Raw genomic sequence first — 57,671 nt, 5'->3', positions numbered from 1 at the left:
ATGCATTTGATAGCGATAGTCAAGCGATTAAAGATATACAAGTGCTCTACAAAGATGAAGCGAGTAGCACATTTTCTCAATCGTTCGAAGCATTTACGAAAGAAGTCGATAAATCGGGTATTCATTTTAAAAAAGCTTCCGAAGGTATAGATGGGAAAGAAGAAGTGAAGCAAAATAAATATGCTGTTTATGTAGAGTTAAATAAAGATGGTGCAAAATTGTACGGAAGTGACAAAAGTAGTATTGAGGGGAGTATTGTGGAAGGAATGCTTACAACATTTGTTGATAAGTACAATGTAGCGGCCGAAGTTGCAAAAGTAGATCCTACTAAGGTGAGCACAGTTATTTCAAACGGAAATCATAATGATTATATAAAAGAAACATCCTTACAAGCTACGAAAAAACCAGGTTCCATGGATTACTATGCGGTTGTAATGACAACGATGATTGCATTATATGCTGCAATGGGAGCGAGTTCTTTAATCCGAGGAGAACGCATACGTAAAACAGGAGATCGTCTCATTGCTGCACCTATAAGTAAAGCTGAAATATTTATTGGAAAAGTACTTGGTAGCCTAGTAGCGAACGCCCTTTGCGTATTACTTGTCATGTTATTTAGTAAATTTGTATTTCAAGCGAATTGGGGCGACCACCTTGGAATCATATTTATTATTTTATTAACACAAGTCTTTCTAGCAATTAGCTTCGGTTTAGGGATCGGGTATATTACGAAAACAGCTGAATCATCGAGAGCAATTATTCTTGTTGTTATACAGTTAGCTTCTATTTTTGGTGGTGCATACTTCGTAGTAGAAGAAAATTTAGTTACGAACTTATCACCATTAACGTGGGCAAACACAGCTGTCATGAAAATTATTTATGCAAACGATGTAGGAGCGACACTGCCAGTAATATGTTTAAATCTTGGGATTTCAGCACTCTTTTTATTAATTGCAATTATTGCATTACGTAGACGGGAGGGGCTATAGTATGAAAGATATTTTATGGCTCATACAAAAAACGCTATCTGTCCTTTTGAAAAATAAAAAAGGGTTATTCATTATTATTAGTTTGCCGATAATCGGAACACTCATCTCTTTTTCGATATACGGAAATGCGGGGCAAGGCACGTTAAATATCGGGATTGTAAATAAGGAAAATGAGCTGATAGCAAATGATACGATAAAGTTCTTAGAAGGATTAAATCATGTGAAAGTGAGTAAGGTTAAGGAGTCGGAAGTAGAAGATAAACTCACTTCCAAAAAACTTGATGGAGTTATTACATTACATTCTGGTTTTTCAAAAAGTGTTCGAGAAGGGAAACCTAATCATATCGAGATTGCATCGATTAAAGGTGATCAAGTAACAGTATTTATAAAATCATATTTATATAACTATATTGATAATGTAGCAGCTATTAGTAAAGTAGCAGGAACAGATCAAAGTACATTTGATACTATGTACGCAGGGTATCAAAAAAGTGCATTTAAGATGAAAACTGAAACGCTAGAAGATACTTCGAAAAATAAAGATATGACAAACCAAACGATGGGTTACCTTATTATGTTTATGCTGTTTTCAGCAGCGAACTTATCAGGTTCTATTTTAAAAGAAAAAGAAAATAGAACGTACTTTAGACTCTTATCAACACCGATAGATGGGAAGAGATTTATATTATCTAATGTCGGAGTAAATATGATGATGCTAACAGTACAAATTCTAATTACAACCCTATTCCTAACGAATGTTTTTCATACGAATATCAATATGCCTTTCATAGTGATGATTGGCGTACTCATGCTATTTGCTTTAATAGCGATTGGAATATCATTAGTTCTTGTTGCTTTTTCGAAAAACTCAGCATCGGCAAATACGATGCAAAATCTGGTCATTGTACCAACTTGTTTACTTGCCGGATGTTATTTTCCATATGACATTATGCCAAAAGCGGTACAAAAAGTAGCTGATTTCCTTCCGCAGCGTTGGTTGCTAGACACGATAGCAAAACTACAGCAAGTAATCCCATTTTCAGAGTTGTATGTAAACATTTTAATCTTATTCGCCTTTGCGGTAGCATTCTTCTTAATTGCTATTTATAAGTTTGGAAGAAATAATGATGCGAGAAACTTTGTTTAATATGAAAAGGGTGTGACGTTAAGTCACATCCTTTTTTGTATGAAGCATGAAATCTGAATTTGAATGCCAAAATAGAAGGGTGGAAAGAAAAATGAGCGGAAGGAAATCAAAATGATTAAAAAAATATTACGAGTTACTTCTATTATTATTGCTATTTTCGCTTTTATTTTAATTTGTATGCATATTGATGTTACTTTAGGTAGGAAAATGGAAACTGGGAAAAACATGCCAACAGAGTATGCACCTCATTATAGTGATTTTCAATTATATGTAGAAGGAAAGTCATTTTATAAACAGTTATTTACTGATATAAAAGAAGCGAAACAATCTATTTACACTTATTTTTTTATTTTATCGGATGATAAAAGCAGTCATACTTTTTTAAACTTATTAAAAGAAAAGGCAAGAGAAGGAGTAAACGTATATTTATCTGTCGATTTACTTAACGATTTATCATTTGAAAGAAAGATGAAAAAAGAATTACAGAAAAATGGTGTGCATTTTACATATAGTAGAAAACAGGAATTACCATTCGGGTTTTATTCCCTTCATCATCGTAATCATCGCCGAATTACAACAATTGATGGAGAGATTGGTTATACAGGTGGTTTTAATATAGGAGATGAGTACTTAGGGAAAGATAAACACTTTGGGTACTGGAGAGATTATCATGTACGGGTAAAAGGGGAAGGTGCAAAAGATTTAGAGGAACAATTTGCTTTAGATTGGAAACGAGATACGAAAGAAGATATAAAGAGAAGTACGAATAAAGCTAGTAAAGGGAATACATTACATACTATGGTTAGTTATAATGGGCATCACGTCGCTGAAAAATATTTAGATCTTATAAAACAAGCTCATCACTCCATTGTAATTGCAACGCCGTATTTTATAGCGAAAAATGAAGAATCAATGAATGCTTTAATCGCAGCGCAAAAGCGTGGTGTTACAGTAAAAATACTTTGGTCATATAAACCAGATCTACCTCTTATAAAAGAAGCGGCGTATCCATACATACGTCAAGCTGTTAATAATGGGATTACTGTATATGGGTATAAAAAAGGAATGTTCCATGGCAAATTAATGCTTATTGATAATGAATTAACCGTTATTGGCACAACAAACTTTACTTCGCGTAGCTTTAATATAAATGATGAAATGAATTTTTATATTCATGGTGGTCCTATTGTAGCGCAAGTTAATACAGTGTTAACAGAGGATTTTCGTGATTCGAAAGTAATGACGAAAGAGTTTTTTGAGAAGTTATCTTTTTGGGAGCGTTGTAAGGAGAAATTTGCGAGTTTGGTGGATTTTTATTTATAAAGTTTAAAGAAAAGGGGGTCTTTTATAGACACCCCTTTTTTATGAGAACTAATTACTTTTCATGCACAAGCAATGAAGCATCATCATTAATCAACGTCCCTACATGCTCCCCTAAACAAATTCGTTTCATCACTCCAGGCTCATCAAAGTTAAAGACATGTGCTGGTAAATTGTAGTCCCGGGCAAGCAGTAATGCTGCTTGATCCATGACTTGTATATTTTGTCTAACAACATCATTATAGTTTAGTTTGGTGTACATTTTTGCTGATTTATTATGCTTTGGATCACTTGTAAAGACGCCATCGACACCTTGTTTTGCGACTAATATGGCATCGCTATTCATTTCAATAGCTCTTTGTACGCTTGGATAATCTGTCGTCACGAACGGTTGCCCGTTTCCGCCTCCAAAGATAACGATATAGCCGTTATCTAAATGGTGGACTGCACGCAAGCGAATGTATGGTTCAGCTACTGCATTGAATGGAATGGACGTCATAACGCGTACTTCTCTATTTGTTTTACTTGTTAAAACACCGCGAAGCATTAAGCTGTTAATGATTGTACCTAGTGTACCGATATTATCAGCTTCTACGCGATCAATTCCCCACTCTTCAGCTAGATGCCCCCTAAAAATGTTACCGCCACCGATGACGATGGATACTTCGATATCCAAATCAACAATGGATAAAATTTCGTTTGCGATATGTTCTAATCGTTTGGAGTTAAAGCTATTTCCAGTTTGATCGGCAAGTGCACCGCCGCTTAATTTAATTAAGACACGTTTATATGACCTCATAACAATTCCCCCTATATAGATCGCAATAAAAAAGGAACAAAGGCGAATGCCTTTGTTCCTTTTTAAGAAAATGAAAAAGAAAAGAAGAAGATAGGACGAATTTTTTCACGTAACTTTTCATACCATCCACTCCTTTTCATTTTAATTTGTTTTAAGTATATATCTTTTTGATTATACGAAACAATCTGATTACTTATCAAGTTTATTTTATCGTTTTTTAACAAAATGGTGTCAATGAAAAAAAGAAGAAAAATATTTGAATTTTTTGTGACGAACTTGTAGGTTTTTGTATGATTTTGTAGGTTCGCTTATAAGATGTGTGAGTAGCTTTTATAAATTCAAATTGAAAGCGTTCGCATGAAGGGGATGAACATAAATGAAAAAATTCGGATTGGCAACACAAATTTTTGTCGCGCTTGTTTTAGGGATTGTAGTAGGGGCAGTCTTTTATGGCAATAAAACGGCGATTTCTTATATCACACCAATTGGGGATATATTTATTCACTTAATTAAGATGATTGTAGTACCAATTGTTATTTCAGCATTAATTGTTGCAGTAGCTGGTGTAGGAGATATGAAGAAGCTTGGGAAACTGGGTGGTAAGACAATTCTTTATTTTGAAATTATTACAACGATTGCTATTTTAATGGGATTACTTGCAGCGAATATATTCCAACCAGGTACTGGTGTTGATATGAGTAATTTACAGCAAAGTGATATTTCTTCTTATAAACAAACAGCAGATGCAACAGAGAAGAAAGGTTTTGCTGAGACAATTGTTCACATTGTACCGAAAAACGTATTTGAATCGATTGCACAAGGTGACCTATTACCGATTATATTCTTCTCAGTATTATTCGGTTTAGGAGTTGCGGCAATTGGGGAAAAAGGAAAGCCTGTCTTTAACTTCTTTGAAGGTGTACTCGAAGCGATGTTTTGGGTTACAAATCAAGTCATGAAATTTGCACCATTTGGTGTATTCGCCTTAATTGCGGTTACGGTTGCAAAATTTGGTGTAGCAACACTACTTCCTTTAGGAAAACTAGTGCTAGCTGTATACGTAACTGTTATACTATTCGTTGTGATTGTATTAGGTATTAATGCACGAATGGTTGGCGTAAACATTTTTACATTAATGAAAATTTTAAAAGAAGAACTAATTCTTTCATTTACGACAGCAAGTTCAGAAGCTGTTTTACCTAATATAATGAGAAAAATGGAAGAGTTCGGTTGTCCAAAGGCAGTTGCCTCTTTCGTAATTCCGACAGGTTATACATTTAACTTGACTGGATCGGCTATTTATCAAGCGTTAGCGGCATTGTTTGTTGCACAAATGTACGGTGTACACATGTCACTAACGGAGCAAATAACGTTATTATTCGTTCTCATGTTAACATCCAAAGGTATGGCGGGAGTTCCAGGTGCATCGTTCGTTGTTGTATTAGCAACGTTAGGTTCAATGGGGTTACCACTAGAAGGTATCGCGTTAATTGCGGGAATTGACCGCATTTTAGATATGATTCGCTCATCTGTCAATGTATTAGGAAATGCATTAGCGGCCATTGTTATGTCAAAGTGGGAAGGCGAATTCGATAATGAGAAAGCAAAACAATATGTAGAAACAGTCAAAGAAACAAAAGCAGCATAAGAAATCGTTAAGGAGTGAATAATCATGGCAACATTAACTGAAGTTAAAAATGGTATTCGAATTGAAAAAGATTTTTTAGGTGAGAAAGAAGTACCAAACTATGCATACTACGGCGTACAAACAATGCGTGCAGTTGAAAACTTCCCAATTACAGGATACAAAATCCATGAAGGTTTAATTAGAGCGTTCGCAATTGTAAAAAAAGCAGCAGCGCTTGCTAATACAGATGTAGGAAGATTGGAATTGAACAAGGGTGGCGTGATCGCAGAAGCTGCTCAAGAAATTCTTGATGGAAAATGGCATGATCATTTCATCGTCGATCCAATTCAAGGCGGAGCAGGTACTTCAATGAATATGAACGCAAATGAAGTCATTGCCAATCGTGCTCTTGAATTATTAGGAATGGAAAAGGGAGACTATCATTATATTAGTCCAAATAGCCATGTAAATATGGCCCAATCAACAAATGATGCATTCCCAACGGCGATTCATATCGCAACGTTAAATGCATTAGAAGGCTTATTACAAACGATGGGTTATATGCATGATGTATTTGAATTAAAAGCAGAACAGTTTGACCATGTTATTAAAATGGGGCGTACACATTTACAAGATGCGGTGCCAATTCGTCTTGGACAAGAGTTTAAAGCATACTCTCGCGTACTTGAGCGTGATATGAAACGAATTCAACAATCGCGTCAACATTTATATGAAGTAAATATGGGGGCAACTGCAGTTGGTACAGGCTTAAATGCAGATCCAGAATATATTGAAGCAGTTGTAAAACATTTAGCTGCAATTAGTGAACTGCCACTTGTTGGTGCAGAAGACTTAGTAGATGCAACGCAAAATACGGATGCATACACAGAAGTATCAGCAGCACTGAAAGTATGTATGATGAATATGTCTAAAATTGCGAACGACCTTCGCTTAATGGCATCAGGTCCACGTGTTGGTTTAGCTGAAATTATGTTACCAGCTCGTCAACCAGGTTCTTCTATTATGCCAGGGAAAGTAAACCCTGTTATGCCAGAAGTTATTAACCAAATTGCGTTCCAAGTAATTGGTAATGACCATACAATTTGCCTTGCTTCAGAAGCAGGACAATTAGAATTAAACGTTATGGAACCAGTACTTGTTTTCAACTTACTTCAATCGATTAGCATTATGAATAACGGTTTCCGTGCCTTTACAGATAATTGCTTAAAAGGAATTGAAGCGAATGAAGATCGCTTAAAAGAGTATGTTGAGAAAAGTGTAGGAATTATTACAGCCGTGAACCCTCATATCGGTTATGAAGCAGCAGCTCGCGTTGCGAAAGAAGCAATTGCAACAGGCCAATCCGTTCGAGAACTTTGTGTGAAAAATGGTGTATTGTCACAAGAAGACTTAGAGTTAATTCTAGATCCATTCGAAATGACACACCCAGGGATTGCAGGAGCAACTCTTTTAAAGAAAAATTAAAAGAAGAGGGGGACAATCCCCTCTTTTTTGTTTACAATATAGAAATGCTATATATGAATAGAGGTAGGGATGTTATGAGCAAGTTTACAGTAGCTTCTAATGGTGCATTAGAAACAACATTAAGAGGAGCAGAAGTATTATCAACACCACTTTTAAATAAAGGGGTAGCTTTCACGCAAGAAGAGAGAGAAGAATTAGGTTTAAAAGGGTTATTACCGCCAGCAGTTTTAACATTAGAAGAACAAGCACGCCGAGCATACGAACAATTTAGTTCTCAGCCGGATGATTTATTAAAGAATGTATACTTAACTGCGTTACATGATCGAAATGAAGTATTATTTTATCGTATATTAACAGATCATTTACGTGAAATGTTACCGATTGTATATACACCAACTGTCGGTGTAGCAATTCAAAGATATAGTCATGAATATCGTAAACCACGTGGTGTTTATTTATCAATTAACGATCCATCAGGTATCGAAGAAGCATTTACGAATATCGGTGCAACAGCTGAGAACATTGATTTAGTCGTTGTAACAGATGGAGAAGGTATATTAGGAATTGGTGACTGGGGCGTTGGTGGTATTAACATCGCAATCGGAAAATTAGCTGTTTACACTGCTGCAGTTGGAATCGATCCTAGTCGTGTATTACCGGTAATTTTAGATGTAGGTACAAACCGTGAGGAGCTATTAAACAATCCATTTTATATTGGAAATCGTCACCCTCGTATAACAGGTGAAGCTTACGATGAATTTATTGATACGTTTGTACAAGCGGTAAACAAACAATTCCCGAAAGCACTTTTACATTGGGAAGACTTTAGCTCTCGTAACGCACGAAAAATTTTAGATAAATATCGTCATGATGTTTGTACGTTTAATGATGATATTCAAGGTACAGGTGCAGTTTCACTTGCGGCAGTATTATCGGCAGTGAAAGCTTCTGGTGTACCGCTAAGTGAACACCGTGTTGTTGTATTTGGTGCTGGTACGGCTGGAATCGGTATCGCAGATCAAGTTAGAGATGCGATGGTCCGCGTAGGCGTATCTGAAGAAGAATCATATAAGCGTTTCTGGTGTATTGATCGTAACGGGTTAGTTACAAATAATATGGAAGATCTTCTTGATTTCCAAATTCCGTACGCAAGAAAAGAAGCAGAAGTAAGTGAGTGGAAGCAAAATGATGTGATCGGACTTGCTGAAGTTGTGAAATATGTAAAACCGACAATTTTAATTGGTACATCTACTGTTGCAGGTGCATTTAAAGAAGAGATTATTAAAGAAATGGCTTCTCACGTAGAAAGACCAATCATTTTACCAATGTCGAATCCGACGCCACTTGCTGAAGCAAAACCAGCAGATTTAATCGAGTGGACAGAAGGAAGAGCGTTAGTTGCAACAGGAAGTCCATTTGAACCAGTTACATATAACGGTGTAACGTATGTGATTGGACAATCAAATAATGCACTTATTTTCCCAGGGCTTGGTCTTGGAACAATTGTAGTACGAGCAAGCGTCATGACGGATGGAATGTTCGCAGCAGCTGCTGAAGCAGTTGCAAGTATGGTAGATACAAGTCAGCCAGGAGCACCTATTTTACCAGAGGTCGAAGAATTACGTAATATCTCAGAAATGGTTGCAATTGAAGTAGCTAAAGTTGCAGTTGCAGAAGGTGTTGCAAGAGTGAACTTAAGTGATAACGATATTAAGATGGCAGTGAAAGAAGCAATGTGGAAGCCAGAGTATCGCCAAATAAAAGCGGTAGAAAAGGTTAGAATATAGAAAAAAAGCCCGTTTATAACAATAAGCGGGCTTTCGCTTTTACTACTGAAAAAAAGTATAGGAAGTGTCACCTTTGAATTGGAATCAATTATGGAAGAAAGATATGTCCCTTTTAATTATATTAATGGTCGTTGTTCCGATTGCTGGGGAGCTGAACTTTCATCCCTTTAATGATACGTTTCGAGTTAGCTTCGGTACACCGCTATTCTTCTTTTTATTATTATTTTTAAGAAGAGTACCAGCAGGAGTTGCAGGTATTCTTGTTGGTATATCTGTAGTCTTATTCCGAGTATGCCTTGACTGGATTATGCAAGGTTCATTTCATATGACAGAATCATTTTATTTGCGTTATCCTGTGTTCTTCTATTATTTTATTTATGGCAGTCTTTTTTCGCTTTGCAGGGTAAATAAGTTCCATCAGAAACCAATCATTATTGGATGCCTTGGAATTTCAATTGAAATTGTTGCAAGTATGTCAGAACTTGCGTTTTATCACATGTTAGTACTAGGTACAACAATAACGATTTCTGAAGTAAATAAACTCATCATTATTGCTATTTTTCGTAGTTTCTTTGCACTTGGTTTTTTAAATATGATGAATTTATATGAAACGAAATTAAAAGAATCGCAAGTTCGAAAAGAAAATGAAAATATGTTAATGCATCTTTCTAATTTATATGTAGAATCTGTTCATTTGAAAAAGACGTTACAAAATGCGGAGTTAATTACACAAGAAGCATATCAACTATATCGAAATTTACAAGTAAGCGCTGATTCAAGTAGTAAAACAGCATTGAAAATAGCAGGGGAAGTGCATGAAATAAAAAAGGATAATCAAAGGATATTTGCAGGGTTATCTAAACTGTTATTAGATAAAAATGTGGCTGAATATGTAGAAGGACATGAGTTAGCAGAACTGATTGTTAGAATAAACGAGAAGTATGCCGAAATGCTAGAAAAGGATATACGTTTTTCTAAACATATAGAAGGTGAGCATGCTGCATACCACGTGTATACAGTTCTATCAATCTTTAATAACTTAGTTTCGAATGCAGTTGAAGCAATTGAAGATAAAGGTGTCGTTATTATTAAGCTATATAAAAGAGAGCAACATATATTTTTTGAAGTAATTGACGATGGACCTGGTATTGAACAAAAGTATAAGAAATTAGTATTTAAGCCAGGATTTACTTCCAAGTATGATCAAACGGGAACACCGTCAACTGGTATTGGGCTTTCTTATATAAATGAAATGGTAACAGAGCTAGGCGGAGAAGTGAGATTAGAAGACCGAGAAAATAAAAGAGGATGTAAGTTTATCGTTTGTTTACCAGAGGATAGTTTAAAGCGGGAAGGGGAATAGATTTGTTTTATTATATCGTAGACGATGATGAAGTTTTCCGTTCGATGCTTTCGCAAATTATTGAAGATGGAGACCTTGGAGAAGTAATTGGTGAGGCGGATGACGGAGCTTTTATTGAAGCGGATCAACTAAATTTTAAAAAAGTAGATATTTTATTTATTGATTTGTTGATGCCGATGAGGGACGGAATTGAAACAGTTCGTCACATTGCGTCAACTTTCACTGGGAAAATCATTATGATTTCTCAAGTGGAATCGAAGCAGCTTATAGGTGAGGCATATACACTTGGTGTAGAATATTATATTACAAAACCATTAAACAAAATCGAAGTTGTATCTGTTGTACGCAAAGTGATGGAGCGTATTAGATTGGAGCGTTCTATACATGATATTCAAAAATCATTAAATAACGTGTTTCAGTGGGAAAAACCGCAATTGCGTACTGAACCAGTGCAAGAAGGAAAAAAGATAGGAGATTTAGGGCGCTTTTTACTATCAGAACTCGGTATTGCGGGAGAGAATGGAAGTAAAGATTTACTTAGTATGCTGGAATATTTATATGGTCAAGAAAAGGCACAGACATTTGAGTTTGGCTTTCCTGCGTTAAAAGAAATTTTTCATCATATTACGATAAGGAAGCTAGGGGATTTAGCTTTAGATGCGGATATTGATAAAGAGAAAAAAGCGTCTGAACAAAGAGTACGTCGAGCTATTTATCAGTCGTTAAATCATTTGGCTTCTTTAGGATTAACAGACTTTTCAAATCCAAAATTTGAAAGCTATGCTCCAAAATTTTTCGATTTCACCGTAGTTAGAAAACGTATGACAGAAATGACGAAAGATGAACTCGCATCTTCTGGTCATACGCGAATTAATACGAAGAAGTTTATTCAAGTGTTGTATTTTGAGGCGAAGAGGTTGATGGAGATAGAGTGAAGAAGATGCTTATAAATAAGCATCTTTTTTGTTAAATCAACATTTTATATTTTCTCGTGGAGCATGTAAAATGTTAAGTAAGAGAAAATGGTTTTATATTAAGGAAGTGTCAAAGCGATGAGTTTCACATTGAATAAATCGATTATTAAAGAAGTGTGCGGAGAGACCTCATATAAAAGAGGTGAAGCCTATTATAAATCAAATAAAGTGATAATAAATCATTATGATGAAAATAAAGAAATTTGCGAGGCGACAGTAAAAGGGAACGAGGATTTCCATGTTACAGTAGAAAAAGCTAAAAAGGGTGATGTTGTTGCAAAATGTAGTTGTCCTTCATTAGCGTCTTTTCAAACGTACTGTCAACATGTTGCAGCAGTATTAATACAAATAAACTATAATCAACAAACAGGTGGAATGAGTTCCACTAGTAACAGAAATGATCAATTGACAAGTGGTATGTTTCAGCTGTTTGCAGACAAACCACTGAGGCCAAAAAGTAAACAACACCGTTTTGATACACGTGAAATATTAGATATTGAGTTTATATGTACACCAGTAGCTACGAGAAGTGGAGGGGCTCTTCTTGGAATTCAATTGAAACTTGCCAAAGTGTATTTCATAAATCATATTAGAGAATTTCTTTCTAAGGTGGAGAAAAGAGAGTCTTTTCATTGTTCAAATGAATTTACATATACACCAGATGTACATAGTTTTAAACAAGAAACGGATGCGATTATTCAGCAGCTCATTAAAATGTATCATAACGAAAAAATGTATGAAGATACGCTAGAAGTACATGCGAAACAAGATGAAAGTATGATATTTATACCACCAGCTTCATGGAAAGATATGCTCTCTTCACTTTCTAAAGTTGAATATGTACAGCTGAAACAAAATGAACAACTGTTTCAGGGATTACAAGTTTCAAAAGGATTGTTGCCGTTACACTTTGAATTTACGAAGGGAAATAATGGTGGATTTACACTTCATATAGATGGTCTAAATCGTGTACAAGTTATGGATATGTATAACAATGCACTTTACGATGGGAAATTATATCACTTACATATTGAAGATTGTATGCGACTTATTGAATTACAAAAGATGATGAGTCGTTCAAATAGTAATCAGTTTTATATTCCAGAAAGTAAGATGGAACATTTCGTCTCGAAAGTTGTACCAGGATTAATGAAGCTCGGAACTGTACACATTGATGAAGTAATATCGGATCGTGTTGAAACCCCTTCGCTAAAAGCGAAATTGTATTTAGACCGCGTGAAAAATCGCTTATTAGCAGGTCTTGAATTTCACTATGGGAACGTCATGATTAATCCGCTAGAAGAGGATGGACAGCCGTCTGTTTTTAATCGTGATGAGAAAAAGGAAAAAGAGATTTTAGACATTATGAGTGAAAGTGCTTTTGCAAAAACAGAAGGCGGTTACTTTATGCATAATGAAGAAGCTGAGTATAACTTTTTATATCACGTCGTGCCAACATTAAAAGGTTTAGTTGATATTTATGCGACGACAGCAATCAAATTGCGAATTAGTAAAGGGGATGCAGTTCCTCTTATTACAGTGAGAAGAAAAGAAAGAATTGATTGGTTGTCATTTCGTTTTGATATAAAAGGAATACCAGAAGCAGAAATTAAAGGAGTATTAGCGGCCCTTGAAGAGAAACGTAAATATTATCGATTGGCGAACGGTTCGTTTTTATCCCTAGAGAGTAAAGAGTTTAATGAAATTAATCAGTTTATAAAAGAATCAGGTATTCGGAAAGAATTTTTACATGGAGAAGAGGTAAATGTTCCACTTATTCGGAGTGTAAAATGGATGAATGGACTTCATGAAGGCAATGTTTTAAGTTTGGATGATTCTGTTCAAGAGTTAGTAGAAAACATTCAAAACCCGAAAAAATTAAAATTTGCTGTGCCAAATACTTTAAATGCAGAAATGAGAAAGTATCAAGTATATGGGTTCGAATGGATGAAAACACTTGCTCATTACCGTTTTGGAGGTATTTTAGCAGATGATATGGGACTTGGAAAAACGTTGCAAAGCATTGCTTTTATAGATTCTGTTTTGCCTGAGATTCGAGAAAAGAAACTGCCTATATTAGTCGTTTCACCATCATCTCTTGTTTATAATTGGTTTAGTGAATTGAAAAAATTCGCCCCGCATATTAGAGCAGTTATTGCAGATGGAATTCAAGCAGAGCGCCGGAAAATTTTGGAAGATATAACGGAATTTGATGTCGTAATTACGTCATATCCATTATTGAGAAGAGATATAAGATTGTATGCAAGACCATTTCATACACTATTCCTTGATGAAGCGCAGGCGTTTAAAAACCCTACAACGCAAACGGCAAGAGCTGTGAAAATAATTCAAGCTGAATACCGTTTTGGGCTAACGGGTACACCTGTAGAAAATTCATTAGAAGAGCTATGGTCTATCTTCCATGTCGTCTTCCCGGAATTATTACCAGGAAGAAAAGAGTTCGGTGATTTAAGGCGTGAAGATATAGCGAAGCGAGTGAAACCATTCGTATTAAGACGATTAAAAGGGGACGTATTAAATGAGTTGCCAGAGAAAATAGAGCACTTACAATCATCGGAGTTATTACCCGATCAAAAGAGTCTTTATGCTGCTTATTTAGCGAAGTTAAGGGAAGAAACGTTAAAGCATTTAGACAAAGATACGTTACGTAAAAATAAAATTAGAATTTTAGCTGGTTTAACGAGATTGCGACAAATTTGTTGTCATCCTGCTTTATTTGTTGATGATTACAAAGGAAGTTCAGCTAAATTTGAACAACTGTTAGAGATTTTAGAGGAATGTAGAAGCACAGGAAAGAGAATATTAATTTTTTCTCAATTTACGAAGATGCTTTCCATTATTGGTCGTGAGTTAAATCGCCAAGCAATTCCATACTTTTATTTAGACGGGAGTACACCAGCGCAGGAACGTGTAGAGCTATGCGATCGGTTTAACGAAGGAGAAGGGAATCTATTTCTCATTTCTTTAAAAGCTGGTGGTACCGGACTTAATTTAACTGGTGCAGATACAGTAATATTATACGATTTATGGTGGAATCCAGCTGTTGAACAACAAGCGGCCGATAGAGCGTATCGAATGGGACAAAAAAATACAGTGCAAGTTATAAAGCTAGTAGCCCACGGAACAATTGAGGAGAAAATGCATGAACTGCAAGAAAGTAAGAAAAATTTAATCGCTGAAGTGATTGAGCCGGGAGAAGAGAAATTGTCCTCAATCACAGAGGAAGAAATTCGAGATATTTTAATGATTTAATATAAAAAAGCTATGCCTTCAAATTTATGAGGGCATAGCTTTTTTGTTGTAATAATTATATTTTGTTTTGTATAAAGCAAAGAAATCAAATGTTATTTAAATTACTTCTTTGTACCTTTACTTTTGTATGGTTTGGCAGCTGCCTTTTTCTTTGCACTTGATTGCCAACGGTTCCATCCTTTACTTCCTGTACCTTGTCCTACACCTTTTTTCGGTTTTGCTTTCGTTTTACTCATATGATCACTCCGTTATATAAAAATCTTATTTGATAATAGTCAATGATTTAGAAAATACTCTTTATAAATGACTATGATTACTTTAAGTAAAAATAAACTGCTTGAATGCTATAGTATATCATGAAATTGCAAGTAAACTGAAAGGAATTATAAAGAAAATGAAAATAATAAGAAATACTGCGGATTCTATATTCCGAACGATCACATTAATTGTTGTGTATACGTTAGTTTCGGTCAGTGAAACATTTTTTGGATTGACGAGGCAGAAAAAGTAAAGATGTTAAATTAACAACAATCAATAAAGCCGTAAAATAAAGAATTGAAAAATATTTTAAAACTTTTTGTTGACTTTCTTTATTTTTTGTATAGAATAATCATTAATAAAATGTTTCAGAGATGTGACAACAAAACGACTATGAAAGGACGAGTAGTAGTAGGACGTAGTTTAAGCGAGTCAGGGGTGGTGTGAGCCTGATACGAAGCCTATTATGAAGAACCTCCTGGAGTTGCTAACCGAAATCCTTTATAGGAAAGTAGACTTAGCCGGGAACTTCGCCGTTACAAGAAGAACAGTATCGAGATATTTCATCTCCGTATTGTATAAGTGAGCAACCTCTGTTGCTAATTTGGGTGGTACCGCGGAACCAAAGCCTTTCGTCCCAGTTTTTTGGGAAAGAAGGGCTTTTTTTGTTGGCTTCTTTTCACAACATCCAAACATTTTAGGAGGAAACCACCATGTATCAATCATTAATGACAGTAAGAGAGACTCAAATCGCAATTAAGGAAGTTAAAACATTTTTCGAGGACCAATTAGCAAAACGTCTTGAACTATTCCGCGTATCTGCACCATTATTCGTAACGAAAAAATCAGGATTAAACGATCACCTAAACGGTGTAGAACGTCCAATTGAATTTGATATGTTACATTCAGGAGAAGAATTAGAAATTGTTCATTCACTAGCGAAATGGAAACGATTTGCATTACATGAATACGGATATGAAGCTGGTGAAGGTTTATATACAAACATGAACGCGATTCGTCGTGATGAAGAACTTGATGCAACGCATTCCATTTACGTTGACCAATGGGATTGGGAAAAAATCGTTCAAAAAGAATGGCGTACTGTCGATTACTTACAAAAAACAGTACAAACAATTTATGGAATATTCAAAGATTTAGAAGATCACTTATTTGAAAAATATCCGTTCCTTGGAAAGTATTTACCGGAAGAAATTGTTTTCGTTACTTCTCAAGAATTAGAAGATAAATATCCAGAATTAACACCGAAAGATCGTGAACATGCAATTGCAAAAGAACATGGTGCAGTTTTCATTATCGGAATTGGTGATGCACTTCGTTCAGGTGAAAAGCACGATGGACGCGCAGCTGATTATGACGATTGGAAATTAAACGGTGACATTTTATTCTGGCACCCAGTACTACAATCTTCATTTGAATTATCATCAATGGGAATTCGTGTTGATAGTAAATCACTTGATGAGCAGTTAACGAAAACTGGTGAAGACTTCAAACGTGAGTATGATTTCCATAAAGGTATACTAGAAGACGTACTACCATTAACAATCGGCGGTGGTATTGGACAATCAAGAATGTGCATGTACTTCTTACGTAAAGCACATATCGGTGAAGTTCAATCTTCTGTATGGCCTGACGATTTACGTGCAGCTTGTAAAAAAGAAAACATTCATCTGTTTTAATAGAAGTGAGGGAATAGCTTAAATATAGAGCTATTCCCTCTTTTTTATAAAACGTCACTTGCTTATTTATTACCGAGTTCTTCCGCTAAACCGATTAAAATTCCTTCGACTCCACGAATGTAGCAGAGACGATACGAGTTCTCGTATTGAACTACTTCGCCAACGAGCTCTGCACCATGCTTAGTGAGTCTGGATACCATTTCGTCAATGTCTTCAACGGTGAACATGACGCGTAGATAACCGAGGGCGTTTACAGGAGTATTTCGGTGATCTGATATAGTAGGTGGGGTGAGAAATCGCGAAAGTTCAATTCGGCTGTGGCCATCTGGAGTGACCATCATAGCAATCTCTACGCACTGAGAGCCGAGTCCAGTTACGCGACCAGCCCATTCACCTTCGACAGTGGCTCGCCCTTCGAGGTTCAAGCCAATCTCCTCGAAGAAAGAGATTGCGTTATCAAGGGATTCTACAACGATGCTGACATTATCTATTCTGAGTAATTTGTTGTTTGTCATTGTCTTTATCTCCTTATATGTAAAAGTGTATGATCTAACCATCTACATAATTATACTATTAAAAAGTTATAAACTCCTTCCAAACAAAAATAGCTTGTCACAGTATAGGGAAATGTGACAAGCTATTTTTAATTGTGCTATATAGTATCTTGTTAACAAACAATACCGCGACTTCCCCGAAAAATATTTCTACTCTGTATGCCCTTAAAGGGCCCGATTGTTGTATAGAATGAAGTGTATTATTTAAATGATAAATACATTTCTTATTACTCTATATGCAAATAGCTTTCTATTTATATAGGAAGGAAATAGATTCATATAATTTGTTTTAAGTTTTTACTAGTAGAAATTAACTCATCTGCACTAAAGGCTCAATTTTCGCCATAAATGATTGATGCAACGCCTCAACACCTGTTACTAAATGAAGGCGGTCAATAACGACAGACACTTTAATTTCTGATGTACTTACCATTTTAATATGAATATCTTCTTCTTTTAAAGTAGTGAACATATTTGCAGCGACACCAGGGTTAGATACCATGCCAGATCCTACGATTGATACTTTTGCTAAGTGATTTTCATGTTCTACAAATTCGTAGTGAAGAGTTTCTTGATTTTGTTCCAAAACTTTTAAAGTTTCTCTTAAATCATTCGAGTGAATGGAGAAGGAGAGATGTACAGTTCCTTCATTTGTAATACTTTGAATGATGATATCTACATTAATGTGTGCTGCTGCTAATGTAGAGAAAACTGTTGAAAGCGAGCCTTGTTCTAGTCCTTTAATTGTGACACGTGTAATGTTATCCTCAAATGCAATACCTTTAACGATTGATTGTTGTTCCATGTTACATTCTCCTTTTACAATTGTTCCGTTTTCTTGTTCCATACTTGAGCGAACTTCTAAAACTACGTTATGATTTTTAGCAAACTCAACAGCGCGCGGGTGTAATACGCCAGCACCGAGATTAGCAAGCTCTAACATTTCGTCATAAGAAATTTCATCTAATTTGTAAGCATCTTTTACAACTCGTGGGTCCGTCGTATATACGCCTGTCACATCCGTATAAATATCACATTTTTTTGCTTTAAGTGCAGCGGCTAGTGCGACAGCAGTCGTATCAGAACCACCACGGCCAAGCGTTGTAATTTCATTTTCTACACTTATACCTTGGAAACCAGCTACGATAACAATCGTGCCTTCAGCAAGATAAGATTGAATACGATCTGTATGAATGTCAGTAATCCGTGCACTACTATGTACAGATTCTGTCGTAATACCAGCTTGCCATCCTGTTAATGAAATTGCATGATAGCCTTTTACTTGCAGTGCCATTGTTAATAATGAAATAGTTACTTGTTCACCTGTAGATAGAAGCATATCCATTTCACGTTTACTTGGATTTTCTGTAATTGCGTTAGCGAGTGCGACAAGTTGATCCGTACTTTTTCCCATTGCTGAAACGACAGAGACAACGCTATGACCTCGTTCATATTCTTCAATAATTAAATTTGCTACATGTTGAATGCGTTCGACGCTTCCGACAGAAGTGCCACCAAATTTTTGAACAATTGTTTCCATTACAAATTCCTTCTTTCGTCTATTTTTAAGAATAGATTAGGAAATATATAAATCCCAATACTCCTGTAGTTACCAGAAAGACAAACAAAAAACACCATCTCAAATAAGTGAGGATGGTGCTGTTACAGGAAAAGGGAAACAGAAAACGGAGCTAATAAAAAAACCGCCAAAAAAGGAATATCATAAAAAATGATATCTCTTTTTTGTAGATAGCTCTTCATACGTACACGTCTGTACATATGACAGTTCTGTTTCTATTCGAAAACAGCCCCAATTGATAAATGCAGAGAAATTTATCAATTTCGGCAATACTTCCTTTCATCTAAGTTCATAGACATCTCTGTGTCTCCATTAGAATACTCATAAGTATCGCAACCTCTATCTCACGTTTTAGGCGAGAGTGTTTGATTTATGAAGTTATTGGTAACATTTGTTTTATATTAATTTAAATTTTTCGGGGAATCAAGTGTTTTATATATATTTTAAAAATTATTTCTTTTTTCTGAGGAAGTTTGTGAAAAATGTAGCAAAATAAATTCATTGCATGTACATTAAACTTATAGTGCATAGGAGGTGGGAGAATGAAAAGGAAACAGCCTATTTATGTTGCGACAAAAATGAACACGACGATGGAAAAATTATGGAGATATACGCAAGAACCAGATATACATACAGAGTGGGATGCTCGCTTTACTGAAATTTCGTATTTAGAGAAAAAAGAAGGAGAACCACAGAAGTTTTTGTATAAAACAAAGATTGGATTTGGGCTTGAAATAGCTGGAGAAGGGGAATCAATAGGTGAAATAAGAAAAGAAACTGGTGAAAGAATTTCCTCTTTAAAATTTTGGACGGATAATACATTATCTCTTATTCAAATAGGACGTGGTTATTGGAAGTATACGCCGAATAAAGAATACATCCATTTTGAGACACAATATGATTATGATACAAGATTTGGTCGTATAGGAAATGTAATAGATTCCTATATTTTTCGTCCGTTATTAGGTTGGGCGACCGCTTGGAGTTTTGATGCCTTAAAATTATGGTTAGAAAAGGGGCTTCATCCTAGGTTACTAATTAGAAGAACAATGACGTATTGGCTCGTATGCTTTTTATTTGCTTTTGTATGGATATATCAAGGGATAGTGCCGAAACTACTGTTTACTCATTCAGAAGAAGTAAAGATGCTTTCTGTATTAATTGGTTCAAATGAAAGTAGTGTATATATACTTAAAATAATTGGGGTGTTAGAAATAATTTTCGGTGTCGTATGGCTGTTGCCACTAACAAAACGAAAATTATTTATACTGCATATTATTGTATTACTAGTTTTAACGTTAGCGGCAGGATTTACGAATATCGCAAGCTTTACAGGGCCGTTTAATCCGATTACATTAAATGTTCTTCTAATGGGGTTATCAATTGTCGGTTATATAAATAGTTTCGATTTACCAAGCGCGAAAAATTGCAAGAGGGCGAGAAAGGGATAAGTGTATGGCTAATATGTATGAACGATTATTAGGGGATACCTATAAAAATCTTCATCCTGAATTGCAGAAGCGTTATGCCATTACAGAAGAGAATAGTTTTACAGGGGAAGGAAAGATGGATGAAATTTACGGTGGCTCTTTTTTCGTGAAATTTATATTGAAAATTGCATCGAAGTTTCGAATGTTTTTCTCGGAACGAGGAGAGGAAATTCCATTTACGATACAAAACATAGCTGAGCGAGATGAATATGGACAAGAATTAGTAAGGTGGAACCGTACTTTTTATTTTCATAATAAGAAAAGATATTTTAACGCAGTTATGCAATTGGATGAAAACGAAAATGAAATTGTAGATTATTTTGGCGAACCACATTTACTCGTTTCTACACTACATTTTCATATCGATGAGTTAGGGGCAATGCATATTGCTTCAAAGAAACAATGGTTTTATATGTTTGGAAGAAAAATTCCGTTGCCAAAATTCTTGTATGGTGAAGCAAAAATTGTTGAAAGTTATGATGCAACACTACAGTGTTTTCGAATTCATGTACAAGTACGAAACCCGTTAATTGGCTCGCTTTTTTCATATAAGGGAACATTTGTGGAAAGGAAATAAACGATATGAAAAATATAATATTTGGGCTTGCTTGTTATGTTGTTTTTCTATTATGTGAGCGGTCGAATATAAATCCTGTTGAAGCAATTATATTATTATCTGTTTTATTATTTATACCAATGTCACTTTGTATTATTGATAAAAGAAAAAGAGATGGATCGTATTTATTATTTTATAAATTCGTATCGTTTTTATATCCAATTGCAGCAATTTGTGCAATGCTAGCTTTCGTCACAAATCACTATGTATTTGCGCTAGTTTGGTTTGTATATACAGGAATTGTTGCGTTATTTGGTGTAAGTAGATTGCTAGAAAGAGGATGGAAGCCGTTAGAAGAGACCGCCATAGATAGTGCGTTTATTTATTTGTTTTTAGGTGGTTTTTGGTTTTTTGCTTCAGTAGCAAAACTTTCAATTATGCAGTTTAGCTCTGACATTGTTTTACTCACAGCTGCACATTTTCATTATTCGGCGTTTCTATTGCCATTATCAGCTGGTTTAATAGGGAGAAAAAGAGAAAAGAGAAGTAAAGTATATGATGTTATTATGTTTATCATCATGATTTCACCTATGACAGTAGCAATAGGAATTACATACTCGAGAATATTTGAATTTTTTGCAGTGTTTCTATATTTATGTGCGATTTATGGGTATGGATTTTACGTTTGGAGAGCAAAATTTAATGCTATCAGTGCAAAGATTTTTCTAATCGTTTCGTCTAGTACACTCATGGTTACAATTATGTTCTCACTTATATACTCATACGGGAATTTGAAGCATGTAATGACGATTACAATTGCTCAAATGGTTTGGATTCATGGTGTTGTCAATGGAATTGGAGTAGCGTTACCGGCATTTGTCGGCTGGATGATCGAAAAGAGTGTTCCGAATTATAAATACTATGGGAAACCAATGAGTAAATTAAGAGGAAGTGTGGCAATTGGTGAGGCTTTTTTATATAGCGGCAATTTAGTAGGCAGTAAGGAATACAACGGTTTAGTTGATCAAATAACTGATTTTCATAGTGAGTCATTTGACGTGACGAAGGTACCTTTAAGTATTATTCGTTTTTATGAAAATACAACAGAGTATGAGTTGCAATCAAATATTAAATGGGCTCGTTGGTTCCGCCCATTTGCATTTTGTTATGAGAAAATGAGTAAGCGTGTGGGACAAATACATTTAGGAATGGGCGGCAATTGGGAAACGATGCATGGCTCTATCATTAATGTAATAGATGAGAAAGATGGAAGAGAGAATGTAAGGGCTTGGCTAAGGAAAAATGAAGCAGGTGAATCTATTTTTGTAGCTCTTTATTCAAAGCATACAAATAAGAATGAGACATATATGAATATCGCCTTACCTTTGCCTTATTCGAATATGACTGGTATTTTGAAAATATATAATGATAGTCATGATTTAATCATTACTAGTAAGTTAAGAGAAAATGGTCAGGGAGATGAGGGGATTTATTTACATACTCGGTTCTTAACAATACGTTTACCATTAGCAGAGACTTTTATTATAAAAGAGCGCACGGATCACATACTAGAAGCTAATCATAGAATGTGGATATTTGGAGTTAAGTTTTTAGAAATTGATTATAAGATTAAGAAAGTAGAGGAGAAGTAAGAAAAGCTTGGAGAGATTTCAAGCTTTTTTACGTATGTGTAATTGTTATAGCAATTTGTTTATCTAGCTCATTATCCCAAACACGTTGAATTTCAAAAGTGCCTGTTTCAAAAAATAATGGGAATCTCTCTTTAAACCAATCTTGCATAGGAAGATGTAGTGCTGTATCGATTGGTATCCATAATAATTCGCCCTCAGGAGGGTTTAAAAGAAGTTCACCTTCAAATGAGTCTGTCCAGTAGTTAAATACCATGTACCGAACATTACTTTTCGGATTTACATATTCATCTAATCCTTTAAAAGTTAAATTCGAAACAAGTAATCCAGTTTCCTCTTTTACTTCTCTTATAGCGGCTTGAACGATACTTTCGGGGAAATCTACTTTGCCGCCAGGAGCGATGTAGCCAGGGAAACTTCGATGGCTGGGGCGTTTTATGAGTAAAACTTCATTGTTGCGCTGGATCATACACATTGTATATATGCGGTGCTCGATGTTATGTGAATTTGAAGGCATTGTAATGTATTCTCCTTTATTTTTCTTGATAATTTTACCATAACATAATAGTTTCTTATATAATTAAAATAGAATATTGTTAATTTTCGGCATTTTATTATGAAGTCTATAATCATTTGAAAAGAGGAGAGAAAGATGCAAGGGGAATTACAAAGAGAAAAAGATTTAGGGTATGTTGGTAAATTATTATCGCCAGTTAAAGAGTCACCACATTTTAAATTTTTATGGATTGGACAATTACTCTCGGCCTTAGGTAGTTCGATAACTATGGTCATACTTCCAGTTGTTGTGTATTCATTAACTGGCTCAACAGTTGTGATGGGGATGACAATGGCAATGTACATGCTACCTAATATTCTCGCTTTACCGTTTGCAGGTTTAATTGTAGACCGAATTGATCGGGTTAAATTAATGTTATTTACGGATATACTCCGCTGTATATTAATGCTATTACTTGCATCGCTTATATTTATGGATTTATTAACAATTACAGTTTTATATATTCTCATTGCCTTATACGGACTTATGGAAGGGATATTCCAACCAGCATATTCTGCTGTAAGGGCGAAAGTATTCGTTCCTGAAATTCGTAATGCAGCTAACGCACTCACTCAAATGAGTAATCAAGGTATACGATTAATTGGGCCAGCACTTGGTGGGTTAATCGTATCGGTTGCGTCTGCAGGGATAGGTTTCGGCCTAGATGCAGTAACGTACTTATTATCATTTTTATGTTTATTATTTTTAAAAGAAATTAAGTTTAAAAAAGTAAAACCCATTGAAAAGAGTAAGCTTAATTACAAACAAGAGTTTATGGAAGGTGTTTTAGTTTTAAAAAGTCATCCGTGGCTGTGGATTACAATTTTAGTTTTTTCTTTTATAAATATTTGTTATGCCGGCATTATCGTCGTATTAATTCCGTGGTTATTTAATGTTCATCATCATTTTGAAGCTTACGTGTATGGACTTGGCATGGCCTTTTCTGGTGGTGGAGCTGTAATTGCCGCATTAATATTTGGTGGGAAAGAGCGGTGGCATAAGAGAGGATTACTGGCTTATGGAGGTGTTTTAATTAGTGGCATTGCTTTATTAATTATGCCATTCATTTCTTGGGCACCCGCCTTAATATTCTTAATGGTAATTGAAGGATTTGGCATGATGATATTTGGACTCATTTGGGAAACTAGTTTACAGGAACTTGTACCAGAAGAAGCATTCGGAAGAGTGGCAAGCCTTGATATGTTGGGTTCTTTTGCTTTATTGCCATTAGGGTATGTAGTTGTAGGCTGGTTAGCTACTGTCATAGGTGGCGAGATAACTATTATAACACTAGCTAGTTTAGTAATTTTAACAATTGGAATCGCATTGTCTGTACCGAGTATTCGTCGATTTAATTGATTATATGGGAAAAGGGGGTGATATGCATGACTATAGAAAACTTGAAAGATATAGTAACGAGGCAATTAGAGAGTAAATACATTTTGGAAGAAAAGGTCTTTGAAGCGAACAATTTTACAGTCTATATCGCTACCCATATAGAAAATAATCTAGCATATAATCAATTAGTATTAATAAAACATCTTTGTAATGAAAAACCGTCCGTACATATTTGGCACAAGAAAATTAGTATGGAAGCAACAGAATTGGAAATTACAAAAGAAGTGACGGAAGCGATACAAGAGGGTTTCAAAAGAGAAGAATAAGCCCTAAAGAAATTAGGACTTATTCTTCATTAAATACAAATGTTTGTTTCATTTTTTTACCTTCATTTACCGGATGGCCGTTATAAGAGAAATTCTTTTCTTCCCAAGTAATCACAACTTTAAAATTATGACTATTAAAGTCTAATGGGAATACCATGTAGTCAAAGCTTGTATGACTTTTAGAAATATTTTCATTAGGTGTAGTAGGTTTAAAGGTAGCTTTAGAGGTAGGATTGTTATCAAGTATTTCCACAGATACGTTTGATACATCATGACCGATGTTTTTTACGAGTAAACTATACGTATCAAATACACCTTGTTTTGGCTGGATTGCTTGCTTGTTTGAGTTATGAGATTTATCAATTTCGACATACCATTGTTTAGACTTTGACGCAATCGGTAGTGACTGAAATGTGTAAGCACTAGCTTGTATTGGTAGTGCTAAGCATAAAAGTGTAAAGAGAGTTAATATTTTTCGTTTCATTTTTTTAGAGCTCCCATTCTTTAATAGATTTACTTGTTATTATCTTCTCTTTACGAGTAAATATACCATATAATGTAAGGTGGCTATTGTGAGTAGTGAATCAATATTTTATTCACTACTCTTATAGCTGGCATAATTACGTATGTAGTAAGAAAGAATAAATTTGTTTTTTTATATTTAGATTGCTGCCCTTTTTAAAAGAGCTATTTTTACGTTTTAAAAAAAATATACTAAGAGTTCCGTATAAATTATTTATTTTAATGTAGTTAAATGTGCTTGTAGATGTGAAATTAGAGAAGGAAGCTGTGTAGAGATGTTTCTACACAGCTTTTTAGGATATGAAAAAATTACCAAAAATATGTTAAAATAACATTATCATACAACAAGGGGGATTCGTTTTATGGAAAATGGACATCTTGCTAAAGTAGATTTAACGAAAAAAATTGAATCAAAATCTAAGTACAACAAGAAACTCGAAAAATATCAAAGGCGCTTATTAGCATTACAGCAAATTTTGAAAGAAGAAAAAATCGCGGTTATGCTTGTTATGGAAGGATGGGATGCGGCTGGTAAAGGTGGGGTAATTAAGCGGGTGACGGAACATCTTGACCCGCGTGGGTTCCAAGTAAATCCAATTGGAGCGCCTGCACCTCATGAAAAACGTTACCATTATTTGCAACGTTTCTGGCGCAAAATTCCACAGTACGGGCAAATTACCATTTTTGATCGCTCATGGTACGGTCGAGTGTTAGTTGAGCGTGTTGAAGGTTTTGCTACAAAGGAAGAGTGGATGAGAGCATACGATGAGATTAATGGTTTTGAAAAACTACTAACAGATGACCATTACATAATAGGGAAGTTCTTCTACCATATAAGTAAAGAGGAACAGTTAAAGAGATTTAAAGATAGAGAGAAAAATCCTTTGAAAAGATGGAAAATTACAGACGAAGATTGGCGTAATCGTGAAAAATGGGATGAGTATGTTGAAGCGATGGAAGACATGTTTGAAAAAACAAGTAAGCAAAATGCGAAGTGGCATATTATTGAAAGTAACGATAAATTGTATGCTCGTGTGAAAACGTTAAAAATCATTATTTCATTCATTGAGGATTATTTCTTAGAACATGGTATAGAATTGCCTTCTTATTATTATGAAATGAAAGAGGATATTGAAGTTTTGCAAGATGTAGGTGTTAAAGAGTAAATAAGAAAATGGCCCTGTGAATTGGTGAAACCAAATTATAGGGATTTCCTATTATTGGTTGCAAATGATTGATGTTCATTCAACAAATATAGAAATTATTATTCCGTGTATGATATTAGGTGTTGGATATGATTTAGTAGTGGGGCCAATTACAGTTTTAAGTGCTTCTTCATTTGAAGGAGAACTGTTAACTGCTTCTCAAAGTGTTGTATCAATGTTACGACAAGTTGGAATTGTATTGGCGGTTGCAATGTTTGTCTCTAACTTAACTCATAATTTAACTGTAAATAAAGAAAAAGTATATCGTTATGCAGAAGAAAAGGTGCGGAATATTCATGTGAATAGTACTGAGCAAACTGAAATTTTACAAATAACTAAAGAAAAAATAGAGAATCAAAGTTTAGAATCGAATATAAATAAGAAACAAAATGCAATGACAATGGGATTAAGTAAAGAGAAGAAGGAAGAATTGATTCGCGACAAGACGGATGAAATATTAAGAAAAGTTCCAGTAGAATATAGGGATGTAAAAAGAGAAGAAGTTATGAGGCAAGTGACAAAAGAAGTTGAAAAACAAGAGGAAAGTATAAAGAAAGAGGTACTCACATTCTCGAATGATGTGAATCATTATGCCAAGAATCAGATGGCTATGAGTTTTACAGATTTATATAAAGCAAGTGTGCCAATTATATTAATTTGTGCTTTCGTAAGTTTGTTGTTTTGGGAAGGAAGAGCTTTGAGTAAAAAGAGAAGGGGAAGGATAGTAGAAGAAGTGTAAAGGGAAACAGGCTGCTATTAGCCTGTTTTTTCATTGTTTTCTCCTTGCGTATTGTGAATAGTAGTATTTTTAATATAGCATGGGATAAGTCGAGTATGATTAGAAAGTTTTTTGAATGAAAGGTATGAATGGAAAATGCCATTGAATATGTAACATTATACATAGTACATTAACAAGAGGGATTAATTTTAAAAGGAGGATGGGGAATTGCTAGATAAGGCAGGGGCTTTAATAGATAATCATGTGTACACAGAAGAGGAGCAACAAAAACTATACAAACGAACGTTAATAATCGTCAGCATTTCACAAATGTTTGGCGGTGCAGGACTAGCTGCTGGTATTACAGTGGGAGCACTTCTTGCGCAGCAAATGCTTGGAACAGATGCATTTGCAGGATTACCGACTGCTATGTTTACATTGGGATCAGCATTAGCAGCTTTCATAGTAGGGAAGCTTTCGCAACGATATGGACGCCGGATAGGTCTTGCAACAGGGTTTATAGTAGGCGGATTTGGAGCAATTGGTGTTGTAATGGCAGCTTTAACGAATAGCATTATTCTTTTACTTATTTCTTTACTCATATATGGTGCCGGTACAGCCACGAATCTACAAGCTCGTTATGCAGGTACAGATTTAGCAGATAAGAAGCAGAGAGCAACGGCTGTTAGTATTACGATGGTAATGACGACTTTCGGTGCAGTTGCAGGACCAAATTTAGTAGGAGTAATGGGTAGTTTTGCTCATTCAATTGGAGTTCCTAAACTTGCAGGTCCGTTCATACTATCGGCAGCAGCATTTATGCTGGCGGGGCTAGTTCTTTTTGTTATGCTTCGTCCAGATCCGTTAATTATTGCTAACATAATAGAAAGATATAAACAGGAACATACATATAAAGGGCAACCAATAACAGAAGAAGCGAAAGAAAATAAACGAGGTATTACAGTTGGAGCAATCGTAATGATACTTACGCAAATCGTGATGGTTGCGATTATGACGATGACGCCAGTTCATATGGGACACCACGGTCACGGTTTAAGTGCAGTAGGACTTGTGATAGGTTTTCATGTAGGTGCAATGTATCTTCCATCTCTCGTTACAGGAATGTTAATTGATAAAATTGGCCGAACTACAATGAGCATAGCTGGTGGAGTGATTTTACTTGCAGCGGGTGTCATAGCTGCGATAGCGCCAAGTGATTCTTTATTATTATTAATCGTTGCTCTTTCTTTACTTGGGCTAGGATGGAACCTCGGATTGATTAGTGGTACAGCACAAATCGTTGATTCCACAACACCGTCTACACGTGCTAAAACACAAGGGAAAATAGATGTTTTTATTGCGCTAGCTGGAGCTTCTGGTGGAGCGATGTCAGGTATGGTAGTAGCGAATTCAAGTTATGCGGCATTGTCATTGGCTGGAGGCGTGTTAGCGTTGTTACTTATTCCTGTTGTGATATGGTCTCGAAAAGGGGTAAGAAATTAAATGAAGAAGAGGTTCTAGTTACTGACTAGAGCCTCTTTTTATACACTTAAATTAAATTCCATTCTACAATAAGTCCTAAATGCGTAAGTCCGCCACCGAATCCGTATAGTAAAAGTGTGTCTCCATTATTTAACTTTCCTTCTTTTATAGCTAAATCTAGAGCGAGTGGAATGGTGACTGAAGAGGTATTCCCCATATATTCCACGCTCGTTAATGTTTTTTGTATTGGAATTTGAGATTTTTCGCAAATAGATTCGATCATTCGTAAGTTAGCGCTGTGGGGTATGAACCAGTCTATATCATCTACTTGCATATTTGCGGTATGTATTAAATCTTTTATGCCTTTTGGCACTGTACGTGTTGCCCATTTATATACTTCTCTTCCATTTTGAACGATTTTTTCATTTGTTTGCAGTGGTGTGCCATTCATAGTAGTAGATAAGTTTGTTCTATATAGATGAATGCCGCCATCACCGTTTGTTCCCATGTGAGCAGCGATAAAGCTTGGGGTGTCTTCATCTCTTTCTAATAAAATAGCTCCAGCACCATCACCGAATAAAATACAGGTCGTTCTATCGCTATAATCAGTAACTTTAGATAATGTTTCTGTCGCTACGACAAGTACTTTTTCATGTGATCCAGAAGTGATTAAGCTATTACCGACGTGTAGTCCATATGTAAAACCAGCACAAGTTGCATTTAAATCAAAAGCTAGTGTATGAGGTATGTTGAAGTATTGTTGTATTTGGCAAGCAACACTAGGGAAAACGTAATCAGCAGTAGTAGTAGCGACAATGATACAGTCGACATCTTCTAAGTTTTTCTTATATGTTGTACATAAATTTTTAATTGCTTTAATGGCTAAGTTTGAGGAGTATTCTTCTTCGCTAGCGATTCTTCTTTCCCTCATTCCTGTTCTTTGTAAAATCCATTCATCATTCGTATGGACCATCTTTTCTAAATCGTTATTAGACAATATTTGATCTGGAACATAAGTACCAATTGCAGTAATACGAGATTTAGAATGCATAGAAACATCTCCTAACTTTTATTTTTATAACCTGATACTAATATCAGGTTATAAAAATGTCAATAAAGATTTTTGTTGTATTAAAACGATAATACTTAACTTACTATGAAGGAATTTGGCGAGTGCTGTAAAAATAATATACGAGAAGTTTCTAAAATTGATAATTGCTTTTGTTATTTTTGTTGTGAAAAAACTCGCAAAAAATGACGATTAAAGTAAAAATATAACGATTTTCTTTAGTGTGATATAGGTTGTTAAACCTTGTGAAAGCGAATTACTTATGCTACACTTTATGTAACTTAAAATGAACGGAGGGGCTTCCTTTGATCTTAATCAGATTACGTCTCAATACTTTGTGCCAATAATTGAATAGCGCTCAAAGGCTCTGTCTGTGTACAGAGTGAACGGGATTGGTCTGCCTATTTTAAAGGAACCCTTTATTAAGCTTATATGTGAAAAAGAGGGAGGGACGAATACGCCCTCTTTTTGTTTTGCCTTTATAAATAGAATGGGATTGTATAGGTGAACACTTATTGTGGATACGTATACAATCTTGGGATTTTTTGACTATAAAATAGGATGAAAGCATAGCTTTCTTCTATTTCTTTGGTGAACCCTTATCCGTTTACGAAAACACAGGCAGCGACCTGTGTTTTTTATTTTACGTAATCGAAATGGAGGAATAAATATATGGAAGAAGTATTACAAAGAGCAGTTTTAGTTGGAGTAAATGTAGGTAATGCAGATGATTTTGCATATTCGATGGAAGAGTTAACAAATCTTGCGGAAGCTTGTGATGTAGAGGTAATTGGGCAAGTAACGCAAAATTTACAACGAGTAAATCCATCGCATTATATCGGAAAAGGAAAGATTGAAGAAGTTGCAGCGTATGTACAAGAAATAGATGCGAATATGGTTATCTTTAATGATGAATTATCTCCTTCACAAATTCGAAATTTAGAAGAGGATTTAGATTGTAAGGTAATTGATCGTACCATTTTAATTTTAGATATTTTTGCGCAACGTGCGAAAACGAAAGAAGCACAGCTACAAGTAGAAGTAGCCCATCTTCAGTATATGATGCCTCGTTTAATCGGTCTTCGTGAATCGTTAGGAAGACAGAGCGGCGGCGTTGGTACGAAAAATAAAGGTGTCGGTGAAAAGAAGTTAGAGTTAGACCGTCGTAAAATTGAAGAACAAATTTCAGTTTTAAATAAAGATTTAGAAGCGCTCGTTGCCCAGCGTCAAACGCAGCGAAAGCAGCGTAAGAAAAATGAAATACCTGTTGTAGCATTAGTAGGTTATACGAATGCAGGAAAGTCAACGACGATGAATGCAATGCTTGAAATTTATAATGGTACAGAAGAAAAGCAAGTATTTGAAAAAGATATGTTATTCGCGACGTTAGAAACATCTGTACGAAATATTGATTTACCAGATAATAAATCATTCTTATTAACAGATACAGTTGGATTTGTAAGTAAATTACCACATCATCTTGTGAAAGCGTTCCGTTCAACGTTAGAAGAAGTAGCGGAAGCAGATTTACTTATTCACGTCGTAGATTACGCAAATCCAAAATATGAACAATTAATTGATATTACAAATGAAACGTTAAAGAAAATTGGAGTAGAAAATATTCCAACGATCTATGCTTATAATAAATCAGATATGGTAGATGTTGAAATTCCGAAAGTGCAAGAAGATCGTGTTTATTTATCAGCGAAGAAACAAGTTGGAATTGAAGAACTTGTAGAAATGATTCGCTCACACATCTATAAAGAATATACGAAGTGTGAAATGTTAATTCCATATGATCAAGGACAGGTAGTTTCGTATTTCAATAATCATGCGCACGTTTTATCAACGAGTTATGAAAATGAAGGTACGAAACTAGAAGTGGAATGTAAGACGAGCGATTACGAGAAGTATAAGCGTTTTGCAATTTAATGTAAAAGGCAACCCAGTTTGTGATTGGGTTGCCTTTTTCTATAATGTTTTACGGCTGAAAGTTACAAGGATGCAAGCCAATGACGGGAGTTAAGTTATATTTCTGGAAAAAGAAATGAAAGCAGTATAGAATAGAAATGTTTCAAAAGTCAGAATTTATTACACCTACTGTAATAAATATATTTTTTGTACAGAAAGGAGCGATTCACATATGCAGGCAGTTTCGCAAAAAAACACAGTAGAAACACCGACAATATATCGAATATTATTTGCGATTAGCTTTGGACATTTTTTAAATGATTCGATGCAAGCAGTTGTACCGGCGTTGTTTCCTATTTTGGAAAAAACGATGAATTTATCCTATATGCAAGTAGGGTGGATTGCGTTTGCGTTAAATATGACGTCATCGATTATGCAACCGGTGTTTGGTATGTATTCAGATAAGAAGCCGTCACCATTTTTATTACCACTCGGCATGTTTTCAAGTATGCTTGGAATGATTGGACTCGCGTTTGCACCAAACTTTATTATTGTTATTATTTCTGTTTTATTTATTGGTTTAGGTTCCGCAGTCTTTCATCCAGAAGGCGCTCGTGTTGCGTATATGGCGGCAGGTGCAAAACGAGGGTTAGCGCAAGCGATTTATCAAGTTGGGGGAAACACGGGGAATTCTTTAGCTCCTATCTTTGCAGCGCTAATTTTCGTTCCACTCGGTCAAATTGGTTCATTAGGTTTTACAGCATTTGCAGCAGTAGGAATTGCATTATTAATTTTCGTATCGAATTGGTACAAAAATGAATTAGCAACCGGCGCTGTAAGAAGGAAGAAGAGAGCTGCGCTTGAGGCGGAAAATGCAATTGTAAGTACACATATTAAATTCGTAATTATACTTCTTGTTTTTCTTACTTTTGTGCGCTCTTGGTACGGTGCAGGTATCGGGAATTTCTATCAATTTTACTTAATTGAGCATTATGGTTTATCTATAAAAAATGCCCAGTATTTCGTATTCGCATTTATGATTGCTGGTGTGTTAGGCACTTTCTTCGGAGGACCGTTAGCAGATCGATTTGGTAAGAAAAATATCATCGTATTTTCAATGTTAGGTTCAGCGCCACTTGCACTGTTATTACCACATGTCTCACTTGTGTGGGTCGTACCGTTATTTTTATGTATCGGTTTTATTAGTTCAAGTAGTTTTAGTGTAATTGTTGTATATGCACAAGAGCTTGTACCTGGAAAAGTGGGAATGGTGTCAGGATTAATAGTAGGTCTTGCGTTTGGACTTGGAGCATTAGGTGCAGTAGTTCTTGGGAAATTAGCAGATATATATAGCCTGCAATTTATTATGCTATTATGTAGTTGTCTACCATTAATTGGACTCACTTCATGGTTACTGCCAAGTGATAAGAAAACGATAGAATAGGGGATGCGCTATGAAATTATGTGAAAACGTAACAGAATTAATAGGCGATACACCTGTCGTCCGATTATCTAAATTTATTCCGGAAGACGCAGCAGATGTGTATGTGAAACTAGAAATGTTTAATCCATCGCGCAGTGTGAAAGACCGTGCTGCTTATAATTTACTTCACGTTGCAGAAGAAAATGGTCTCATCAAACCAGGAGATACAATCATTGAACCGACAAGCGGGAATACAGGGATTGGTTTAGCGATGAATGCAGCAGCTAAAGGGTATAAAGCGATTTTAATTATGCCAGATAATATGTCAAAAGAGCGTATTAATTTATTGAAAGCATACGGAGCAGAAGTAGTTTTAACACCAGCAGAACAAAGAATGCCAGGAGCAATTGCGAAGGCGTTAGAATTGCAAAAGCAAATACCGAATAGTTTTATTCCGCAACAATTTGAAAACCCAGCTAATCCGAATATTCACCGCTATACGACTGCGCTTGAAATTTATGAACAAATGGATGGAGAGCTTGACGCCTTTGTTGCAACGGCAGGAACAGGTGGAACGATTACAGGGACTGGTGAAACGTTAAAAGAGAAATTACCAAACTTATATATTGCAGTAGTGGAACCGAAAGGATCTCCCGTTTTATCAGGTGGTGTACCAGGTCCTCATAAACTAGTAGGAACAAGCCCAGGATTTATTCCGAAAAACTTAAATACAGAAGTGTATAACGAAATTATTCAAATTGCAGACGAAGAGGCTTTAACGACAATGAGAAATTTAGCTAGACAAGAAGGATTATTAGTTGGGCCATCTTCTGGAGCATCTGTTTACGCTGCGATTATGATAGCGAAACGTCTAGGCGTTGGTAAAAAAGTTTTATGTATTGCGCCTGATACAGGTGAACGTTATTTGAGCATGGGGTTATTTGAATAAAAAAGGATAGAAACACCTTAATAGTGAATAGCTGCTATTAAGGTGTTTGGTTTATGGAATGAAGAGGGGGAGAAGAACAATGAAACTATTAAAACCAATCCATGAATATAGTGAGCATATTACGGCGTATAGACAGGCATTTTTACAATCAGGGGAACAACCACATGGAAGTAGTTCTTTACAAAACTTTGATTCTCTTGATGAATGGTTTGAAAAAGTGAGTAAACAAGAACTAGGAGAAAATATACTAGCTAATCGAGTGCCATCTAGCCAGTTTTTAAGTTTTGAAAAAAGGGAACTTATAGGTTTTGTGAATATTAGACATAGATTAAATCCAGAATTATTACGGGAAAGCGGTCATATTGGATATAGTGTCCATCCAAATAAACGTCGCCACGGTTACGCTACGAAACAACTAAAGCTTGCATTAGCTGAAGCACAAAAATTAGGATTACAGAAAGTGTTAATAACTTGCGATAAATCCAATATCGGTTCTGCTAAAACGATTCAAAAGGTTGGCGGTGTGTTAGAAAATGAAGTAGTTTCTTCTCGTACTGGTGAAGTTATTCAGCGCTATTGGATAGAAATATGATGTAGTAGGAATTTGAAAAGGTAATGCAAGCTGTAAAATCGAAATAGATAAATGAAATATAAGGGATTACTGCAATTTTAGGGGGAAATGAAATGGGATTAAAAGAGAAAGCGATAGAGATGTCAGAGATTTATAGGAAAAATCCGAAAGTGGAAGCTATTATTTTAGCGGGTTCAGTAGCTAGAAAACTTGAAGATGAACATTCAGATATAGAATTACATATTTTATGGTCAACACCGCCGGAAGATGAGGATCGTAGGGCCCCTATTTATCATATTGATGGGAAAATATTATCGTATCATCCGTATGAGGAAGAAGAATGGTCGGAAACGTATTTAACGAAAGAGGGAATTAAATTAGAGATTAGTAACTTTTTAACAGAGACAGTAGAGAAAGTGATTTCGGATGTGGTGGATCAATATGATATAAGTTATGAAAAACAATGTATTGTATCATCTGTTCATGATGGTGTTAGTTTGTATGGAGAAGGGAAAGTGAATGAATTAAAAGATAGAGTAGCGGCATATCCAGATGAACTAGCAAAACGGATGATTTCAGAAAATCTATGGTTAAGTAATCGTTGGCACAATCGAAAGGCGCTTTTAAAACGGAAAGATTGGCTTATGCTTTATGACGTTATTTGTGAAGTACAAAGGAATGTATTTGGTGTTTTATTTGGTTTGAATAAAATGTACGTGCATCATCCAGCGTTTAAATGGATGCCTAATAATGTGGAACGAATGACTATTAAACCTGAAAAATTATATAAACGTATGGCAGATATATTAATAGGGAGTCCAGAAAATAGTGTGCAGGAGTTAGAGTTGCTAATAGAAGAAGTATTGCAACAAGTTCATACATACGCGCCAGGAGTAAATGTGGATGAGCAAGAAAAATCTATTTTTTATTTTGTGAAATAGAAAATAGTAATAAGGGGGAAGTTATGGGGTTTTTTAATAGGTTTTTTAAAAAAGTTGAAAAAGTGAATGAGCAAGAGGCCACTCTTCATGAATTAAGTGAAGAATTGTATGTTGAATCACCGGTAGAGGAAGCGACTAGTTACTGGGTATCAATGGCACAAAATATAATTATTAATGCTGTAAAAGCAGCTGACAATGATGTGGAACGTGCCTTCGTATTATTGAATTTGAAGAAAGGTGAGGCTTCATTTGATATTTTTTATCAAATAAACGGACAATTGTATTTCTGGGATCAGCTAGAAAATGAGACGATAAAAAATAGAATTCAGAACGAGTTGTTACCGCAAGCTCCAGAAGTTTCAAATGCAGTAAATGAGCAATTTCGTGAAGCTGATCACCCTATAATTTCGTTCGCACAATTGCAGTTTGAATGGGAAACGAAAGCCTGGTTCTCACATATAATTTGGGAAGATAACCTTGCTGCTCAATTGCCAAAAACTCAAATTTTAAATGAATGGTTTCGTGTAATTAAAGAAGAAACGAAAAATAGACCACTGGATAGTGATGCGGAATTTTCTTGGTATCCATCAAACTCTTAAAAACTAATACAGATAGAGATAGGTTATGTTTCTAGATGATTTTTCTTCTGGAATAAGTATCAATAATACGTAATTCTTTTTCTATTGCCTGTTAGAATTCGTTATGTACTAATCTACTTGTTTTCTAAACTAAAACTTATATTTTGAATTTTTAAATAGATTGTAATACATAAAAATTCAAAATATAAGTTGACACTATTTTTAATGTGTGATAAAAATGATAGTAATCAATTCGGAAAATAATATTTGGGCAATGAAAGGGTATAGTAGTGAATATCTCCCTATTTCAGAGAGCTGATGGTTGGTGTGAATCAGTATATAGATTATTCATGAAGTTCGTCCTGGAGCATCTTTCATAAATCTCGCATTATGAGGAAATGAAAGACGGTAGTTTATACCGTTATCAAATAAAGTGGTGAAGATTTTTTCACAACTAGGGTGGTACCGCGATATTTATCGTCCCTACGTATTTACGTAGGGACGTTTTTTATTTAGGTCCTAACTTTGGTGTGGCTTCATAACTAGGGTGGTACCGCGATATTTTATCGTCCCTACGTTTTTGCGTAGGGGCGTTTTTATTTAGGTGGTTTCTTAGTGTTCTTCACAACTAGGGTGGTACCGCGATATTTTTGTCGTCCCTACGTATTTACGTAGGGGCGTTTTTTATTATTAGGGAGGAAGTGAACGTATTAGAAAAGAGTATTGATAGAACAATATAAATACCGAATTGTAACAAAAAAGAAGAGATAGAGAGGAGATTAATAAATGAATTCACAGCAATGGACATCGAAATTAGGTTTCGTATTAGCTGCAGCAGGTTCGGCAATTGGTCTTGGGGCGATTTGGAAATTCCCATATATGGCCGGCATTGGAGGAGGCGGAGCATTCTTCCTAATTTTCATCGGTTTCACATTATTAATTGGTTTACCGCTATTATTAGCTGAATTTGTTATTGGAAGAAGTACACAAAAAGAGGCTGTTGATGCATATAGAGAGATTGCTCCTAAAACGTTATGGCCTTGGTTAGGTAAATTAGGAATTGTAACATGTTTCATATTACTTTCTTTCTACAGTGTTGTAGGAGGCTGGATTTTATTATATTTATGGAATGCAATTACAGGTAGACTATGGGAAGGAAATGGAGCATACGAAGCTACGTTTGGTGAAATCATTTCCAATCCATATTTAGCAGTTGGATCACAGCTATTATTCATCCTTATTACTATTTTTATCGTAAGTAAAGGTGTACAAAATGGTGTTGAAAAAGTAAATAAATATTTCATGCCAGCACTATTTGTTTTATTCTTTGTATTAATAGTTCGTGCACTTACGTTAGATGGTGCCGGAGAAGGCGTTCGTTTCTTCTTACAACCTGATTTCTCACATGTAACATCAGAAGTTATTTTATACGCAATGGGGCAATCGTTCTTCTCGTTATCTGTCGGGGTAGCCGTTATGGTAACGTATAGCTCGTATTTACCGAAAGAAGAAAGCTTACCACGTTCAGCATTTTCTATCGTAGCATTAACTCTTGTTATTACATTACTTGCAGGACTTGCAATTTTCCCAGTTGTGTTCGCATTCGGAATGGAACCATCTCAAGGACCGGGACTATTATTTATCGTATTGCCAGCTATTTTCAGTAAAATGGCATTTGGAAAATTATTCTTCATCGTTTTCTTATTACTATTCTTCTTCGCTACGATTACATCAGCAATTTCGATGTTAGAAATTAGTGTTGCGTCGTTAACATCAAAAGGTAAAGGGAAACGTGAAAAAATGGCCTTAATCGTAGGGTTATTAATCTTCGTTGTTGGGGTACCATCAGCATTATCATTCGGTATATTAAGTGATCTGAAGATTTTCGGAAAGACAGTCTTTGATTTAGCGGACTATGCAGTAAGTAACGTATTAATGCCACTTGGTGTATTATTAGTTTCTATCTTTGTTCCTTTGAAAATGAAGAAAGATGTATTAATGAAAGAGCTAGGTGTAAGTAAAAATAAAGGTTATAAACTATTCGTATTATGGTTATTCTTACTTCGGTATATCGCACCAATTGCGATTATTATCGTATTCTTAAATGTACTTGGCATTATATAAAAAGGTAGCGTATCATACAAAGATACGCTACCTTTTTATTTTGCTCTTTTTTGCAATTCATTTACTGTTACGAACTGATAGCCCTTCTTAGATAAAGAATCTAAAATACCTTCAATCGTTTGTAAATTTTCATTAGACTCATCATACATAGAATGCAATAAAATGATAGAACCTGGTTTTACATTTTTATTAACATATTCAATTTTATCAGCCGTAGATTTATAAAAAGTATCGGGCTCAAGATCCCATATAATCGTTTCGATATTATTTTTATTTAAATAATAGGGTAGTCCAATTAATTTTTTCCCGTTAGGAGGCCTAAAATCAATTTCGTCTGTAAATCCTGTTTGGCGGATTAATGAATTCGTTTTTTCTATTTCACCTTTAATGAAAGAAGGTGTTTTGAAAACCATTCTATTATGAGAATATGTATGGTTTCCAAGTTGGTGCCCAGATTGCGCAATAGCTTCTCCTAACGATAAATTTTTCTCTAATTCATTTCCAATTAAAAAGAAAGTAGCTTTAGCGTTGTATTTATCTAGTAGCGGTAATATTTGTTTTACATTGTTAGTAGGGCCATCATCAAAAGTTAAAGCAATCACTTTTTCATTTGTTTCTACGCGTTGTGTTAAATCTCCAAATAATTGAAAGCTTCTTGCGTTCATCAATTTGTATGTTCCAAATAATGCCGTGATAATAAAGAATAGTGTAACGGTTGTAATGATAATTTTTTTCCTCATAATGTAACCTCACAATGATTTTTGATTCAATTAATAAGTATTATATCAAATTAAGTAATTTCACGCTTTAAAAAGGATGTGGATGCAAGGGGAAGGGATTTATCATATAATAAAATGCAAAAGGTATATTAGGAGGTGTTTAAATGGCGATTACAATTCAATTGCCAGACACTGCAACGTCTCATGCAAAGCCAAGTATGGAAATGGCGATACTTTGCGTGAGGTAGACAAGTAATATACAATCGCCTAAATGAGCTCGTATCATTTTTTATATTTGGCTTTGCACCTTATTGAAATGAACTATAAAAAATAAGGGGCGAGCAGAAATGAAATACGTTAAAGCCGCGACGGTTTTACCAGAAAGTTTAATTACTGAAATTCAAAAGTATATACAAGGTGAAACAATTTATATTCCGAAACAAGAAACGAAACATTATAAATGGGGTACACGATCTGGCGGAAGAAAACAACTAGATGAAAGAAATAAAGCGATTAAAGAAGCGTTTAAAAGTGGGATTGCTATTCATCAACTTGCAGAAGAATATTTTCTTTCTGGGGAAACGATTAAAAAGATTGTATATTCTAAATGAGCATAAAAGAGTCTAGTTCAAATATTATTTTGAACTAGACTCTTTTTGCTTTGTATGTATTGGATATATAGGGTGTGAATGGGCATGATAATAGAAAAAATGAATCGCAATAGTATTGTATAGAAATGTGAATAGGAATAAAAACTTTATATTTCATATTACAGAAAGGTGAAAATATATGAATCATCTTGGACAAATAACGATAGAACTTTTTGTTGGTTTTTTTGTTTTATTAATTGCTACTAAAATATTAGGGAAAACACAAATATCACAGCTAACCCCTTTTGATTTTATTTCTGCGATTGTAATCGGAGAACTAGTTGGAAACACTGTATATGATCCTGAGGTGAGAGTATGGTCTATTTTATACGCTGTTTTTGTATGGGTAATATTAATTTACGCAATAGAAGCAATAACACAAAAATTTAGAAGGACAAGAAAGTTCTTTGAAGGATACCCTTCTATTATCATTCGTAATGGGCATATTGATAGAGAACAATTAAAATCAAATCATTTGGATATTAACCAATTACAACAAATGTTAAGACAACAAAAAGATATATTTTCAATCCGAGAAGTTGAATATATGATATTGGAACCTAATGGAAACATAAGCGTTCTGAAAAAAAGTAAATACGAATCTCCTACTATAAATGATTTAAGTTTAAAACATAAGCCTGTATACTTACCAATTTCATTAATTAGTGATGGGAAAGTAGTTAAGGATAATTTGAGGGAAGCAGGATTTGATGAAGGGTGGCTTTATAAACAAATAAAGCAAAAAGGAATTACTAAATTTGAAGACGTATTATATGCGGAATGGAAAGCAGATGATGGCTTCTTTTGTCAGGAAATGCAGCGGTAGAGAATAAGTGATATATGTAATGTTTGTTTCTAAGTTATCTTTTACATATCAAAAAACGTAATCATTGTATACAATAAAACTAGATCAACAATTTGTATGGAGTGATAAAGATGGAAGCGTTTATTAGAAGTGATCAATATAATTTTATAAAATCACAAGCTTATATTTTAGCAAACGGGCATGCAACCGCAAATGATAGAGGTGTAATTCAAGCGTTAAAATCGCTTGCGATTGAAAAGATAATACATGTATTTGAGAATTTAACGGATGAACAGAAAGAGTTAATTGATACGGTATTAACAGTTCAAAATAGAGAAGATGCAGAATCATTTTTAATGAAAATAAATCCGTATGTAATTCCGTTTCAAGGAGTTACAGCACAAACATTAAAAAAATTGTTTCCTAAAGCGAAAAAGTTAAAACTTCCTGATATGGAAGAAATAGATATGAAAGAAATATCTTATTTAAGCTGGATTGATAAGGGATCAAGCAGGAAATTTATTATAGCGAAAAATGATAAAAATAAATTTGTTGGTCTGCAAGGAACGTTCCAAAGTTTAAATAAAAAAAGCATTTGTTCGTTATGTCATGGACATGAAGAAGTTGGGATGTTTTTAGTTGAAATTAAAGGCGATGTACCAGGAACTTTCGTAAAAAAAGGAAACTATATTTGCAAAGATGGTGTAGCTTGTAATCAGAACATGAAATCACTTGATAAATTACAGGATTTTATTGAGCGATTAAAGAAATAAAATGGAAGACCTCTAGTACTTAAACTGGAGGTTTTTATTTTTTGAAGAAGTAGATTAAAAATTTAACTGTACTATGATTATTAGAGGATAATTAGTTCAATAGATAAACGGAAATCAAAAACGAAACCTTATAACCGTATCTCCCAATCAGTTTTAGAACGATTATTTGAAAAACTGAATCACTTACGTCACAACTTCAATGAAACAAAAACCTATATGTTATTATTTTCCGTAACACTAATGTCATATTATAAGATAAGATTTTCGAACATTTAATAGGGAGGCGTTTCTATTGAAAATCAGTGAGCTGTCTAAAAAGACAGGTGCAAGTATCCGATCCATAAGGCATTATGAGAAAAAAAATCTAATTACCGCTGTACGCCTTGAAAATGGTTATCGCGAGTTCGATGAATCCGCCATCAAACGTATTCGAATTATTCAACTTTATTTAGGTTTGGGGCTGACAACGGGACAAATTGAGGAAATATTGAAATGCGAGGATAATGGTCCGGAAGACTATGAATTTTGTGAAGAAATGCTGGAAACTTATCAAGTGAAGCTGGATCAAATTAACAGACAAATCAGTGTATTGGACGTTGTAAAGCATCGGTTGGAAAAACAAATCATGCAAATGACGGATAAAAGAAGAATGAGAAATGGAAATTCTCTTAGTTGAAACAACGAAATAATTGAAGATCCCAGTCCGCGATTATGGCGGAATCCGGGATCTTTACAGAAGACTATGATGTTATGCAGACGGTTTCTTTAGCAGTTCGGTCAAGCGAGAGAATCCGTCGGTTCCGTAGCCCTCGTTGATGGCCTGCTGGGTTACGGCCATTGCAGCACTCAGAACGCTGACGTCGAGGCCGTGGTGCTGAGCAGCATGGATGATGTGCTCCATTCCTGCCGAGGCCGAGATGATATTGGACTTGTCACCAGGGTAGTGACCCGAGTCTACTTCATTTGCTAAATAAGCCATGATGTCGGGCAAGATGCCTATGATACCCTGGGCATAAACAGCGAACTCCTTTGCCGGAATATTCTCGGCAGTGGCAAGGGCGAGAGCGTGAGCGTAACCGCTCATGGATGTCCAAAAGAGATCGAGCAGGGCCACATCATATGCCGCTGCCCGGCCAGGGTCCGCCCCAAGATAAGAAGTAGTGCCACCCAAGCTTGCCAAGGTCGGTTGGTGGGCCTTAAAGATGGATTCTGGTCCACTATACAGGACGGAAGCCGCAGGCGTCCCGATGGTTGGAGTAGGGGTCATAATCGCCCCATCGAGGTAATCGACTCCGTGTTGGGCAGCCCATGTGGCCATTTCACGGGCACGTTTGGGCGAGTCGGCAGTGAGGTTCACCAGTGTCCGTCCCTTCAGGGCATCTCCCGCAGGGGCAAGGACTTCACGGACGATATTGTAGTCCAGAACACAAATGATCACCAGGGGACTTGCAGAGACCGCGGCGATAACTGAATTCGAAAGAATCGCCCCCTGAGAAACAAGATAATCGGCTTTTTCGGCAGTTCGGTTCCATAATGTCGTAGGGTGGCCGTTCATCAGGAATGTACCAGCCAGCGCCTGGCCCATCGGACCCAAGCCAATAACTGTAACAGGTGAACGGTTCGGGTTCTCCATCATAGATACATCTGTATTTGATACTTGACTGATATTTTGTTCTTTCTCACTTTGGTCATTTTTCTTCAATGAAAATGCCTCCTTTCAGATGTTCAAACTTAATTCTAAAGTATGACACCAGTGTCACAGTCAACAAAAATATTTTGGTTATAATATTTCAACAAACCAGTTATAAGTAATCTATTATTCCATTAAAGGGCGAGATTGCGGAAAAAGTAGTGAAAAGTGATACATATTATCGATGACTAATATGTATCACTCTTTATTATTTATGACTTTTTACGATTTAGGTCTTGATAATGAAATAAAGTTTGATAAAAGATATTCTTTGAAATAGTTGCTTATTTTGAAGGAGGTAAATATGAATTACATTTCACCGGAAGAAGAAATGTTAAAAGCGAAACGGTGGTCTAAAGATACGATAGCAGCGGGTTGTGGTCATACCGTTGCTCTTAAATTAGATTGGTAGTGGGTAAATAATAAACTTGGTCAATGTGATGTAAGCAGCTGGAAAGATATTATGGCAATAGCAGCTGGTACGAATCATACAATCGGACTTAAATCAGACGGTACCGTGGTGGCAGTCGGGTGGAATGAGTATGGTCAATGTAATGTAAGCGATTGGCGTAATATTGTAGCGATAGTGGCTGGTTGTGCGCATACGGTCGGTCTAAAATTAGATGGCACCGTGGTAGCAGTAGGTGATAATACATACGGTCAATGCGATGTAGGTAGTTGGCGCAACATCCGATTGCCTGGCAAATAGTTAATGTACAACAAATCATTAGTAATATTATTCTATTTTAGGAGTAATTATGGAATAGAACATGTACATAAGAATCCCTTTTCAAAAGGGGGGGATTCTTTTCTGTAAAATGAAGGTCTAAATGGGATTTTCAAATAAATTTTATTTCAAAGCTACAGCAAAAGAGATAAATAAGACATAGGAGAGCTGAAGAAATACTTAAAAAGTTTTTGCTTTCTTTACCGGATGTTTTACTTGTATGCATTGTTATCTACATAACATACACAACTACTCTTAGTTTTGTACAGATGTTAATAATTTCAATTGCAATCGGAATCATTTGTGGTCTTGTTATAAGGATTGGTAAGGATGTATTTATGTATATAAGGTGGACAATGAAACAGAGGAAATCTTGAATACGTTGTATTGCTATTAGGAGGAGATGAAATGACTAAGAAAAAGAGTAGAGTGAAAAATGAAGTAGCGCTTTGGGCATTAACAGCGGTTGTTCTCATCATTGTATGGTACTTTTATCAAAAATAAAAACGCATCGTACTAAAAAAGCACGATGCGTTTTTATTATTTTTTTTGCCAATTTTCTTTTATAAAGTCTTCACGGCCAGATTCTTTTTGCTCAGTAGCATATTTCTCTGGGTTCTTTTTATAGAAATGTTGATGGTATTCTTCAGCCTCATAAAAAGGTGCAGACGGGCGAATTGCAGTTACGATTGGATCTTTAAACATACCGCTTTCTGCAAGAGATTGTTTTGATTTTTCAGCAAGCTCTTTTTGTGTTTCAGTATGATAAAAAATAGCAGTGCGATAAGATGGACCACGGTCAAAGAATTGTCCGCCATCATCAGTTGGATCGATTTGTGGCCAATATAAGTCTAGTAATTTCTGATAAGGAAAAATAGAAGGATCGAATGTAATTTGAACAACTTCTAAATGTCCAGATGTTCCAGCTTTTACTTGTTCATATGTTGGATTTTCTACATGACCTCCTGCATAGCCAGAAAGTACTTTATGAATACCAGGAAGTTCATCAAATGGTTTTACCATGCACCAAAAGCAACCGCCTGCGAAGGTTGCGAGTTCGTATGTTTTTTCGGACACTGCTGTAATCCTCCTAAATGTATATGTTTTATATAGTATTATATAAATTGTTTTATTGCGCAATAAAAAAGATTTGAAAATATATGTTTTTTATAAACAAGATCCTCCGCTCACATCAATTAATTGTCCAGTAACCCAGCGGCTGTCTGGAGAAGCAAGAAATGCAGCAGTATCGGCAATGTCTTCTACTTCACCTAAGCGATTGAAAGCGGAAATAGTAGTAGCGTACTGCTTCATCATTGGGTCGCTCAAGAGTTCTGCATTCATATCTGTTTTAATAAATCCTGGAAGTATTGCATTCACCGTTATTCCTCGTGCTCCAAGCTGTTTTGCTAGTGTAAAAGTCAGTGTATTAATAGCGCCTTTCGTCATACTATATGCAACAAAATCAGGTAAAGAAATGCGGGTGGCAGCGGATGAAATATTAATAATTCGGCTATTGTCACGTAAACGTGGTAGTGCTAGTTGAATGATAAAGAATGGAGCTTTTGCATTTACTGAAACCATTCTATCAAAAAATTGTTCAGTCGTTTCTTCAATAAAAGCACCAGGACCAATGCCAGCATTGTTTATTAAAATATCAAATTGTGTTTCACCAGTGCACTTTTGTAATTCAGTATCTAAAGCGTTATAAAGGTTTTCTACACCGTGTAAGGATTCTAGATTTGCGCCGATAGAAAAAGCTTGGCCACCATCTGATCGAATTTCATGAACAGTTTCTTCAGCGTCATCTTTTCGATTACCGTAATGAACAGCAACCAATGCACCGTCATTTGCTAAACGTTTAGCGATCGCTCGTCCAATTCCTCGGCTTGCTCCTGTAACTAACGCTACTTTCCCTTTTAACATAGTTTCCTCATCTCCTCATAAACTTTATAAGTTTTTCTTTATGTAGTAATGCAAACATACTTAAGTAATATATGAGTGTATGTAAGTAATGCATTCCAATTTTGATTTGAGAAAAAATAAATAGAATGAATTTTGATTTTTTCGAAAAAACATGTTGACAACGAAAAGAACAACGTCCTATAATACGTGTAACAAATAAAAGTTAATTAAGAATTTTCTAACTTTATATATTGTATATGCAAAGAAGAGGAAAGTAGATGATTATGATCGTTTCAGAGAGCTACTCCAAGGCTGTGAGGGTAGTAACAATCGAATCATTGAAGATCACCTCGGAGCATCGCTTGCGAAAGGGAAACTGAGTAGAGGGCGGCGGCATCGTCTCCGGTAAAAGGACGGAGGTCTGATTGGACCTACAAAGCTTATATTTCGTGAGAAGTATAAGGAAGCTGAGTGGTAACGCGAAACTCTCGCCTCAGCAATCAAAGCTACTAAATTGTAGTAGTTGATTGCTGAGGCGAGAGTTTTTATTTTTTAAAATAGAAGAAGAGAATGCGTAGAAGAGGAGAGTAAATGATAAAGATTGTTTCAGAGAGCTGCCCCGAGGCTGTGAGGGTGGTAACGATTCACTCATTGAAAATCACCTTGGAGCACTACTTTTGAAAACTAGTAAAAAGTAGCGGGGTTGTTCCCGATAGAAAAACAAAAGTCTAATTGGACTTGCAGAGCTTATATTTCGTGAGAAGTATAAGGAAGCTGAGTGGTACCACGATTCCCTCGTCTCAGCAATGGATCGCTACAAGTATGTATGTAATCGATTGTTGAGACGAGTATATTTTTAAGGTTTATATACTGAATATTCTGTTAAAAATACTCATCTCAGCAATCGATGTAGAAATAGGTTGCAAAAATAGAGAAAAAAGAGGAGCGATGTGAGATGGGAAACCAGTACATTTACATGAATGGGGAATTTGTAGAAAAAGAAAAGGCAGTTGTTTCAGTTTATGATCACGGTTTTTTATACGGAGACGGTGTATTTGAAGGGATTCGTAGTTACGGAGGAAATGTATTTTGTTTAAAAGAACATGTGAAACGATTATATGAATCAGCGAAATCTATTTTACTAACAATTCCAATGGCGGTAGAAGAAATGGAAGAAGCGGTTTTACATACACTCCAAAAAAATGAATATGCTGATGCTTACATTCGCTTAATTGTCTCAAGAGGAAAAGGTGACTTAGGGCTCGATCCGAGAAGTTGTGTGAAGCCGAGCGTAATTATTATTGCAGAACAATTAAATTTATTCCCACAAGAATTTTATGATAATGGGTTAAGTGTTGTATCTGTTGCATCAAGACGTAATACGCCAGACGCGTTAGATCCACGTATTAAGTCAATGAATTATTTAAATAACGTACTTGTAAAAATTGAAGCGGCACAAGCAGGAGTGTTAGAGGCTCTTATGTTAAATCAACAAGGATATGTTTGTGAAGGTTCTGGCGATAATGTTTTCGTTGTGAAAGATGGAAAAGTATTAACCCCGCCATCCTATTTAGGAGCATTAGAAGGTATTACGAGAAATAGTGTTATCGAGCTATGTGAACGACTGAGTATTCCGTGTGAGGAAAGACCATTCACTCGCCATGATGTATATGTAGCGGATGAAGTATTTTTAACAGGAACAGCAGCGGAGTTAATTCCAGTTGTAAAAGTTGATTCGAGAGAAATTGGAGATGGGAAACCAGGAAATGTAACGAAACAATTGACTGAAGAATTTAAAAAATTAACGAGAGAAAGAGGAGTACGTGTTCCCGGGCTGACGGAAAGCTTAGCATAAATAAGGAGAGGAGTTAATTGAAATGAAGCAGCAGTATACAGCGTATGAGAAGTTACAGTATGAAGAAATGACAGGCGCTGGGCACGTGATTCAATGTTTAAAGAAATTAGGTGTAACGACCATTTTCGGCTATCCAGGCGGAGCGATTTTACCAGTATACGATGCGTTATACGAAAGTGGTTTGAAACATGTTTTAACTCGTCATGAACAAGCTGCCATTCATGCGGCTGAAGGATATGCGAGAGCTTCTGGAAAAGTCGGGGTAGTCTTTGCTACCTCTGGTCCAGGGGCGACAAATTTAGTTACGGGCTTAGCAGACGCTTATATGGATTCGATTCCTTTAGTTGTCATTACCGGCCAAGTTGCAACGCCTTTAATTGGTAAAGATGGATTTCAAGAAGCGGATGTTGTCGGAATTACAGTACCTGTTACGAAGCATAATTACCAAGTTCGTGATGTAAATCATGTATCACGAATTGTGCAAGAAGCTTTTTACATCGCCAAAAGCGGACGACCGGGACCAGTATTAATCGATATTCCAAAAGATGTTCAAAATGCAAAAGTCACCAGTTTCTTTAATGAAGAAGTTGATATTCCGGGGTACAAACCAGAACTTGTACCAGACAGCATGAAACTTAGAGAGGTAGCTAAAGCAATTTCAAAATCAAAGCGTCCACTTCTTTATATTGGAGGAGGTGTCATTCATTCAGGTGGATCCGATGAACTCTTCGGATTCGCAAGGGAGAACCGTATTCCAGTCGTTTCAACTTTAATGGGACTTGGTGCATATCCACCGGGGGATCCATTGTTTCTAGGGATGCTTGGTATGCATGGGACATACGCTGCTAATATGGCGGTAACAGAATGTGATTTACTACTTGCATTAGGTGTTCGCTTCGATGATCGTGTAACAGGAAAATTAGAACTTTTTTCTCCACACTCGAAAAAAGTACATATTGATATTGATCCTTCTGAGTTTCATAAAAATGTAACTGTAGAGCATCCGATTGTTGGTGATGTGAAAAAAGCGTTACACATGTTGTTACATATGTCTATTTATACACAAACAGACGAATGGCTTCAGAAAGTAAAGACATGGAAAGAAGAATATCCACTTTCTTATAAGCAAAAAGAATCTGAGTTAAAACCACAGCATGTGATCAACTTAGTAAGTGAATTAACGAATGGTGAAGCGATTGTCACAACAGAAGTAGGACAGCATCAAATGTGGGCTGCTCACTTCTATAAAGCAAGAAAACCTCGGACGTTCCTTACTTCTGGAGGATTAGGTACGATGGGGTTTGGGTTTCCAGCAGCAATTGGTGCTCAGTTAGCTAAAAAAGAAGAACTTGTCATTTGTATTGCAGGTGACGCTTCTTTTCAAATGAACATTCAAGAACTACAAACAATTGCTGAAAATAACATCCCTGTAAAAGTATTTATTATAAATAACAAATTTTTAGGGATGGTAAGGCAATGGCAAGAAATGTTTTATGAAAATCGTTTATCAGAATCAAAAATTGGATCGCCAGATTTTGTGAAAGTAGCAGAAGCTTATGGAGTGAAGGGATTAAGAGCAACAAATTCAACCGAGGCGAAACAAGTGATGTTAGAAGCTTTTGCTTATGAAGGTCCTGTCGTAGTTGATTTTTGTGTAGAAGAAGGTGAAAACGTATTTCCGATGGTTCCGCCAAACAAAGGGAATAACGAAATGATTATGAAGAGGTGGGAAGAATGAGTCATACTTTTTCACTCGTTATTCATAACGAGCCAAGTGTCTTATTACGTATAAGTGGGGTTTTTGCTCGGCGTGGTTATTATATTTCTTCTTTACACTTAAATGAAAGAGATACTAGTGGTGTTTCTGAAATGAAACTCACAGCAGTTTGTACTGAAAATGAAGCGACATTACTTGTTAGTCAGTTGAAAAAATTAATTGATGTTCTGCAAGTAAATAAATTATAAGGAGTGTATGGAATATGAAAACGTATTATGAGAAAGATGCAAATGTAGAGTTATTACAAGGGAAAACTGTTGCAGTAGTTGGCTATGGATCACAAGGTCATGCGCAAGCACAAAATTTACGTGATTCTGGTGTAGAAGTTGTAGTTGGTGTTCGTCCTGGTAAGTCGTATGAAGTAGCGAAAGCGGATGGGTTTGAAGTAATGTCTGTTTCAGAAGCGGTTCGAACCGCACAAGTTGTACAAATGTTATTGCCAGATGAACAGCAAGCTCATGTGTATAAAGCAGAGGTAGAAGAGAATCTTCGTGAAGGACAAATGTTACTTTTCTCACATGGATTTAACATTCACTTCGGACAAATTAATCCGCCAAGTTATGTAGATGTAGCGATGGTTGCGCCAAAAAGTCCAGGTCATCTCGTTCGCCGTGTATTTCAAGAAGGAAATGGTGTTCCGGCATTAGTCGCAGTACATCAGGATGCAACGGGAACAGCATTACATGTAGCACTTGCGTATGCAAAAGGTGTAGGGTGTACACGTGCGGGTGTAATTGAAACGACATTCCAAGAAGAAACTGAAACGGATTTATTCGGTGAGCAAGCTGTACTTTGCGGCGGGGTAACTGCACTTGTGAAGGCCGGGTTCGAAACGTTAACGGAAGGTGGATATCGTCCTGAAATTGCATACTTTGAATGTTTGCATGAATTAAAGCTAATTGTTGACTTAATGTACGAAGGTGGATTAACGACTATGCGCCATTCTATTTCAGATACGGCAGAGTTTGGAGATTATGTAACAGGATCGAGAATTGTTACAGATGAAACGAAGAAAGAAATGAAGCGTGTTTTGACAGAAATTCAGCAAGGTGAATTTGCGAAGAAATGGATTTTAGAAAATCAAGCAGGGCGTCCGACGTATAACGCAATGAAAAAAGCAGAACAAAATCATCAATTAGAAAAAGTGGGAGTAGAGCTTCGTGAAATGATGAGCTGGATTCATGCACCGAAAGAATTAGTAAGGAAATAGAGTAAGAGAGTATAAATGAAAAATATGTAAGAGGGGATTTGACAAGATGAGAAGTGACATGATTAAAAAAGGTTTTGATAAAGCGCCGCACCGTAGTTTATTAAAAGCAACTGGTTTGAAAGATGAAGATTTTGATAAACCTTTCATAGCGATTTGTAATTCTTTTATTGAAATTATTCCAGGGCATAAGCACTTGAACGAGTTTGGGAAACTTGTAAAAGAGGCAGTTCGCGCGGCAGGTATGGTACCATTCGAATTCAATACAATTGGAGTTGACGATGGTATTGCGATGGGACATATCGGTATGCGTTATTCTCTTCCGAGTCGTGAAATTATTGCAGATTCAGTAGAAACGGTTGTAAATGCACACTGGTTTGACGGCATGATTTGTATCCCAAACTGTGACAAAATTACACCTGGTATGATGATGGCTGCACTACGTATTAACATTCCGACTGTGTTTGTTTCAGGCGGCCCGATGGCAGCAGGAAAAACATCTAAAGGAGAAGTTGTTGATTTAAGTTCCGTTTTTGAAGGAGTAGGAGCTTATCAATCTGGGAAAATTTCAGAAGAAGAATTAAAAGATATTGAAGATCATGGCTGTCCATCTTGTGGCTCTTGTTCGGGTATGTTTACCGCGAACTCTATGAATTGTTTATGTGAAGTGTTAGGTTTAGCTCTTCCTGGTAACGGGAGTATTTTAGCAATTGATCCAAGACGTGAAGAGTTAATTAAACAAGCAGCAGAGAAATTGAAAATTTTAATTGAAAGAGATATTAAGCCGCGTGATATTGTAACAGAAGAAGCGATTGACGATGCTTTTGCACTTGATATGGCGATGGGTGGATCAACGAATACAGTATTACATACGCTAGCACTCGCACAAGAGGCAGGACTAGATTATGATATGAATCGTATTGATGCAGTTTCAAGACGTGTACCTCATTTATGTAAAGTAAGTCCAGCCTCAAATTGGCATATGGAAGATATTGATCGTGCGGGCGGGATTAGTGCAATTTTGAAAGAGATGAGCCGGAAAGAAGGAGTACTTCATCTTGATCGAATAACTGCTACTGGGCAAACATTAAGAGAAAATATTGCTGAGGCAGAGATTAAAGATAAGGAAGTTATTCACTCTCTTGAAAACCCTCATAGTGAGGAAGGAGGATTGCGTATATTAAAAGGAAACCTTGCGAAAGATGGAGCTGTTATTAAAAGCGGTGCAACAGAGGTAAAGCGTTTTGAAGGACCTTGCGTTATTTTTAATTCACAAGATGAGGCACTTGCTGGCATTATGCTTGGGAAAGTGAAAAAAGGAGATGTAGTTGTCATTCGTTATGAAGGACCAAGAGGTGGCCCTGGTATGCCAGAAATGTTAGCACCAACGTCAGCGATTGCTGGTATGGGATTAGGTGCAGATGTTGCGCTATTAACGGATGGTCGTTTCTCGGGTGCTTCACGTGGTATTTCAGTAGGGCATATTTCACCAGAAGCAGCTGCGGGCGGAACGATTGCGCTTCTTGAACAAGGGGATATCGTTTGTATCGATGTTGAGGAAAGATTGTTAGAAGTAAGAGTGAGTGATGAAGAATTAAATAAGCGTAAAAAAGAGTGGAAAAGACCAGAACCGAAAGTGAAAACTGGCTGGCTTGGACGTTATGCACAAATGGTAACATCGGCGAATACAGGTGCAGTTCTAAAAATCCCGGATTTTGATTGAGCCAATTTAAAAAAGATAAGGATGATATATAATGGTGCAGAAGGTAAAGGAGAGAGTGAAAATTGAAGAGATCTTAATGGCACATAATTGCATGAAAGATATCATTATTAAAACACCGTTACAACGTGATACAGTTTTATCTGAGAAATATGATTGTGACGTTTATGTAAAACGAGAAGACTTACAATTGATTCGCTCTTTCAAAATTCGTGGTGCGTACAATTTAATTCAAAGTTTATCGGAAGAACAATTACAAAACGGCGTTGTTTGTGCAAGTGCTGGTAATCATGCACAAGGAGTTGCTTATACGTGCAATTTATTGAAGATTCCGTCAAAGATATTTATGCCGACAACGACACCTAAACAAAAAGTATCGCAAGTACAGTTTTTTGGTGGCGATTTTGCGGAAATTGTATTAGTTGGTGATACATTTGATAGTTCGTTCCAAGAAGCACAGCGCTATTGTGAAGAAAATAGGATGACGTTCGTTCATCCATTTGATGATCCGTATGTAGTTGCTGGTCAAGGAACAGTGGCAGTTGAAATTATGCATGATATGGAGAAACCAGTGGATTATATCTTTACAGCAATTGGTGGTGGTGGATTAGCATCAGGTGTTGGTACATATGTAAAAGGTGTTAGTCCTGCTACAAAAGTCATTGGTGTAGAGCCGATGGGAGCTGCCTCTATGAAAGAGGCCTTTCTTCAAAATGAAAATGTCGCATTAGAGAAAATAGATAGTTTTGTTGATGGGGCAGCTGTTAAAAAGGTCGGAAAGTTAACATTTGAAACTTGTAAAGATGTAATTGATGACATTGTTTTAGTACCAGAGGGAAAAGTTTGTACGACGATTTTAGAACTGTATAAGAAAAATGCAATTGTAGCTGAACCGGCTGGTGCCCTATCTATTGCAGCGCTTGATTTATATAGAGATGAAATAAAAGGTAAAACAGTTGTATGTACGCTAAGTGGTGGAAATAACGATATTGATAGAATGCAAGAAATAAAAGAACGTTCGCTCATTTACGAAGGATTAAAACATTACTTCATCATTGAATTCCCGCAGCGTTCAGGTGCGCTAAGAGAATTTCTTGATAAAGGATTAGGACCAGAAGATGATATTACGCGCTTTGAATACATTAAGAAACATAATAAAGAAAATGGTCCAGCGTTAGTCGGCGTAGAGTTGAAACATAAAGAGGATTATGAGCAATTAATTACTCGTTTTAAAGAAAATAACATTCAATTTATGGAGCTTAATAAAAACCCTGTTTTGTTTGATTTACTTATTTAATAGAAGGAAAGAGTTAGCATCCAAATAAAAAAAGATAGATACAAGCAAGGGAAATGCTGCTTGTTCTATCTTTTTTATAGTTAAACTAATTATTTTCCATATTCAAGAAGGATAAAGCTAGTTAACCAAAAGAGTATCGCAATACGAATGATTACATACATAGTAAATTCAAAGGTAGTAAGTTTTCGCTCGCGTTTTATTTTTTTTAGAAGTCTAACAGAGAAAAATGAACATAAAAGTAGAACGGCTATAGATATTTTATAAATGTTTTCTAACAAACTTACATTTTCTAATAAGTTTTTCAGCATGTTCATCACCTATTCTGTAAAGTATGTTACAGAAAAATAGATCTTGCGTTGTCTAGTTTCGTTTGTTTTTTATGTTCCCTGTATCATCAATTTCTACATCAGTTGAAATCGTTTGTAAATATTGTAGAGCTTTTTTCTTTTCTTCCTTATTTACAGGGGAGATTTGGTTGTTGCGAATGATGTAAGGATTGAATGACATTTGAACATCCTTTCCTTTAAAAGTTAAAGTTAATACGCCAGTTTCGGCGCTTTTCCCGCTCACGTAACTTGGGAATAAAAAGTTACCTAATGAGTAAGCGATAGGAACTTTGTTATAATACTCAAACCCTTGTAACCAATGTGGGTGACTCCCGACAATCGCGTCGGCTCCTGCGTCAACCATTTTAGGTACATATTGTTTTTGGTATTCTACCGGACGGTTTGATTTTTCAACGCCCCAATGCATATAGACGATTAAATAGTCTGCATCTTGTTTTTGTTCTTTAATTGTTTTTGTTACAAGATTTAAATCATAGCCATTCGCAACGCCAGGTTTATTCTCACCAGCTACCCAATTAGAATCAGGCATAAATCGAACGAAGGAAAGAAATTTAAACTTTTTCCCTTTTACGGTCATTTCTCGTGCTGTATATGCATCTTTCGCATTTTTTCCGGCTCCAATGTAAGGGAGCTTTAATTTTTCTACGTGAGAAATCGTATCTAATAATCCATCTTGCCCATAATCAAGTGTGTGGTTATTCCCAATATTTACGATGTCATATCCAGTGTTTTTAATGGCTTGTAGTGTAGATGGATCACTTTTAATCCAAAACAGTTGCCCAGGTGCTTTCTTTTCTTTCGCTGTAAATGCCGACTCTAAATTCACAAAAGAAATATCAGCTTTTTTTATTTCTTCTTTTACATGTTGGAATGGGTAATCAGCCCCATTCTTTTCGATTATAGGACGTAATTGCCAATCAAACATTGTATCACCAGAGAAGGTGAGTGTGATTTCTTGGTCTTCTATTTTCTTTTCGCTTTTTGAAGCGGTTTTACTAGATTTGTTTTGTAAATCGGGTTTGTCTTTTGCTTTTGAAATAAAAGAGTAATTGATTAATAAAACAATCGGTGTAATGAAAAAGGCTATTAACAAAAATCGTTTTAGTAAAGTTTTCATATATCCCTTCCCTTTTAATATTATCCCGCAATTAAATTAAAACTGAATCTATATAAAGGTAATTAAAGTTACAAAAAAAATAGCGGGTTATGTAGTGGAAAACATTTGTTAATATTCTCAATATTAAGTTAACATATAGGTAACCTGTAAATCAATGTATAAACCAAAATATAGAAATAAAGAATTCGAAGGGTGAAGAATGAGAAATGGTTATATTAGGAGCAGTTGTAAATGGAATTTGTATTATATTTGGTACTTTACTTGGTAAATTATTTAGTAGGATCCCAGAAAGTATGAAAGGGACGATAATGCACGTAATTGGTTTAGCGGTTACTGTGCTTGGGCTTCAAATGGCATTAAAAAGTGAAAACTTTCTTGTTGTCATACTGAGTTTAGTGATTGGTACGGTAATTGGGGAATGGTTACAATTAGAAGAAAAGTTAAAACATTTAGGGGATTGGCTAGAAAATAAAGTTGGATTGAAGGGAAAAGGCAGCATATCAGAAGGTTTTGTAACAGCTACTTTAATTTTTGCAATTGGTGCGATGGGGATACTTGGTGCACTTGACAGTGGGATTCGCGGAAATCATGATATTTTATTTACAAAGGCGATTATCGATGGATTTATTTCTATTATATTAACGACAACTCTAGGCATTGGCGTAGTATTTTCGGCGATTCCAGTTGTTTTATATGAAGGTGGTATTGCAGTTTTTGCAACACAAATTAATAGTTTTGTCCCGGAAGAATTAATGAACCAATTTATAGTGGAGATGACGGCTGCGGGCGGCATTATGATATCTGCTATCGGATTAAACTTACTCGGATTTATTAAAATTAAAGTGGCAAATTTACTTCCAGGTATATTGGTAGTGGGTGTAATTGTTTCAATTATTTATGGTTACAGTTTAATAGTAAAGTAGTAGGGGATGGAAATACATATGGAGGAATTTCAATTTACAAAACGTGTGCATAAAATATTGGAGATTGCAGCAGAAGAGAGTGAGTATAACATAATTCACCCGGTCCACCTGTTTATAGGTATGTGTAAAGAAGGTACAGGAGTTTGCGCTGAGTTATATATGTATTTGTTTCATAAAGTCGGTCGAGATTTTTCAGAAAAACTTTCGTTACGAAAACGATTCGATTTACATAATCAAGAGTATAAAAAAATAGGGCAATATAAGCTATCTTATAAGGCGATAGAAATTTTACAAATAGCGAAGAAACGTATGGAACGCTTTCAGCAAGTAGTAATCAATGAAGGACATATTATGTATGCATTATTTCGTGTAGATACAGATATTGGCGAATTTATACATACACAAATGCAAGAAGATATATTACGTATTACAGCTGCACCAAGAGACTTAGCGGTTGATTTAAATAGTTTTAAACCTACTTATAACACATTATTTTGTCATGTAAGAAGAGCTAGACCTTCTGATTTTGATAAGTTATCACGATTTGTGGCGGATGAATTTGGTGAACGGTGGTTACAGTCGGTTGATTACGGATTTCGGACATATAATGAAAAGTTACCTATCTATATTGCACAGCAGGGGGAAGTGATAATTGGTTTCGCCTGTTACGATGTAGTGAGAGGAAAGAAAGGATTATTTGGTCCAATGGGCGTAGCGAAACAAAATCGTGTGACAGGTGTAGGAAAAGAATTATTGCATCATTGTTTATATAATATGAAACAAAATGGATATGAATATGCGATTATTGGACAAGCGGGTCCCATTGAGTTTTACGAGAGAAATTGTAATGCTCGTTTAATACCGATAGATAATAAGTAACCAACTTCATCTAGGGAAGTTGGTTTTATTATGAAAATGATGTAGAGATGTAGTGATTTTTACTAGAAAATAGCGGGTTTTGTAGTAAATCTTACGAGTAAAGCAGATTACTAAACTTTTTACAAGAAAGGGTGTAGAATGGGTATCTAAAGAAAGAAGGTGTGAAAATGGCCAGCTGGAAACGAAATTTAATGATTTGTTGGCTAGGTTGTTTTACCACTGCAGCCGGTATGAGTTTAGTAATTCCTTTCTTATCTTTTTATATTGAGGAATTAGGAGTAACTGGCACTTCAAGTATTGCACAGTGGTCGGGACTTGCATTTGGTGTAACATTTTTAATGGGTGCGATCGTATCGCCAATATGGGGAAAGCTTGGTGATATACATGGACGGAAATTGATGCTTATTCGTGCTAGCCTCGGTATGGCGGTTATTATGACGCTTATGGGGTTTGTAACGGATGTGTATCAACTAGTCGCACTACGATTTTTAATGGGAGCAGTATCTGGTTTCCTTTCAACAGCGATGACATTTATTGCAGCAGAAACTCCGAAAGAACATTCAGGTTGGGCGATTTCCACAATTTCAACTGGTGGTGTGAGCGGTTCGTTACTTGGCCCGTTACTTGGAGGTTATTTGTCTGAATTAATTGGAATGCGTCATGTCTTTCTTGTTACAGGAGCTTTTTTATTCCTTTCCTTTCTCATCGTTTTTTTCTTCCTGCATGAAGAAAATCACTCTGCTCAAGCAAAAAAAACACAGCCGAAAAAAGTATGGACGATGGTCCCAGCGAAGCATTTAATTATTAGTTTGTTTGTTACAACATTTATTATTCAACTTGCTAATATGTCAGTTCAACCAATTGTTACATTGTACGTGAAAAATTTAGTAGGTCCTCATACTGCACATATTGAGACAATTGCGGGAGCAGTTATGTCAGCAACAGGATTAGCAGTTATTTTAGCAGCACCAAGACTAGGAAGATTATCAGATCATATCGGTCCTCAAAAAACGTTAGTTG

The 57,671-nt window shown here is 35.8% G+C and carries 51 protein-coding genes, 2 pseudogenes, 1 riboswitch and 3 other annotated features (2 of these 57 cut by a window edge); of the genes and pseudogenes, 40 read left to right on the top strand and 13 right to left on the bottom strand.

What is annotated here, in order from left to right:
- The 3 genes from F3I02_RS05450 to F3I02_RS05440 all read left to right on the top strand — a co-directional run.
- Window positions 1-989: the 3' portion of an ABC transporter permease gene (locus F3I02_RS05450; protein ID WP_001020192.1), read on the top strand. It extends 121 nt beyond the left edge of the window; only the last 989 of its 1,110 coding nucleotides appear in the window; the start codon falls outside the window, past its left edge; it ends in the stop codon at window positions 987-989.
- A gap of 1 nt (window position 990) precedes the next feature.
- Window positions 991-2,136, top strand: a complete 1,146-nt coding sequence (locus F3I02_RS05445) for an ABC transporter permease (protein WP_196477726.1) — start codon at window positions 991-993, stop codon at window positions 2,134-2,136.
- Window positions 2,137-2,247: 111 nt separating this feature from the next.
- Complete coding sequence (locus F3I02_RS05440; protein ID WP_196477725.1) at window positions 2,248-3,459, top strand: phospholipase D-like domain-containing protein; 1,212 nt, start codon at window positions 2,248-2,250, stop codon at window positions 3,457-3,459.
- A 52-nt stretch (window positions 3,460-3,511) separates the two neighbouring features.
- On the opposite strand, the gene pyrH is transcribed toward F3I02_RS05440, so the two are convergent.
- The gene (gene pyrH / locus F3I02_RS05435; RefSeq protein ID WP_196477724.1) at window positions 3,512-4,255 is read right to left on the bottom strand and encodes a UMP kinase; all 744 of its coding nucleotides are present in this window, start codon (window positions 4,253-4,255) and stop codon (window positions 3,512-3,514) included.
- A 376-nt stretch (window positions 4,256-4,631) separates the two neighbouring features.
- Here pyrH and F3I02_RS05430 point away from each other — a divergent pair, with 376 nt between their 5' ends.
- From F3I02_RS05430 to F3I02_RS05405, 6 genes are all read left to right on the top strand, one after another.
- Window positions 4,632-5,903 carry a cation:dicarboxylate symporter family transporter gene (locus F3I02_RS05430; RefSeq protein WP_000713293.1) on the top strand — a complete coding sequence of 424 codons (1,272 nt, stop codon included), beginning with the start codon at window positions 4,632-4,634 and terminating at the stop codon, window positions 5,901-5,903.
- Window positions 5,904-5,927: 24 nt separating this feature from the next.
- Entirely contained in the window at window positions 5,928-7,367 is a 1,440-nt protein-coding gene (gene aspA / locus F3I02_RS05425) for an aspartate ammonia-lyase (RefSeq protein ID WP_131249741.1), read from the top strand.
- A gap of 74 nt (window positions 7,368-7,441) precedes the next feature.
- A complete protein-coding gene (gene malS / locus F3I02_RS05420; protein WP_002163923.1) occupies window positions 7,442-9,154 on the top strand; it encodes an oxaloacetate-decarboxylating malate dehydrogenase in 1,713 nt (570 codons plus the stop codon).
- 64 nt (window positions 9,155-9,218) lie between these two features.
- Entirely contained in the window at window positions 9,219-10,517 is a 1,299-nt protein-coding gene (locus F3I02_RS05415; RefSeq protein WP_196477723.1) for a sensor histidine kinase, read from the top strand.
- A 2-nt stretch (window positions 10,518-10,519) separates the two neighbouring features.
- Window positions 10,520-11,452: a response regulator gene (locus tag F3I02_RS05410; protein WP_000500301.1), complete on the top strand. Its 933-nt coding sequence runs from the start codon at window positions 10,520-10,522 to the stop codon at window positions 11,450-11,452.
- 117 nt (window positions 11,453-11,569) lie between these two features.
- The gene (locus F3I02_RS05405; protein ID WP_196477722.1) at window positions 11,570-14,764 is read left to right on the top strand and encodes an SNF2 helicase associated domain-containing protein; all 3,195 of its coding nucleotides are present in this window, start codon (window positions 11,570-11,572) and stop codon (window positions 14,762-14,764) included.
- 101 nt (window positions 14,765-14,865) lie between these two features.
- Here F3I02_RS05405 and F3I02_RS05400 read toward each other — a convergent pair whose 3' ends face one another.
- Window positions 14,866-15,000 carry a DUF3934 domain-containing protein gene (locus tag F3I02_RS05400; RefSeq protein WP_000047588.1) on the bottom strand — a complete coding sequence of 45 codons (135 nt, stop codon included), beginning with the start codon at window positions 14,998-15,000 and terminating at the stop codon, window positions 14,866-14,868.
- 406 nt (window positions 15,001-15,406) lie between these two features.
- Window positions 15,407-15,665: a binding site (T-box leader), on the top strand.
- A gap of 70 nt (window positions 15,666-15,735) precedes the next feature.
- Here F3I02_RS05400 and asnA point away from each other — a divergent pair.
- Window positions 15,736-16,719, top strand: a complete 984-nt coding sequence (gene asnA / locus F3I02_RS05395) for an aspartate--ammonia ligase (RefSeq protein ID WP_000284914.1) — start codon at window positions 15,736-15,738, stop codon at window positions 16,717-16,719.
- Window positions 16,720-16,781: 62 nt separating this feature from the next.
- Here the strand turns inward: asnA and F3I02_RS05390 are convergent, their stop codons facing one another.
- Together F3I02_RS05390 and F3I02_RS05385 are read right to left on the bottom strand one after the other, a co-directional pair.
- A complete protein-coding gene (locus F3I02_RS05390) occupies window positions 16,782-17,234 on the bottom strand; it encodes a VOC family protein (protein WP_074594454.1) in 453 nt (150 codons plus the stop codon).
- Window positions 17,235-17,583: 349 nt separating this feature from the next.
- Window positions 17,584-18,813, bottom strand: a complete 1,230-nt coding sequence (locus F3I02_RS05385; RefSeq protein WP_196477721.1) for an aspartate kinase — start codon at window positions 18,811-18,813, stop codon at window positions 17,584-17,586.
- A 202-nt stretch (window positions 18,814-19,015) separates the two neighbouring features.
- Window positions 19,016-19,202, bottom strand: a riboswitch (Lysine riboswitch).
- Window positions 19,203-19,394: 192 nt separating this feature from the next.
- Here F3I02_RS05385 and F3I02_RS05380 point away from each other — a divergent pair.
- Genes F3I02_RS05380 through F3I02_RS05370 form a run of 3 tightly spaced genes read left to right on the top strand, consistent with a single transcriptional unit; the run spans window position 19,395 to window position 22,550 of the window.
- On the top strand, window positions 19,395-20,303 hold the full coding sequence (locus F3I02_RS05380; RefSeq protein WP_000823952.1) for a DoxX-like family protein: 909 nt from the start codon (window positions 19,395-19,397) through the stop codon (window positions 20,301-20,303).
- Window positions 20,304-20,307: 4 nt separating this feature from the next.
- On the top strand, window positions 20,308-20,919 hold the full coding sequence (locus F3I02_RS05375) for a DUF4166 domain-containing protein (RefSeq protein WP_000002648.1): 612 nt from the start codon (window positions 20,308-20,310) through the stop codon (window positions 20,917-20,919).
- Window positions 20,920-20,924: 5 nt separating this feature from the next.
- Complete coding sequence (locus F3I02_RS05370) at window positions 20,925-22,550, top strand: YndJ family protein (RefSeq protein WP_000789393.1); 1,626 nt, start codon at window positions 20,925-20,927, stop codon at window positions 22,548-22,550.
- Between the two features lie 28 nt (window positions 22,551-22,578).
- Here F3I02_RS05370 and F3I02_RS05365 read toward each other — a convergent pair whose 3' ends face one another.
- Window positions 22,579-23,064, bottom strand: a complete 486-nt coding sequence (locus tag F3I02_RS05365) for an 8-oxo-dGTP diphosphatase (protein WP_001139829.1) — start codon at window positions 23,062-23,064, stop codon at window positions 22,579-22,581.
- A 135-nt stretch (window positions 23,065-23,199) separates the two neighbouring features.
- Here F3I02_RS05365 and F3I02_RS05360 point away from each other — a divergent pair, with 135 nt between their 5' ends.
- Complete coding sequence (locus F3I02_RS05360; protein ID WP_131249750.1) at window positions 23,200-24,462, top strand: MFS transporter; 1,263 nt, start codon at window positions 23,200-23,202, stop codon at window positions 24,460-24,462.
- A 26-nt stretch (window positions 24,463-24,488) separates the two neighbouring features.
- Window positions 24,489-24,767, top strand: a complete 279-nt coding sequence (locus tag F3I02_RS05355) for a hypothetical protein (protein WP_000151372.1) — start codon at window positions 24,489-24,491, stop codon at window positions 24,765-24,767.
- Between the two features lie 19 nt (window positions 24,768-24,786).
- On the opposite strand, the gene F3I02_RS05350 is transcribed toward F3I02_RS05355, so the two are convergent.
- Complete coding sequence (locus F3I02_RS05350) at window positions 24,787-25,251, bottom strand: hypothetical protein (protein ID WP_000823344.1); 465 nt, start codon at window positions 25,249-25,251, stop codon at window positions 24,787-24,789.
- Between the two features lie 400 nt (window positions 25,252-25,651).
- Here F3I02_RS05350 and F3I02_RS05345 point away from each other — a divergent pair, with 400 nt between their 5' ends.
- The 3 genes and pseudogenes from F3I02_RS05345 (at window position 25,652) to F3I02_RS05335 (ending at window position 28,715) form a co-directional block, all read left to right on the top strand.
- Window positions 25,652-26,455, top strand: coding sequence for a polyphosphate kinase 2 family protein (locus tag F3I02_RS05345; protein ID WP_000427325.1), 804 nt, complete (start codon window positions 25,652-25,654; stop codon window positions 26,453-26,455).
- Between the two features lie 34 nt (window positions 26,456-26,489).
- Window positions 26,490-27,233 (top strand): annotated as a pseudogene (locus tag F3I02_RS05340) (MFS transporter); the annotation flags it as partial.
- 207 nt (window positions 27,234-27,440) lie between these two features.
- A complete protein-coding gene (locus F3I02_RS05335) occupies window positions 27,441-28,715 on the top strand; it encodes an MFS transporter (protein ID WP_000884519.1) in 1,275 nt (424 codons plus the stop codon).
- 46 nt (window positions 28,716-28,761) lie between these two features.
- Here F3I02_RS05335 and F3I02_RS05330 read toward each other — a convergent pair whose 3' ends face one another.
- Window positions 28,762-29,745: a ketoacyl-ACP synthase III gene (locus tag F3I02_RS05330; RefSeq protein ID WP_046945418.1), complete on the bottom strand. Its 984-nt coding sequence runs from the start codon at window positions 29,743-29,745 to the stop codon at window positions 28,762-28,764.
- A 690-nt stretch (window positions 29,746-30,435) separates the two neighbouring features.
- On the opposite strand from F3I02_RS05330, the gene hflX reads away from it, so the two are divergent.
- The 7 genes from hflX to F3I02_RS05295 all read left to right on the top strand — a co-directional run bounded on the left by hflX (window position 30,436) and on the right by F3I02_RS05295 (window position 38,260).
- Complete coding sequence (gene hflX, locus F3I02_RS05325) at window positions 30,436-31,695, top strand: GTPase HflX (RefSeq protein ID WP_196477720.1); 1,260 nt, start codon at window positions 30,436-30,438, stop codon at window positions 31,693-31,695.
- Window positions 31,696-31,906: 211 nt separating this feature from the next.
- Complete coding sequence (locus F3I02_RS05320; protein ID WP_196477719.1) at window positions 31,907-33,118, top strand: MFS transporter; 1,212 nt, start codon at window positions 31,907-31,909, stop codon at window positions 33,116-33,118.
- Window positions 33,119-33,128: 10 nt separating this feature from the next.
- Complete coding sequence (gene cysK / locus F3I02_RS05315; RefSeq protein ID WP_000762273.1) at window positions 33,129-34,046, top strand: cysteine synthase A; 918 nt, start codon at window positions 33,129-33,131, stop codon at window positions 34,044-34,046.
- Window positions 34,047-34,125: 79 nt separating this feature from the next.
- Window positions 34,126-34,638, top strand: a complete 513-nt coding sequence (locus tag F3I02_RS05310) for a GNAT family N-acetyltransferase (protein ID WP_000771275.1) — start codon at window positions 34,126-34,128, stop codon at window positions 34,636-34,638.
- Window positions 34,639-34,730: 92 nt separating this feature from the next.
- Complete coding sequence (locus tag F3I02_RS05305; protein ID WP_000523176.1) at window positions 34,731-35,558, top strand: DUF4037 domain-containing protein; 828 nt, start codon at window positions 34,731-34,733, stop codon at window positions 35,556-35,558.
- A 23-nt stretch (window positions 35,559-35,581) separates the two neighbouring features.
- Window positions 35,582-36,157: a hypothetical protein gene (locus tag F3I02_RS05300; RefSeq protein ID WP_000505538.1), complete on the top strand. Its 576-nt coding sequence runs from the start codon at window positions 35,582-35,584 to the stop codon at window positions 36,155-36,157.
- A 244-nt stretch (window positions 36,158-36,401) separates the two neighbouring features.
- Window positions 36,402-36,624, top strand: a binding site (T-box leader).
- A gap of 298 nt (window positions 36,625-36,922) precedes the next feature.
- Window positions 36,923-38,260 (top strand): sodium-dependent transporter, encoded by a 1,338-nt coding sequence (locus F3I02_RS05295; RefSeq protein ID WP_001088187.1) that lies wholly within the window; start codon window positions 36,923-36,925, stop codon window positions 38,258-38,260.
- 35 nt (window positions 38,261-38,295) lie between these two features.
- On the opposite strand, the gene F3I02_RS05290 is transcribed toward F3I02_RS05295, so the two are convergent.
- Window positions 38,296-39,000, bottom strand: coding sequence for a polysaccharide deacetylase family protein (locus F3I02_RS05290; protein WP_001227583.1), 705 nt, complete (start codon window positions 38,998-39,000; stop codon window positions 38,296-38,298).
- A gap of 326 nt (window positions 39,001-39,326) precedes the next feature.
- On the opposite strand from F3I02_RS05290, the gene F3I02_RS05285 reads away from it, so the two are divergent.
- From F3I02_RS05285 to F3I02_RS05270, 4 genes are all read left to right on the top strand, one after another.
- Window positions 39,327-39,590 (top strand): CD3324 family protein, encoded by a 264-nt coding sequence (locus F3I02_RS05285; RefSeq protein ID WP_000878308.1) that lies wholly within the window; start codon window positions 39,327-39,329, stop codon window positions 39,588-39,590.
- A 178-nt stretch (window positions 39,591-39,768) separates the two neighbouring features.
- A complete protein-coding gene (locus tag F3I02_RS05280) occupies window positions 39,769-40,455 on the top strand; it encodes a DUF421 domain-containing protein (protein ID WP_001015963.1) in 687 nt (228 codons plus the stop codon).
- Between the two features lie 110 nt (window positions 40,456-40,565).
- A complete protein-coding gene (locus F3I02_RS05275; protein ID WP_163050968.1) occupies window positions 40,566-41,207 on the top strand; it encodes a FusB/FusC family EF-G-binding protein in 642 nt (213 codons plus the stop codon).
- Window positions 41,208-41,499: 292 nt separating this feature from the next.
- Window positions 41,500-41,883, top strand: a complete 384-nt coding sequence (locus F3I02_RS05270) for a MerR family transcriptional regulator (protein ID WP_000703061.1) — start codon at window positions 41,500-41,502, stop codon at window positions 41,881-41,883.
- A gap of 72 nt (window positions 41,884-41,955) precedes the next feature.
- Here F3I02_RS05270 and F3I02_RS05265 read toward each other — a convergent pair whose 3' ends face one another.
- Window positions 41,956-42,840: an NAD(P)-dependent oxidoreductase gene (locus tag F3I02_RS05265; RefSeq protein WP_050552471.1), complete on the bottom strand. Its 885-nt coding sequence runs from the start codon at window positions 42,838-42,840 to the stop codon at window positions 41,956-41,958.
- 475 nt (window positions 42,841-43,315) lie between these two features.
- Between F3I02_RS05265 and F3I02_RS05260 the strand changes: the two are divergent.
- Window positions 43,316-43,606 (top strand): annotated as a pseudogene (locus F3I02_RS05260) (chromosome condensation regulator); the annotation flags it as partial.
- Window positions 43,607-43,800: 194 nt separating this feature from the next.
- The gene (locus F3I02_RS05255) at window positions 43,801-44,001 is read left to right on the top strand and encodes a hypothetical protein (RefSeq protein WP_033672568.1); all 201 of its coding nucleotides are present in this window, start codon (window positions 43,801-43,803) and stop codon (window positions 43,999-44,001) included.
- Window positions 44,002-44,164: 163 nt separating this feature from the next.
- On the opposite strand, the gene msrA is transcribed toward F3I02_RS05255, so the two are convergent.
- Window positions 44,165-44,701 (bottom strand): peptide-methionine (S)-S-oxide reductase MsrA, encoded by a 537-nt coding sequence (gene msrA / locus F3I02_RS05250; protein WP_001291891.1) that lies wholly within the window; start codon window positions 44,699-44,701, stop codon window positions 44,165-44,167.
- A gap of 90 nt (window positions 44,702-44,791) precedes the next feature.
- Window positions 44,792-45,550: an SDR family oxidoreductase gene (locus F3I02_RS05245; RefSeq protein ID WP_000911806.1), complete on the bottom strand. Its 759-nt coding sequence runs from the start codon at window positions 45,548-45,550 to the stop codon at window positions 44,792-44,794.
- 545 nt (window positions 45,551-46,095) lie between these two features.
- Window positions 46,096-46,335: a binding site (T-box leader), on the top strand.
- A gap of 149 nt (window positions 46,336-46,484) precedes the next feature.
- Here F3I02_RS05245 and ilvE point away from each other — a divergent pair.
- From ilvE to ilvA, 6 genes are read left to right on the top strand one after another with little or no spacing between them, the layout of a single operon-like run.
- Window positions 46,485-47,384, top strand: a complete 900-nt coding sequence (ilvE, locus tag F3I02_RS05240) for a branched-chain-amino-acid transaminase (RefSeq protein ID WP_196477718.1) — start codon at window positions 46,485-46,487, stop codon at window positions 47,382-47,384.
- A gap of 22 nt (window positions 47,385-47,406) precedes the next feature.
- Window positions 47,407-49,122: an acetolactate synthase large subunit gene (gene ilvB, locus F3I02_RS05235; protein WP_163050970.1), complete on the top strand. Its 1,716-nt coding sequence runs from the start codon at window positions 47,407-47,409 to the stop codon at window positions 49,120-49,122.
- Window positions 49,119-49,349 carry an ACT domain-containing protein gene (locus F3I02_RS05230; protein ID WP_002163928.1) on the top strand — a complete coding sequence of 77 codons (231 nt, stop codon included), beginning with the start codon at window positions 49,119-49,121 and terminating at the stop codon, window positions 49,347-49,349. The genes ilvB and F3I02_RS05230 overlap by 4 nt, the downstream gene beginning before the upstream one ends.
- Window positions 49,350-49,363: 14 nt before the next feature.
- A complete protein-coding gene (gene ilvC, locus F3I02_RS05225; protein WP_000861145.1) occupies window positions 49,364-50,371 on the top strand; it encodes a ketol-acid reductoisomerase in 1,008 nt (335 codons plus the stop codon).
- A gap of 46 nt (window positions 50,372-50,417) precedes the next feature.
- On the top strand, window positions 50,418-52,091 hold the full coding sequence (ilvD, locus tag F3I02_RS05220) for a dihydroxy-acid dehydratase (RefSeq protein WP_001255812.1): 1,674 nt from the start codon (window positions 50,418-50,420) through the stop codon (window positions 52,089-52,091).
- A 31-nt stretch (window positions 52,092-52,122) separates the two neighbouring features.
- Window positions 52,123-53,385, top strand: coding sequence for a threonine ammonia-lyase IlvA (gene ilvA, locus F3I02_RS05215; RefSeq protein WP_000250358.1), 1,263 nt, complete (start codon window positions 52,123-52,125; stop codon window positions 53,383-53,385).
- Window positions 53,386-53,474: 89 nt separating this feature from the next.
- On the opposite strand, the gene F3I02_RS05210 is transcribed toward ilvA, so the two are convergent.
- Together F3I02_RS05210 and F3I02_RS05205 are read right to left on the bottom strand one after the other, a co-directional pair.
- The gene (locus F3I02_RS05210) at window positions 53,475-53,693 is read right to left on the bottom strand and encodes a hypothetical protein (protein WP_000916801.1); all 219 of its coding nucleotides are present in this window, start codon (window positions 53,691-53,693) and stop codon (window positions 53,475-53,477) included.
- Window positions 53,694-53,745: 52 nt separating this feature from the next.
- On the bottom strand, window positions 53,746-54,849 hold the full coding sequence (locus F3I02_RS05205) for a CapA family protein (RefSeq protein WP_074594772.1): 1,104 nt from the start codon (window positions 54,847-54,849) through the stop codon (window positions 53,746-53,748).
- Window positions 54,850-55,055: 206 nt separating this feature from the next.
- Between F3I02_RS05205 and F3I02_RS05200 the strand changes: the two genes are divergently transcribed.
- The 3 genes from F3I02_RS05200 to F3I02_RS05190 all read left to right on the top strand — a co-directional run.
- A complete protein-coding gene (locus F3I02_RS05200) occupies window positions 55,056-55,772 on the top strand; it encodes a DUF554 domain-containing protein (RefSeq protein ID WP_196477717.1) in 717 nt (238 codons plus the stop codon).
- 18 nt (window positions 55,773-55,790) lie between these two features.
- A complete protein-coding gene (locus F3I02_RS05195) occupies window positions 55,791-56,651 on the top strand; it encodes a GNAT family N-acetyltransferase (RefSeq protein WP_000390848.1) in 861 nt (286 codons plus the stop codon).
- A 167-nt stretch (window positions 56,652-56,818) separates the two neighbouring features.
- On the top strand, window positions 56,819-57,671 hold the 5' portion of the coding sequence (locus F3I02_RS05190; protein WP_000179321.1) for a multidrug efflux MFS transporter. It continues 362 nt past the right edge of the window; 853 of the gene's 1,215 nt are visible here — the first part of the coding sequence; it begins with the start codon at window positions 56,819-56,821; its stop codon lies off the right edge, out of view.

Origin of the sequence: Bacillus sp. SRB3LM (assembly GCF_015712745.1) — a bacterium.
Taxonomy (GTDB): domain Bacteria; phylum Bacillota; class Bacilli; order Bacillales; family Bacillaceae_G; genus Bacillus_A; species Bacillus_A thuringiensis_K.
This window is presented reverse-complemented; position numbering and strand designations above follow the sequence as displayed.

Bases quoted from the DNA above. Each gene is read 5' to 3' on its own strand.
- F3I02_RS05445 (WP_196477726.1), top strand. From the start codon at position 991: ATGAAAGATATTTTATGGCTCATACAAAAAACGCTATCTGTCCTTTTG.
- F3I02_RS05440 (WP_196477725.1), top strand. From the start codon at position 2,248: ATGATTAAAAAAATATTACGAGTTACTTCTATTATTATTGCTATTTTC.
- pyrH (WP_196477724.1), bottom strand. From the start codon at position 4,255: ATGAGGTCATATAAACGTGTCTTAATTAAATTAAGCGGCGGTGCACTT.
- F3I02_RS05430 (WP_000713293.1), top strand. From the start codon at position 4,632: ATGAAAAAATTCGGATTGGCAACACAAATTTTTGTCGCGCTTGTTTTA.
- aspA (WP_131249741.1), top strand. From the start codon at position 5,928: ATGGCAACATTAACTGAAGTTAAAAATGGTATTCGAATTGAAAAAGAT.
- malS (WP_002163923.1), top strand. From the start codon at position 7,442: ATGAGCAAGTTTACAGTAGCTTCTAATGGTGCATTAGAAACAACATTA.
- F3I02_RS05405 (WP_196477722.1), top strand. From the start codon at position 11,570: ATGAGTTTCACATTGAATAAATCGATTATTAAAGAAGTGTGCGGAGAG.
- F3I02_RS05400 (WP_000047588.1), bottom strand. From the start codon at position 15,000: ATGAGTAAAACGAAAGCAAAACCGAAAAAAGGTGTAGGACAAGGTACA.
- asnA (WP_000284914.1), top strand. From the start codon at position 15,736: ATGTATCAATCATTAATGACAGTAAGAGAGACTCAAATCGCAATTAAG.
- F3I02_RS05390 (WP_074594454.1), bottom strand. From the start codon at position 17,234: ATGACAAACAACAAATTACTCAGAATAGATAATGTCAGCATCGTTGTA.
- F3I02_RS05385 (WP_196477721.1), bottom strand. From the start codon at position 18,813: ATGGAAACAATTGTTCAAAAATTTGGTGGCACTTCTGTCGGAAGCGTC.
- F3I02_RS05380 (WP_000823952.1), top strand. From the start codon at position 19,395: ATGAAAAGGAAACAGCCTATTTATGTTGCGACAAAAATGAACACGACG.
- F3I02_RS05375 (WP_000002648.1), top strand. From the start codon at position 20,308: ATGGCTAATATGTATGAACGATTATTAGGGGATACCTATAAAAATCTT.
- F3I02_RS05370 (WP_000789393.1), top strand. From the start codon at position 20,925: ATGAAAAATATAATATTTGGGCTTGCTTGTTATGTTGTTTTTCTATTA.
- F3I02_RS05365 (WP_001139829.1), bottom strand. From the start codon at position 23,064: ATGCCTTCAAATTCACATAACATCGAGCACCGCATATATACAATGTGT.
- F3I02_RS05360 (WP_131249750.1), top strand. From the start codon at position 23,200: ATGCAAGGGGAATTACAAAGAGAAAAAGATTTAGGGTATGTTGGTAAA.
- F3I02_RS05355 (WP_000151372.1), top strand. From the start codon at position 24,489: ATGACTATAGAAAACTTGAAAGATATAGTAACGAGGCAATTAGAGAGT.
- F3I02_RS05350 (WP_000823344.1), bottom strand. From the start codon at position 25,251: ATGAAACGAAAAATATTAACTCTCTTTACACTTTTATGCTTAGCACTA.
- F3I02_RS05345 (WP_000427325.1), top strand. From the start codon at position 25,652: ATGGAAAATGGACATCTTGCTAAAGTAGATTTAACGAAAAAAATTGAA.
- F3I02_RS05330 (WP_046945418.1), bottom strand. From the start codon at position 29,745: ATGCATTCTAAATCTCGTATTACTGCAATTGGTACTTATGTTCCAGAT.
- hflX (WP_196477720.1), top strand. From the start codon at position 30,436: ATGGAAGAAGTATTACAAAGAGCAGTTTTAGTTGGAGTAAATGTAGGT.
- F3I02_RS05320 (WP_196477719.1), top strand. From the start codon at position 31,907: ATGCAGGCAGTTTCGCAAAAAAACACAGTAGAAACACCGACAATATAT.
- cysK (WP_000762273.1), top strand. From the start codon at position 33,129: ATGAAATTATGTGAAAACGTAACAGAATTAATAGGCGATACACCTGTC.
- F3I02_RS05310 (WP_000771275.1), top strand. From the start codon at position 34,126: ATGAAACTATTAAAACCAATCCATGAATATAGTGAGCATATTACGGCG.
- F3I02_RS05305 (WP_000523176.1), top strand. From the start codon at position 34,731: ATGGGATTAAAAGAGAAAGCGATAGAGATGTCAGAGATTTATAGGAAA.
- F3I02_RS05300 (WP_000505538.1), top strand. From the start codon at position 35,582: ATGGGGTTTTTTAATAGGTTTTTTAAAAAAGTTGAAAAAGTGAATGAG.
- F3I02_RS05295 (WP_001088187.1), top strand. From the start codon at position 36,923: ATGAATTCACAGCAATGGACATCGAAATTAGGTTTCGTATTAGCTGCA.
- F3I02_RS05290 (WP_001227583.1), bottom strand. From the start codon at position 39,000: ATGAGGAAAAAAATTATCATTACAACCGTTACACTATTCTTTATTATC.
- F3I02_RS05285 (WP_000878308.1), top strand. From the start codon at position 39,327: ATGAAATACGTTAAAGCCGCGACGGTTTTACCAGAAAGTTTAATTACT.
- F3I02_RS05280 (WP_001015963.1), top strand. From the start codon at position 39,769: ATGAATCATCTTGGACAAATAACGATAGAACTTTTTGTTGGTTTTTTT.
- F3I02_RS05275 (WP_163050968.1), top strand. From the start codon at position 40,566: ATGGAAGCGTTTATTAGAAGTGATCAATATAATTTTATAAAATCACAA.
- F3I02_RS05265 (WP_050552471.1), bottom strand. From the start codon at position 42,840: ATGGAGAACCCGAACCGTTCACCTGTTACAGTTATTGGCTTGGGTCCG.
- F3I02_RS05245 (WP_000911806.1), bottom strand. From the start codon at position 45,550: ATGTTAAAAGGGAAAGTAGCGTTAGTTACAGGAGCAAGCCGAGGAATT.
- ilvE (WP_196477718.1), top strand. From the start codon at position 46,485: ATGGGAAACCAGTACATTTACATGAATGGGGAATTTGTAGAAAAAGAA.
- ilvB (WP_163050970.1), top strand. From the start codon at position 47,407: ATGAAGCAGCAGTATACAGCGTATGAGAAGTTACAGTATGAAGAAATG.
- F3I02_RS05230 (WP_002163928.1), top strand. From the start codon at position 49,119: ATGAGTCATACTTTTTCACTCGTTATTCATAACGAGCCAAGTGTCTTA.
- ilvC (WP_000861145.1), top strand. From the start codon at position 49,364: ATGAAAACGTATTATGAGAAAGATGCAAATGTAGAGTTATTACAAGGG.
- ilvD (WP_001255812.1), top strand. From the start codon at position 50,418: ATGAGAAGTGACATGATTAAAAAAGGTTTTGATAAAGCGCCGCACCGT.
- ilvA (WP_000250358.1), top strand. From the start codon at position 52,123: ATGGTGCAGAAGGTAAAGGAGAGAGTGAAAATTGAAGAGATCTTAATG.
- F3I02_RS05210 (WP_000916801.1), bottom strand. From the start codon at position 53,693: ATGCTGAAAAACTTATTAGAAAATGTAAGTTTGTTAGAAAACATTTAT.
- F3I02_RS05205 (WP_074594772.1), bottom strand. From the start codon at position 54,849: ATGAAAACTTTACTAAAACGATTTTTGTTAATAGCCTTTTTCATTACA.
- F3I02_RS05200 (WP_196477717.1), top strand. From the start codon at position 55,056: ATGGTTATATTAGGAGCAGTTGTAAATGGAATTTGTATTATATTTGGT.
- F3I02_RS05195 (WP_000390848.1), top strand. From the start codon at position 55,791: ATGGAGGAATTTCAATTTACAAAACGTGTGCATAAAATATTGGAGATT.